Below are 57,671 nucleotides of genomic sequence, written 5' to 3'. Positions count from 1 at the left end.
TGCATATTCAATAGACGGAGCCAGCAAGGACCAGAAAGAAGCCGCGATCATAACACCTGCTGCAAAACCAAGCATGGTATCCAGCAAGCGCCGACTAACCGTCTTAAAGAAAAATACTATGGCTGAACCAAGAATGGTACAAAACCATGTAAATAAACCACCAAGCAAAGCCTGTAACACCACAGACTGTTCTGTAAACCAAGCCATTTCAAAACTCCTTCTCTTTACTCATGCATATTATATGTATTAGGATACCTTAACTGGTCTATAAAATCAAGAAACGAATAAAAAAGCCACGCTTCCGTGACTTTTATAGGTGTCTGAATGGGTTGGTTGATACGGTCGATGGAAGGATTTCCACGTCCCAACCTTCTTCTGCCTTCCACGTTTCCAGTAAATCTGCAATTTTCTTGATAAACAAGGCTTCGATATGGTGTCCAGGGTCAATGGCTAGCAAACCTTGTGTCAACATATCCTGCCCCGTGTGGTAGTAAATATCGCCTGTGATGTAAACATCTGCCCCCTTAGCAAGGGCCTCATGATAATAAGAACCCCCACTACCTCCACAGATAGCCACACGGCTGACATACTGCTGAGCTTGATGACCATAAGTCACCAGACGGACAGCATCTAGACCAAAGACATCCTTAACTTTCAAAGCCAATTCCTCCAAGGTCTGCTCTGCTATTGTCCCCACACGACCGAGCCCCTGCCCCTCAGCAGTTTCAATCAGATAGCTAGTATCCTGAATGTCCAGAAGCTCACAGAACCAGTCGTTGAGACCACCCTCAACCACATCAATATCTGTATGACTGACATAGACTGCAATATCGTGCTTAACCAGATCCAGATACATTTTAGTTTGTGGATTGTCTGCCACCAAATCCTTGATTGGACGGAAAATCGGAGCGTGCTTGACGATAATCAAATCCACCTGCTTGTCAATGGCCTCTGCCACCGTCGTTTCACGAATGTCCAAAGCCACCATTACTCGACGGATATCCTTCTTGAGCGTGCCGATTTGCAAGCCCTTGACATCACCCTCCATAGCCAGAGATGGCGGACAAAAAGCCTGATAACGCTCGATCACTTTACTAGCTAACATGAAGCACCTCCTGAATTTGTTGGATTTTTTGGGAAATAGCAGAGCGGTCAGCTTGGCGTTCAAGAGGCACTTGCTCCAAAGCGTAGGTCAGCTTGTCCAGTTCCTTGAGCCACTTCTTCTGGAAAGTTGTAGACTGGTCTTCCAGCAAATAAGGGCCAAACCGCAACTGGTCAGTAGTTAAATCTGACTTGCCTTTCTCCGCCACCAAGATTTCATAAATCTTGTCATTCTCTTCCAAGATTTCCTCTGCAATAATCTGAAAATCATGGGCGACCAGCCAACGACGGACATCATCTTCACGGTTGTTGGGCTGTAAGACCAATCGCTCAACCGAAGCAAGCTTGTCTTTTCCAGCTTCCAAGATTTCTGCAATTAAGCGACCACCCATTCCTGCAATAGTTACGGTGCTTACTTGGTCAGCCAGCTCCACTGCTGCCAGACCATTTGCCAAGCGAACTGAAATTTTGTCAGACTGCCCAGCCTGCTCCACATTTTGAAGAGCTGACTGATAGGGGCCTTGAACCACCTCACCAGCGACCGCAAATTCAATTCTGCCCTGTTCCACCAAAAAAAGAGGGAGATAAGCATGGTCACTCCCTACATCTGCTAGTCTAGCCCCTTGGGGCACATAGTCTGCGACTGTTGCCAGTCTTTTTGATAATCTTGTTTCCATTTTAATCTTTCCACATCCACATGGCATCCAAAAAGTCACTTGAAACTGTCACATTTTTAGCTTGTTGACCTTCTCTTTCTGCATTTTTAGCTTCTACCTGAGCGACACTTGTGATGCCTTCCCGACGCCAGTTGCGTAAAATAGCCTGGATGTATTTCCAATTGGTTTTATTGTTAAAAACAGCTTCTTTTAAGGCGGCCCGAACCAAGTCAACAGAAGTCTTATCGTCTTCGATTGTCTTCTGCAAGTCCTCAATTTCATAAGGCGACAAGAGGCGCCCCAACTCCCGTTCAAATTCACCGACCATAGTTTTCAAGTCATTTTCAGCTGGAAGGAATTGGACTACTTCTTTAGGAGCTAGTAATTCATCTAACTTTTCTAAGGCTGGAAAGGCATCGAAAATCATTTCAATTTCACCAGCAATGCTGATGGTCTTAAAGTCCAATAGGCCAGCTTCTTGCAAATTTTCAATAGACTGGTTGACCTGGGCAACAGTCCTGCCGATTGCCTGAGCAATCTCACTAGGAGCCAAGGCTTCTAGCGGCGATGTATTTTGATAAAAGAAAAATTGCCAGACCAAAAAATCATCTGCTGATGGAAAAAGCTCCTGATAATGAAATAAAATCGCTGCAGGAAGGACCAGTTGTCCCTGCCGAAATTGCTGTGAATAGTTCATATTTCCTCTTTATAGACTAAAGACTTGCTGAAAGGGCTGATTGCTCAAAGGTTTTCCAATCATAAGGTGTTTCCTGATAGACAGCATAGTTGACCCAGTTAGTAAAGAATTGGGCTGCTGGCAGGTTCCAGGACAAGGATGGTCTACTTGTAGGATCATCTTCCTTGAAGTAATTTTCTGGGACATGGGGATTTTTGCCTGCCAAGCAATCCCGCTGGTATTCTTTGGCTAATGTATCTCTGTCATATTCCAGATGCCCAAAACTATAGACTTCTCTCAAGTCCTTGCTAGCTAAAATTGACAATCCCACATCCTTGCCCTGTGACAAAATCAACAAGTCATCTAGATGGGCAATATCCTCTTCCTTGACCTCCGTGTAGCGTGAGTGTGGCGACCGAAATTCGTCATCAAATCCACGCATCAGAGAACAAGTGGGATAGGTTACCTCTTGACAATAAACACCTGATAATTTTCTTGCCATGGAGTGTTTTGGCACGCCATAGCGAGCATATAAACCAGCCTGCGCCCCCCAACAAATATGTAGGGTTGAATAAACATGGGCCTTAGACCATTCGAAGACTTGAACTAGCTCCTGCCAATAATCTACTTCTTCAAATGCTAAATTCTCCACTGGTGCCCCTGTGACAATCAAACCATCAAAAAACTCATCCTTGACCTGTTCAAATGTCTTATAAAATTGCTCCAAGTGATCCGAATGAGTATTTTTTGACTCATGACTTGCCATGTATAGAAATTCAACTTCTAATTGCAAGGGAGTATTTGCTAAAAGACGGAGCAGCTGAGTCTCCGTCACAATTTTCTGTGGCATGAGATTGAGAATTAAAATCTTGATAGGACGAATGTCCTGGTGACTGGCACGGACGCTGTCCATGACAAAAATATTCTCTTCTCTCAAAATATCTACTGCTGGTAATGATTTTTCAATTTTAATCGGCATAAGCAACCTCCTGAGTTTCTTATATTTATTATAAGACAGGTTGTTATGCAATTCAATTAGAATAAAATAAGTACCAGTTATAAGTTTTGGCTATAACAATCTTAATAATGCATCAAGACTTTATAGTCGTAATCACCGATTGCTTCGCGACCCTTGAGATCATCCAACTCGATTAAGAAGGCACAGCCTGCTACAACACCACCAAGTTTTTCAATCATTTCGATGGTCGCTTTGACAGTTCCACCAGTTGCCAACAAGTCGTCAACGATAAGAACACGTTGACCTGGCTTAATCGCATCCGCATGCATGGTCAAGGTATCCACACCATACTCTTTTTCATAGTCAGCTGAGATAACTTCGCGTGGTAATTTTCCTGGCTTACGAACTGGAGCAAAACCAATACCCAATTCAAAAGCAACTGGACATCCCACGATGAAACCACGCGCCTCTGGACCAACAATCATATCGATTTGCTTGTCAGTCGCGTACTGAACAATTTCACGTACGGCATAGCTATAAGCGTTGCCATCAGCCATCAAAGGACTGATGTCACGGAATTCGATACCTTCTTTTGGATAATCAGGAATGGTTGCGATGTAATCTTTTAAGTTCATTTTCATCTCTCTTTAAATTTTTAGTTTTACTCTTTATTATACCATGAAATTAGTTTTTGGTACATTTCAAATCTTATATCTTTGGCAAAACGCCTACCCAAGCTAGCTACAAGTACAGCTCTGCTATGTCCCTTATGGGAAAAATAGCCTTGAGAATTGAAATAGGATTGTTCCCAAGCTGTCTGATTAAGCTTGCTTTCATGCTTAGAAATACGAGTAGGTGATAGGTAGGTCCCAGCTTTAGACCTGATCATTTTCTTACGAAAAGAAGGGTCATGCGGACCAACCGGAGCCATGTCTAACTGGTAATGGCGCCGATTATTGGCTCTGGCATAGTTAAAGGAGGCGCCGTTGACCACGCCGTTTGTGGATGGTTTTACATCCAGTATCAAGGTAAATTGTCCATCTTGTGCCAGGATGAATTCGCTATGAAATCCAATCAAGACCTTAAGATTGATAGGTAGGATTTGCTTCTCATCCCTAGAAAATAATTGCTTATTATGCAGGCGGGCAGATTCCCTCAAACGATAGGACCAACCAGGCAGGCTAGCTAGGTAGGCTACCAAGGCCTGCCAATCTGATTTTCCTTGTCCATAGTGCTGACGCACCCAAGTCGCCTGCTGGTAGGAAATCAGATAGCGCAATTGATGGACTTGTTTGCCAAGTTCACTATTCTCCGCCAGATCCTGACCAGGAAAGGCTTTGTCAATTAAGTCAGCAAACAAGTGCCAGAAAAAATGGTGGGGAGGGCAGTTACCGTCCATTTTCTCTAGCAAGTCAGGCAGGTGGCTATGGTGTAGTTCTTCTGGAACTTCCAAGATCTCCATCATCTGCTCTAGCAAACTCAGTGCTTTTTCTTTGGTCATAGACCAACTTTCAGCCTTTAACAACTTGTAAAAACTGGTCGAGGCAAAAACCGAAAGCTCATCCATGAAGTTTTCGACAGATACTGGAATTTCTACTTTTGGCATTTCCAGTAAATCTTTAAGAAATGCCTTGTAAATCGCCTTCTCGGACCACCCTCTGCTCCTCAATACTGTCAAGGCTTGCCGGACTGGTTCAACTTCTTCCAAGGCTTCCAAGGCTTTTTTCCGGCGATTGATGTATTTAATTAACATAAAGATACCAAATAAAATCAGAAGAACGAGAATTACAGGCATCATCAAGCTTGACCACACAGCCAATCATAGATTTCCTGAACTGTGCCCAGTGCCATCAATTCTTGCTGGATAACCGTTTCTTTCAAGTCTTGGTAAATCTGACTTTCTGAGATTTCCCGTTTCTGTGCCTCCTTGTTGACCCGCATGACTCCATCCGTGATAGTAACAAATTCCAATTCTTGGAAAATTTGAATCATTTTCACTAACAGGGTGTCCTTGATTTTCAAGTAAGCAGCCAAATCTTTCAATTTATAGCGCACATCAAACTCATCAAACTGATAAATAGTCTTATACAATTTGGCAAATTGGTCCCGACTGCCGTAGCCATCCAGATAGTAAGGCTTGGCAATTTCGTTTTTAAAGTAAATAGCCTCAAATTCATTTTCTTGGAAATAGCTGCGCAGACTGCTGATGTCTTCAGGCAAACTTGCTAGAACAATGGCTTTTTCATCCGTCTTGGAATTGGCTAAATCCAAAACAGGAATACCGACTGGCAACTGGTGTTGTTTACCGCGAATATTATAGAGTTGGACACCATTGACCCTAGCATCTACCAGCATAAGCTGGAGACTTGTATTGCCATTCCACTTGTTAACAGAAAGAGTAACGGCTAATTCTAGGTCTTTAGCCTGTGAAAATTCTAGGGCTAGATTGCCCTTGCCAAAGGCCACCACATCAAATCCAGCTGCCCCTTTAGTAATACGAAGTTTGAGGTGGGCATTATTCTGCCCCATGGTCCGTGCAGATTCCACTTGGAAATCCTTGATATAGAAAATCGGCTTTTTATTATCCATCCCGTAGGGCGCTAATTTTTCAAAGGATTTTAGCGTATCAAGAGTTAGTTCTTCTAAGTCCAATTCTTCGTCTAAGACAAGGGAAGATTTGCTAGACAAGTCCAGCTTGTTCTCAATGATGTAGGCTGTCAGTGTATCGGCCAGCTGGTCCAATTTTTCCACTTCCAGGGTCATACCAGCGGCACCAGCATGGCCACCAAAGGCAATAAAGAGGTCTTGGTAGTCTTTGAGGGCCTGGAAAATGTCCACAGCCTCAACCGAGCGAGCTGAGCCCTTGGCTTTTCCATCTTCAATGGACAAAACTATGACAGGCTGGTGCAATTCTTCAAGCAAACGCCCCGCCACAATTCCTAGAACACCTGGGTTCCAGCCCTCTTTGGCCAGAACTTGAACGGGTCTATCAGAACGAAGCATGGACTTAGCCTCATCATAGATGGCTTGAACGACATCCTTACGCTCGACATTCTTACTGTCAATCATCAGAGCAATCTCATGGGCTTCTTCATCATCAAAACCAGTCAGAAGTTCGATGGCTGGATTTGGATCATCCAGACGTCCCAGAGCGTTCAATCTCGGAGCGAGTTGGAAACCAACAGTTTCTTCGTCAAGGCTATCCATATCAATGCCAGCTATTTTCATCAACTCTTGCAAACCAGCTCGCTCAGTCTGTTTGAGAAGTGACAGACCATACTTGACCAGGACACGATTTTCGTCTGTTAGGCTTACCATATCAGCGATAGTGCCAATGGCAACTAAGTCTAGCAAATCTGCATGAACCGTTTCAAGAAGAGCACAGGCCAATTTAAAGGCCACACCACAACCAGCTAAGTGTTTGAAGGGATAGTTTCCCTCTGGGTGTTCTGGGTGGACAATGGCATAGGCATTAGGAAGAGTTTCCTGCATGGAGTGGTGGTCCGTCACAACAACATCGACACCCATTTCCTGAGCATAGGCAATGGCTTCATGACCCGCTACGCCATTGTCCACCGTCACAATCAGAGAAATGCCCTGTTGCTCGATAAAATACTTGTAAACCGACTGATTGGGACCATAGCCATCTGTAAAGCGGTTTGGAAGATAGACCTGGACTTCTGCCCCCATTTCTTCCAAGGTTTCCTTGAGGATTGATGCCGATGTCATCCCGTCCGCATCATAATCCCCATAGATCAAGATTTGTTCATAATCTTCAATGGCCCGACGGATCCGCTCTACCGCCTTGTCCATATCGTGAAGTAGGTAAGGGTCGTGGAGATCTTCTAGGCTTGGTTGTAAAAAAGCTTGCAAAGCTTCCGCCGACTGAATACCACGTTCATAGAGTAACTTTGCAGCTATAGGGTCCAATCCTTCTTTTTTAGCGACTTTAATAAATTGTTCATCAGAAAAACCGGTCAATAATTTCCAGTCATAGTTGGGTTTTATCACGTTTTTTACTCCTTTAAACTGTCCTACTATTATACCATTTAAAATAAAAAATAGACTGGTAGAAAGTCAACCTAATCTAGATTTTCTACCTGTCTAAATTGTATTTATAATAATGGTGAAATAATATTCATCAAGGCACCAGCTAGACGCTTATACCAAGGATAGGTATTTTCAAAACCGACTAGGGTAATCCGTTCGGACTGGGCAAAGGAGTCTTCGAAATCCTGTAAAATATCTGCCAAAACTTGCTTGTGGTTGTAAACATACAAGCCACACTCAAAGTTGAGATAGAAAGAACGGAAATCCATATTGACCGTTCCAACAGTAGCCTTCTTATCATCTACCAAAACGACTTTTGAATGGACAAAGCCCGGTGTGTATTCATAAATCTCAATACCAGCTTCTAAATAAGTTCTAAAATCCATCCGAGCGGCCAGATAAGCCGATTGCTTGTCATAGATATGCGGCAATAGTAACCTAACCCGTACACCACGTTTAGCAGCATAAGTCAGGTTGTCTATCATCTCATCATCCAAGACCAGATATGGAGTCATGATGTAGATATAATCTGTTGCGGATTGGATCATATCCAAATAAACACGCTTGGCAACTTCGTCATTATCGAAGGGATTTTCACCGTAGGCCAGAAAATAGCCTTGACCAGTCACTTCTTCCACTTCCGCCTCACGCGCCGCTTTCAAGTATTTCAAATCATCCGTTGGCTTTTTCTCATTGTGGTTCCACATCTGCAAGAACATAAGGGTAAAGTTGGATACCGCCTCGCCCTTGACCATGATGGCTGCATCTTTCCAGCGACCAAAACGTTCTATCTTGTTAATGTATTCATCTGCAATATTGACACCGCCTGTAAATGCCACCTTGCCATCAATGACCGCAATTTTACGGTGGTCACGGTTGTTCTGAACGGTAGAAAGGGCGGGAATAATCTGAGAAAAAACCCTGGTCTGTATGCCAAAACTCCTCAATTTTTTATAGTAAAAATAGGGGAGATTGCTGAGCGAATTCATTCCGTCATACATAAATCGGACTTCTACACCTTGAGCCGCCTTTTCCTTGAGAATGTCCAAGATAGACTCCCACATAAAACCTTCATCAACAATGAAGTACTCCATAAAGATATACTGCTCTGCTTTTTTCAACTCCTCAAGAAGAGCTTCAAACTTGGCCTCGCCTGACGAAAAATAAACCGCATCTGTATTGGTATGAAGTGGATAACCAACATACTCGCTCATGTAGTGGGCCAGTTTCAGCTGCTCTCTGTCTTCTTTAGCCAAGCCATTCATAACCTTATCAGAAGTCTTTCCATACTGTCCCAATAAATTTGCCTGATGTTGAAACGTTTTACGGTAGCGACGGGTTTCAATGTTAGATTGGAGAATATAGTAAAAGAGGGCTCCAAAAACAGGAAATCCGATGACAAAAACAATCCAGGTCAACTTGAAACTGGCGTTCATTGGGCGATTGATGATGGAAATGGCTACAATAATAGAAAAAACTTGTAATGCCGTCAAGATAGCTGGGACATAGACTGCTAGTGAGCCAACCACCCAAACTATCGCAAAGACTGTCAATAATAAAAGGGCAAGAACTATAAAAACCCGACTATAAATAATTTTCCACAATTTTTTCATACTACACTCTCACGATGTTTTTTCCCATTATACCAGATTATAGTCAAATATCCTACTAATTATCGCAGTAGATTTCTCGCAGTTCTTACTTGAAAACAGCACCCCTATCTCCTACATCATAAAACACCGACATAGACCGGTGTTTTACTTATATATATTATCTGTCAAAATTTCTACGGTTTACCGTAACGTAAACCCATAGCATTGATAGCGACAATAACCGTCGATAGACTCATGAGCACGGCCGCCAATAAAGGATCCACCATAATGCCCATGCTTGGATAAAGGATTCCAGCAGCTAAAGGAATGGCAATGATGTTGTATCCTGCCCCAAACCAGAGATTTTGCCTCATTTTGCGGATGGTTGTCTTGGCAATGCTCAACATATCCAAGACTGCTGATGGATTGGATTGAACCAAGACCACGTCTGCAGAGTGGATGGCAACAGAAGTTCCTGCGCCAATGGCAAAGCCTAAATCTGCCGTCGCTAGAGCAGGCGAATCATTGACCCCATCGCCGATGAAAAGAACTGCCCCACGCGCCTGATAGTCCTTGACCAGTTTTGCCTTATCCTCTGGTTTAAGTTCAGCTCGGTAATCCTCTATGCCCAACTGAATGGCTACTTTTTGTGCGGTAGCTGGATTGTCTCCCGTTAACATCACAGGACTAATACCCTGCGCTTTCAAGCCTGCTACAAAATCTTTAGCATCTTCTTTTATCTGGTCGCCCAAGGCTACAAATCCCAAGACCACATGATCAGTCACCAAAAAACTCAAGGTTAGACCCAAATCAAGATAGGGAGCAATCACGTCCTGATCCACTGACAAACCTATTTCCTGCAGACCTCTGTAGGACATAATTTCATAAATCCTTCCATCCAAGACGCCTCGAATCCCACTACCAGGGATATTCTCAACCCGTTCTGCTTGATAGAAAAGTGGACCTGCCGCCTCCACAATCGAAAGGGCAATTGGGTGGGTTGAAAGAACTTCTAATGCTGCCATTTTGGCCAGCGCATCCGCTCCCTCAACCAAATCTTGACTGTGGCGAACTTGAAATTTTCCGTCGGTCAAGGTTCCGGTCTTATCCATCAAGGCAAACCGAATCTGGTTAACCTGTTCAAGAGCTGTTCGGTTCTGAACCAAAAGACCATTTTTTGAAGAAATCGTGGTCAATCGCGCCACAACAAGGGGAATGGCTAGACCAAGGGCATGCGGACAGGCAATGACAAAAACAGAAACTGCCATCATCAAGGCAAAGGCAAGATTAGCCGTCATGGTCCAATAAATAAAGGCCAAAATCCCCACAATTAAAGCTGCATAGAAGAGCCAAGAGGCTACGCGGTCAGCCATATTTTCAAGCTTGGATTTCTGGTTTTGCGCTTGACGGACCATTTCGGTCACCTGCGCCAAAAAGCTGTCCTTACCAAGACTGGTCACTTCCATTTCAAAGGGCATGTTTTGATTGAGCGAACCACCGAATACCCTATCCCCCGCCTCTTTTTTGACAGCTCGAGATTCCCCAGTAATCATGGATTCATCAATATGAGCAACACTCAAAATCTTACCGTCAGCCGGAATTTTTTCATTTTCCTTGACTAGGAGGAAATCCCCAATCTGTAAGTCCTCTACAGCAACATCTGTCCCATCCTTGAGATGGGCTTTTTTCGGAATGAGAGAGGCCAAGTCTTTCAGGGCATCCCCTGCTCCCATAACCGCCTTCATTTCAATAATGTGCCCAATCAGCATAATGACAATCAGCGTAGACAACTCAAACCAAAAGTTCATGCTTTCTTGTCCCAATAGCGCTAAAATTGTTGCATAAACTGAGTAAAGATAGGAAACAATAATCCCCATGGAAATCAAGGTCATCATTGCAGGTTTTTTAGCTCGTAATTCCCCTCTCGCTCCGTTAAAGAAAGGCGTACCTGAGTAGAAGAAGATAATAGAACCTAGTATCAGCTGGACAAGTTCAACACCCGGAAAACGTAAGAGAGTGAAACCTGCAATTGGAGAAATGGCCAGTAGGGGAATCATGACTGCCACTGCCACCTTGAGCTTTGTATTCATATCCCCCATGTGCATCATGTGCCCACCATGCTCCATCATGTCATGGTCATGCCCTTGGTGATGCTGATGAGCATCATGAGTATGATGAGAATGATGACTGACGTCAGAGCTCCCTACATGATGATGGTCGTGATGGACGTGATGGTCAGAATGATGATTGGCGTGAACCCCCTCTTCATGAGGATGCTCCTGCTGATGAGAATGATGGCTGGTCTGACCAACTTCCTCAGAATGCATCATATGTTGGTGTTCCTGCTTATTTTCTTTTGAATGGTTCATAAGATAACTCCTATTTCTGTCTACATTTGTAATCGATTTACAATTATAGTTTACACTTGTAGTCAAAAAATGTCAACCGATTAGATCAAAAAAACCTAGAATGGCATTAATCCATCTAGGTCATATTATGTGTTCACTTTTCTTTATTTCAAATTAAAGACCGTACTGGCCAGATAATCAGCCATTCTCGGAAAAAGAGTATATAGCTTATGAGCAGCTGCTAGTGACCAAGGCAGGTTGACCTCACGTTTCTTGGTTCCCATAGCCGCGACAATTTTCTTGGCAACGTAATCGGGTTGTAAGAGAAAGGCTTTCACACTCTCTTGATAGGATCCATCTGGGTCCGCTTGGTCAAAAAAGCCTGTCGCAATAGGACCTGGATTGACTGTCGTCACCGCAACGCCATACTTAGCTAACTCTAGCCGTATCGTATTTGAAAAACCAATAGCAGCAAACTTGGTTGCTGAATAAACGGATGATTTGGCCGTTGCTACTAGACCAGACATGGAGACAATATTGATGATCTGACCAGACTTTCTAGCCTTCATCCGCTTGCCAACCAGCCGACATAGAGTAATGAGGGCAAAGGTATTGATGTCAAACATAGCTTGGACCTGCTGGCTAGAGAAATTCTCAAAATCATCGTAAATCGCATAGCCAGCATTATTAACCAGAATATCAATCTGCCCATACTGGCTATCTAGCTCCTCAAAGAAAGCCGTCAGAGTCGCCTCGTCACGAATATCCACATCAAACACAGCCTTTTTCTCATGATAGGCGTAGAGTTGTTCGATTTTGTCCACGTCGCGACCCAGCAGAATCAGAAAATCATCTGCCAAGAGGGGAACCATTTCCTGCACCAAACCACCAGAAGCACCTGTTATCAAAATGGTTCTCATAGTTCAATTTCCTCCAAGTCCTTGACCACATGAACTTCTTCAAAAATGGTCTTAGCATCGCGTCGTAGCTGACTAACATCCTTGGCCAAGAAACGCGGACTGATATGATTGAGCAAAAGTCGCTTGGCTCCCGCCTCACGCGCCACTTCTGCCGCCTCCATATTGGTTGAATGTCCATGCCGACGCGCCATCTTTTCATCGCCCTTACCATAGGTCGCCTCATGGACCAAGACATCCGCATTGACCGCAAGTCGCACACTGGTATGGCATTTGCGTGTGTCTCCCAAGATTGTCACAACCTTACCCGGACGTGGTGGCGATAGATAATCACTGGCAATGATTTCACGACCGTCCTCTAGGGTAATATTCTCGCCATTTTTGATTTTTCCAAAGAGGGGACCAAAGGGTACACCGGCCGCACGGAGAGCATCCGCATCCAGCGTTCCCTCCAAATCTTTTTGCATGACGCGGTAGCCGACACATGGCACCGTGTGATCCAGCTTGTCTGCGAATACCGTAAATTTGTCCGTCTCAAGAACCTTGCCAACTGTCTCTACGTCAAACTCATGAAAATGAATGCGGTAAGGCAAGCGGGAACCTGACACTTTCAGACTGGCCAAGACAAAGGAACGAATGCCCGTCGGACCATAAATTTCAATATCCGTCTGCTCCTCACTAGACTGGAAAGAACGGCTGGACAAGAACCCGGGCAAACCAAAAATATGATCGCCATGCAGGTGAGTAATGAAAATCTTAGCCACCTTGCGCGGACGAATGGTTGTTTCAAGGATTTGATTTTGCGTTCCTTCGCCACAATCAAAGAGCCAGACCTCATTGATTTCGTCCAAGAGTTTCAAGGCCAAGCTGGACACGTTTCTTGCCTTGGAGGGCTGACCCGCCCCCGTACCTAAAAATTGAATTTGCATTGTTTACTTTCTAATGTTTTATATATAAAATTGCAGAGCGACCCGACCAGACATAGTAATACTGACCAGAATAACCTTCCGCCACTTCCACCACTTCTTCCTGATTAAGACCTGAAATCTTGACCAAGCCCTCTGCTGTCGCAACTTGGGTCAAAAGGTAGTCTGTTTCAACTTCCTCTAACTTGGCTTCCTCAAAGGGATTGACTTTCATGAAAATCTTGCCCTCCTCCACAAAGACGACATAGTGGGGAAAGACTTGGGCGATTTCAAAGAGCAAACTTCCTGTCACTTCCTCTACACCTTCCGAAAAAACCTGGGCAAGACCGTCAGCCGACACATAGGCAAATCCGAAAGACTTACCAGATAAATTCAGGCGGACAAAGGGCTTGTCTTCAGCAAAGCTGGGTTCTTTTGGAAAAAGGCAGAGCTGCTGAGATAGAGTGAGATAATAGTCCGTCGCCTCTTCTGCCCCTTGTTTCTGGTAGATTTCCGCAAAATAGGCATTGATAACTGAAGGCGGTGGCGTGATAAAATCTAGTTTTTGTTGGTCAGTCATACCAGCTAATTTATTCGCCAGATAGACCTTGTCAAGACTGGTAAAGCCACCGTATTTGATTGCCAAATCAAGATAATCCGTCATAAAATTCTTCCAACTTCCATTTATTGCTGGAAGCGATATAGCCTGATACCACTTCCACATCCTCTTCATAAGTCCGATTTTCAATCAGAGCCAGAGTGGCCAAATCATGCAATTTATAAGATTCAGCAAGTGGCACCCTGACCTCAAATCGTTCAAACATGGTCTTAATCTTGGCCAAGACCATCATCTGTATATGGCCTTTGGCATTTTCATCCTTAGCGGACAGCATGACATGAGGAAACTGACTTGGGGTAAAGCTGTCATCGGTCTTGTCCAGCTTGTTATACAGAGCCAGGCGAGGAATGTCCAGCATATCCAAGTCCTTGAGAATGTCTAAGACCACCTGTTCCTGCTCACTGTGATTGGGGTCAGAGGCGTCGATGACATGGAGCAAGAGGTCCACATTCATGGACTCCTCCAAGGTGGACTTGAAGGCTGAAATCAACTCAGTCGGCAGGTCCTGAATGAAACCAACCGTATCGGTCAAGGTCACGTTGAACTTGTCAGCCAAGTTTATCTGCTTGGTCGTGGCATCAAGTGTGGCAAAGAGTTCGTCGGCCTCGTACTGTCGCTTGTCGGTCATGGCATTCATGATAGTGGATTTACCAGCGTTGGTATAGCCAATCAAGCCAATCTTAAAGACGCCTGATTGCAGGCGGCGTTCACGGACAGTCGCTCGGTTTTTCTCCACCGTTTTGAGTTGGCGTTCAATGTCGTGAATCTGGTTGCGGATGCTCCGTCGGTTGAGCTCCAACTGGCTTTCACCTGGTCCACGAGAGCCGATTCCCCCTGCCTGACGGCTAAGCATAATCCCCTGACCAACCAAACGAGGTAACATATACTTGAGCTGGGCTAGGTGAACCTGCAGTTTTCCTTCGTGACTCCGTGCCCGCATGGCAAAAATATCCAAAATCAACTGCATACGGTCGATGACTTTTACTCCTAAAATCTCTTCCAGATTGACATTCTGGCGAGGTGTCAGTCGATTGTTAACAATGACGGTATCAATTTCGTCAGCTTCGACCATCTGGGCAATTTCTTCTAGTTTCCCTGAGCCGACAAAGGTCTTGCTGTCGTATTTTTCACGTTTTTGAGTGTAGACTCCCTTTACCAGAGCGCCAGCCGTCTTAGCAAGACTTGCCAACTCCTCCATGGACATGTCAAAATTATCTGTCTGCTGTAGTTCCACTCCAACCAGGAGGGCACGTTCTTGTTCTTTCTGGGTTTCAATCATTTAAAAATTCCTCCACGGCGGTGAAAATCTGCGACTTGTAATCTGGCTCGCCTACTGAATAAAAGGGAACCTGCATGCGATTTCTGAACCAAGTCAATTGGCGTTTGGCAAAGCGGCGGCTATTTTGCTTGACCTTATCAACTGCTTCTTCTAGCGAAAGCTCACCTGCAAAATAAGGGAAAAACTCCTTGTAGCCAATTCCCATAGCAGCTTGGGCTTGAGGGTGTTCTTGGTAGAGCCAGCTGACTTCATCTAGTAAGCCCGCCGCCATCATCTTATCCACGCGCTGATTGATGCGGTCGTAAAGGACCTGTCTGTCATCCGTCAGGCAGATGTAAAGTGGCTCATATCCTGACTCTGTATTTTCTAAGTTTTTGCCAAATTTTTTCAACTCTAACCCACGAATGATTCTCCGTCGGCTGTTTCCCTCGATTGTCAAACCTACCTGCTCTGCCATTGTTTCCAAATCCTCGTCAGACAAGCAGTCGAGTTCCGCCCGATAAGCAAGAACTTGCTCCTGGTCAACCAGACCGCCCAGGTGGTAGCCTTCAAGCAAGCTCTGAATGTAAAGCCCTGTCCCACCCACGATAATAGGCAACTTGCCACGACTTTTAATGTCAGCAATCAGGGCCCTGGCTTCTGCTACAAATTCATAAGCCGAATAGCCCTCGGTCACATCTCGGACATCAATCAAATGATGAACCGCAGCAGCCTGCTCTTCAGGACTAGCTTTTGCCGTACCAATATCCAGTTTGCGATAGACTTGCTGGCTATCACCGCTGATAATTTCTCCATTGTAGCGCTGGGCCAAGTCTATGCCAAGGGCAGTTTTTCCTACCGCTGTTGGTCCTATGACCACAATTACTTTAGTTTTCATCTTTTTCCTTGAAAATATTTTGTTTTTTCGCTAAAATCTATTATAACACAAGTAAAGGAGAATTCACTATGGCTAAAGGTTTTGGCAAAGGTTTCTTGACGGGTGTTCTTTCTACGGTTGCTCTCGCGGCAGGGGCTATCTTCACCGTTCATAAAACAATCATCGAACCAGAAGAAAAGAAAGAAGCTTTCATCGAGGAAAATCGCAAAAAAGCTGCACGTCGCCGTGTGGCACACTAAAAAGCTGGTAACTATCCAGCTTTTTTGTTTACCAAAAAATCCCTTAGAAGCTCTGCTATTTCCAAAAGGAACATAATAGGCTTTCTAAGAGATTTCACTTATAATATAATATCTTCTTTTTCAATCAGGACAATGGTCCACATCATGGCTAGGGTCACAAGGGCTAGTGCCATGATAAGAGGGAGCCAGCTATTAAATAGTGGATAACTGTATCCCAATAAACCTGGACCAAAGGCAGCAATCAAGTAGCCCCCAGTCTGCACCATACCTGATAATTGAGCAGTCGCCTGGCTGTTGCTGGTTTTCAGGGTAAAGCCCAACATCATATAAGGGAAAAGAGCTGCATTTGAGAAACTCAAAATAATGTGCAGGGCTGTCCAGAGTATAAAATGCTTAGGTAGAACAGCCAGCAAAGCAAGACCTAGAAGGGTAGCTGAGGAAGTTATCAACATGATATTGCGGCGCATTTCCTTGGTCTGACGAGAAAGGATAGCTGGAATAATCATGGACATAGGGATGGCAGTCATATTAAAGAAACCTGCCATCAAGCCTGCCTCAGCCTTACTGAAGCCAACTGACTGGGAAATGGTCGGTAACCAGGTAATCTCTGTATAGTAGAGAACTGATTGTAGACCACCAAAGAGTAGGAAGATAAGGGCAGCTTTATTCTTCCAAATAGACCGGGTCTGCTGGCCCTGTTTTTGGTTTTCAAAACGATGATTATTACGAATATTTGGTAACCAGAGCAGAAAGGCTAACAAGACTACAGCTGTTATCAATAGGATAAATGTTTGCCAAGAGCTTGCGGATACGATAGGAACTGCGACCATAGCAGCCACCGTCGCAGCTACTCCCATCAAGGTAATATAGATGGTGGTATAAAAACCAATTTTCTTAGGAAAATTAGCCGTGACCAGACTGGGCAAGAGAACATTGATAAAGGCAATAGTAGCTCCAACAAGCATAGTACCTATGTATAAAGCAGGTAGATTCAGTACCCGCATCCCTGATCCAACAACCATGACCAAGAGGACCATGGCCATGAGTTTCTCCATACCAAATCTAGCAGCTAGGCGAGGAGCTAGGGAAGAACAGAGGGCAAACATAATCAAGGGAATAGAGGTCAATATACCTAGAGAACTGACCTCTACTCCCAGACCAGCAGCTACATCTGTCAAGATAGCAGGAAGGGCTGTAAAGGGGGCGCGCATGACCACACCCAGCATGACAATACCTGCCACTATAAATGGTGATTGTTTTTTCATTATTTTCTCCCAAATAAAATCGTTCGGATTTCAGCAATTCTGATTATATCACACTTGACAAATGATAGAAAGTTATTTTTATTTTTTCAAGAAAAACCATGGTCAGACCATGGTTTTAACATTTTTTATTAGGTATTATTCATCAAAAGAGTTGAAATCGAAGCTCCCTAGCGGTTTCCAGGTCAAGCCGATGTTTTCACTTTCCTCTTCGGAAGTTGAACCTGTAAATTCACCGAAAATATCGGACAGCCATTCTAGGTCTTCATCGGATAGTTCCACATCTTCTTCCTCAACACTTTCACTAGGCAAAGCTTGTTCTTCTACAGCTGTGTCTGTAGGTTCTGAAACTGGTCCACTGGTTGTTTCATCCGTTACTGATGGGATTTCTTGCACTTCTGTTGGGTTTGTTGAGCTATTTGAAACACTCTCCTCTTCTGCACCTTCGACAGTTATTGGAGCGACCGCTTCTGCCTCAACAAGCTCTGTAGGACTGATTGCCTGTTCAGAGCTTGAGCCAGTTTCTGACGAAGAGTTTTCTTCAACTGCTTGTGATAAGCTGGATGGACTTTCCTCCTTGCTGTCACTTTCATGGTCATGGATTGGATCTGATAAGCTTTCAGGACTATTCTGACTGGTTGGACTGACTAGTCCTACACCTTCTTCAATTGCTGGAACAGAACTTGTCTGCCCCGCTTTTACCAGAACTTCCTCAGGCAAACTTAACGGATTGACAAAGAAATCTCTAGTTCCTTCGACAAACATATTCATTTCTAGACGGTTCATCTGCATGATTCCATAGTCATCTGACATTTCAAGCTGCTGATTGATTTGCCTTTTTACATCATTGGCAACGGCAATACTGCTGGCAATTAAGTCTTCTGCCAAAGAAATTGGACTAGTTGCCAATTCCCTTCGCACAACCAAACCATAGATTTGATTGATGAGGCGAGCCGCTTCCTGACGAGTAGGTGCTTGAAGATAAGGGCTGTCAATATGAGTAAGCAAGTAATCCATGTATTCCATCAAACGAATTTCTGCTCGGTCTTGGAAGTGCTGAATTTCCTTCAAACTATGGGAAATACTTGCTAACTCACGCTCGTCCCCCTTCAAACTTGCCTGGTTAATCCGCTCAACCCAGGCGGTTTGTGAGGTCTGGGTGCCAGTTAGATTTGTTTGTCTAAGCAAAGTCAGTAGCTCTTGATAGGTCTGATTATCCGTCACATGACCAGGAGAGGTTACTGGTGTGTCATTCTCTGTTTTCTCCACAATTTCAGGGAAGGTCATCTGTCTAGTAAACATCTCACGGATATCTCCCACAAATGCCTCCATGAATGCCCTGTTTTCCTGCAATTTTTCAGAGGCAGGACTGGTTTGGATAGGGTAGGTCTGATTAGCTGCCTTGGCCAAATGGAGTGCAACTTTCAAGTCAACCAGTTCCTTGGACAAGTCCAATGGCTTGATGGAACTATTGCCACCCAAGGTCGCTTGGAACAAGCGATCCAGTGTGCTCGCCAATCTTTCTTGCAAATCAGCTGGTAAATACGGCTGATCCAACTGACTAAGTAAATAATCCATATACTCCATAGCTGTGATATCTGGACGGTCTTGGAAATGTTTCAATTCTTGCAAGAGGTGTTCCAGGTTGAGCAAGGCCTGTCTGTCCTTATCCTGACTGGCTTGGTTGAGTTGACTAGTCAGGTCTTCCTTATTGACAGGTAGGTTGCTGGTATCAAGCAAGCGAATCTGTTCAAGTATGGATTGATAGAGTGGGTCCACTTGTTCCTCTGTATTGCTAGTAGTTTCTTTTAGGATATGAACCTTTTCAAATTGCTCCAACATAGCTAGATAGCCCTTGGTCGAATTGGTTACCAGGTCATCCAGATTGCTAGCAAAGTCGTCCAAAGCTCGCTCGATACGACGGTATTCCTTGCTACTTGTTCCATACTTTTCAGCTGCCACTTGACGCAAACTTTCAAGCTGACTATCTACAGTCGCTCGGTCAAATTCCCCCTCCTGATAGCTACCTGAAATAGCTGGCAATTTATTAGCAAGATATGGCTCAATGCCCTCCACAGCTTGAATATGCAAGACATGGTCATGGCTTCCATGTGGCAGGATGAATTTCTTGTCACGAATGATGAGTTTAGACGGTGCGATACCTGTCCGCTTGGCTACCGCCAAAAGCTCCGCTTCAAAGTCCGTTTCCGGATCACCAGTCACTTCAGGGATAATCAACATGGACCGTAAAATCACATAAGGATGGACATGGGTCGGGTCATAGGCATGGCTTGGGTCGTTGAAACTAAAGGTGGTATCAGAAACTCGGATGGCTTCTTTTGGCACACCATAGACCTTGGAAATGTAATCAATTTTTCGTGTCAAGTCCTCTTCACTTTCAAAAGGTTTGGTTAGGTCAATATTCTTCAATAGCACCAGATGGTCATGGTCGCCATGGGGATACATGAAGGCCTGACCTTGTGGCGTATCCAAAAGCGTAATGGAACCGGCCGGCAAACCGAGGGCTTGGGCCAGGTAGTTCCGCTTGGCTGTGACCTCATCCGCCACAATCTCCGCTGTCGGAGCAACAGGTGCTGGACTTGCTGCTGGTGACTGGCTGGAGGTACTTGGAACGGCTGCTACTTCCGTTTTTTCCACTGGTTTTGTAACCACATCGGTGAGGACTGCTGGAAGTGGTTGAATTGGAGTAGCTTGACTAGATTGATCTTCTAGCAAATAAGCCCACTTAGAAGTTGCCACTTGCTCCCTACGCAAAACATGGATATGCCCCTGGTGTTGAATGAGCAAACCAACCGCATTCTGACCGATAAGCCCACTTCCATCAAAGAGAAAGCCATCGCTAGTCGGATAGTCAATCCCAGCAATCCCTTGACGAGAAACCACAGACGCTGCTTGATTAGCACCTGCAGTAACTACTGGAACTGGTAGGCTAGCTATTGGGGAAACAGGTAAAGTCACCAAGTGATTTTGCATAACCGGTGCTGCCACTTTCGAACTAGCAAACTGGCTAGCACCTGTATGAACAGGATTTCCCACACTTCCACCGACAGTTTGTTTCAAAATATAATGGTAATGATCTCCATGGCGAACTGTATAGCCATTAGCATCCTCAGCTACAATATCAGCAGGGTTGAATTGATAATGGTCCTGACCAGCCTGACTGGATGACTGACCTGATGCACTATTTTCCTGTTTCTTGGTCACATCAGCTCCAGCTGGGATAAGGTACTCCCACTTACTACCTTTCAAGTCACCATAAAAGATAAAGTGACTGTGACCATTATGCTCAACGATAATGCCCGTATCCGTCTTGCTTGAAATTTGCTTGGCATCGCTCAATAAAAAACCGTCGCTGGTTGGTCTATCAATCCCGGCCACACCTACTAGATTGGTCGATGACTGTTTTTGCTCTTCATGAGCATGGTCATGGTTGTGATCGTGTCCATGGTGGTCATGTTCAGGATTATTTGCCGTTAATTTCCGCGCTTCCTCTAAAGTGACAAGACCATCTCCAGTCTTCTTAGGATAATAATAGACCTTGCCCTTCACTTGAATGATATAACCTGTCCGTACCTTGTACAAGACATCTTTTTCATTGAATTGGTAGTTCTTATCCTCTAACAAGGTTTCCTTCAAAAACTTGGCATCATAGGGAACCGAACCTTTTTCCAGGTGCTGATGGTCACCATGAATAAGGACATAACCATCCGTTGTTAACTCAGCAACAACATAGACTATTTCCTCTTTCTGAACCTGTTCCTGCTTTACTTTTTCACTAGCAACTTGTTGAGCTTGTTTCTGCTGGCAAGCCAACAAGGTCAAACTACACAAGAGGGTAATGCCTGTCAAGGCAAGATTTCGTTTCTTCTTCACAATACTCTCCTTCTATAGATAACAAGTATTTTACCAGTAAAGTATATAATTTTTCATACAATTAGTCAACCAGTTAATTATAAAGTGGTTAAGTTTTTTGCAAAAAATAGGATTTTCAAATGAAAATCCCATCTCTATTCTTCTAGTAAAGTAGGCCTACCAAGGCTAAAACAACCATGAGTGCCAAGATATGTCCGACAGTCACCAGTACAAATGAGTACTTAAGACCACGCTTCATACTTAACTTAGACAGATTGTGGAAGGTAATCATGACACCCGATTGCGGTACAACTGTTAGGATAGCCGAAGCCACTACGACCACACGGTGAAGGATTTCCGGGTCAATCCCCATTTCCAAATAGGCAGGCAAGAAATTACTTGAGGCGATACCAACCGCACCAGAGGATGAACCAATAATACCACTGAGCAAGGCTGTTGACACAGACAAGCTAATCAAAGGCGAACCCGGAATTTGTTGGATCCATTCTTGAATTACCGCAAAACCAGCTGACAAGGTCAAGACAGTACCAAATGCCACCGTACTTGAAGTGGCAAAGGCAGGAACAATAGAAGCAGTCGCCCCTGTATTCAGAAGTTCCTTCTGATTAGGCAGATATGGGTAGAACAAGATGGCTGATAAAACAATAGATACCAACAAGCCAATGACCAAAACATTCGGAGTTTTATTCAAAAGGAAGATGGTCGCAATCAGACTAAGCAAGGGCAAGACTGAGAAGAAGAGGTTTGGTCTTTTTGTATCTAAGTCCACAACCACATCGTCAACATTCTCCGTGTAGGTTTCCCCATTTGCCAAGCTCTTCTTGAGACAGTAGCCCATGTAAAACAAGCCAAAGAGCAAGAGAACCGCACTAGCAGCCAAACTGATAAGCGGAGCCGCTGTCAAACTTGTTCCCAAAACCTTGGTCGGAATAACGTTCTGAATGGACGGTGTACCCGGTAAGGTTGTCATGGTATAGGTGCTAGCACCCATAAAGACTGGTAGTGGGAATAGAGCCCAGTTGATATTTAACTCTTTGAAAAGAGGACGTGACAGAGGCAAGAGAGTAAATATTACAACAAAAATACTCACACCTCCATAGGTCAAAATACTTGTAATGAGGGCCAAAGCTAGCAAGACCTTATAAGGACTATCTTTCCCCACTAATTTTAGAATGCTATTAGCAATGGTCAAGGTAGCCCCACTTGCCTCCATATAACGTGCCAAGATAGAGCCTAGCATAAAAATTGCAAAGTTATTGATTAAAAAACCTGCCAAGCCTGTCATGTAAGACTTCTCCTGTCCCAACATGACCTCTAACACATTCATCTGGTTGGTCAGCAAAATAATCAAACTAGCTACTGGCGCTGCCACAATGACATGTAAATTCTTTGACGTTAAATAAATAATGGCTACAACAGCCAATAAAACTCCTAAAATCGCTAATATTTCCATAATTCTCCTACTATTTTTCTATACTATTGCATTTTTAAATTCAATTTCTTAATATCTTTTACATCTTTCAAGGGAAGCAATAATTCTGCAACTGTCTTTTGCAAGACAGGATGATAGTAATCGGCCGCAATATCAGTCAGCGGTAAAAGCACAAATGCCCGCTCATGAGCATAGGGATGGGGAACGATGAGGTTTTCTTCCTCAATCACTTGATCATCCCAAAAAATAATGTCCAAATCAATGGTGCGTTGGCCCCATTTTTCAATCCGTACGCGGTCAAGGTCCTGCTCAATCTCTTGGCAGAAAGTTAAAAATTCCTGGGCAGACAAATCAGTATACACTTGACAGGCTAGATTGAGGAAATCAGCCTGATCCGTCTTGCCCCAAGCTGGTGTTTCATAGATATGGGAAACCGAACCAAGTCGGCAGTCTGGGTGTTTGTCCAGTTTTTTTAAGGCAGCCTGTAAGTAGGCTTGCCGGTCGCCCATGTTCCCACCGATACTGAGATAGGCTAGATGTTTCATGGTCGTTCACGCTCCAGTTCAACCCCAACAGCATCATAATGACCAGCAATGGGCGGATTTTCCTTGTAAATGGCCAAGCGAATTTTTTCTACCATTGGAAATTGGTCAAAAATCTCTTGACAGATGACACCGGCTACCTTTTCGATCAGGCGATAGGGCTTACCTTCCACAACCGCTTTAATGGTTTCAAAAACCAAACCATAGTGAACTGTATCTTCTAGCTGGTCCGTTTGAGAAGCTGCTGTCAGGTCAACAAACAAATCACAGTCAACTGTGAAAATTTGACCAAGAACCTGTTCTTCTTTGAAAGCCCCATGGTAACCATAGAAACGGCATTTATTAAGAGAAATCTTATCCATGTTGACCTCCAGAAGTCAATTGGTCCCAAACTTTAACGATGTCACGGTTGGCAGCGACATCATGGACACGGACCATTTTACAGCCTTTTTGAACTGCCCAGGCGGACAGGGCTGCTGTAGCTTGATCACGATCAGTCGGTAAACTATTTCCCCCAAGCAAGTAATCCACCACGCGCTTACGGGAAATCCCGAATAAAACCGGATAACCAAGACCAGTAATCTGATCCAAACCTTGCAAGAGATCCAAATTATGCTGAACATTCTTAGAAAAGCCAAAGCCTGGATCCAACCAAATCTTGCCTGCAGCTATTCCAGCATCCAAAGCAGCTTGAGCCCGCTCAGCTAGAAAGTTTTTAACTTCTCCAACAACATCCGCATAGCTTTCTTCTTTCTGATTGTGCATGAGCATGATGGGCACCTTGTACTCCGCAGCCAGAGCCAACATTTCCCCATCATAAAGACCTGCCCAGACATCGTTTAAAATATCTGCACCTGCTTCCAAGGCTGCACGTGCTGTGCCTGTTTTATAGGTATCGACGCTGACAAGACAGTCATAGTTTTCTTTGATAGCACGGATAATGGGCACCACGCGTGCAATTTCATCTTCTTCAGACACAAATGTTGCACCTGGACGAGTGGACTCACCACCGACATCAATGACGGTCGCCCCATCTGCCAATAATTTTTCCACCTGAACCAAGGCAGCTTCTACTTCATTGTAGTTGCCTCCATCGGAAAAAGAATCTGGGGTCACATTGAGAATTCCCATAATAGTCACTTGATTTGTTAAGTCTTGAATAGACATAGGACCTCCTATTTATTGTGGATCATGGACAAGAGTTCACGGCGCAAGATGGCATCTTCCTTGTATTTACCGAGGGCAACAGTCGTCACCGTCTTGCTACCTGGCTTGCGAATACCACGCATGCTCATGCACATGTGCTCTGCTTCTACCATGACAAAAACACCTTCTGGTTCAAGTGCATCTTGAAGGGCATGGGCAACCTGATGGGTCAAGCGTTCTTGTAACTGGGGACGGCGACTGGCTACTTCTACTGCACGTGCCAGCTTACTCAGACCTGTCACACGACCCTTGCTAGGAATATAGGCTACATGGGCAATGCCATAAAAAGGCACTAAATGGTGTTCGCACATGGAGTGGAAGGGAATATCCTTGACCAAGACCACTTCCTCATGTCCCTCTGAAAAAACAGCTGTAAATTGGTCTTTTGGGTCCTCTTCTAAGCCGTTAAACATTTCTAAATACATTTTAGCGACCCGCTTAGGCGTATCTAAGAGCCCTTCACGATTCGGGTCTTCACCTAGTAATTCCAATAATTGATAAATGGTTTGTTCGATTTGTTCTTGTTTTGACATAATACACCTTAAATAGTTTGATGTTCTTATTATACCCTAAATTCCCTTTTCAGAAAAGGGCTTTCAGTATGCTAATCCAAAAACTGTCCCCTGTCAGATAGAAGGCTGACATACTCATACAAGGAGCTTTATGGTATAATGAAGAAAAATATTTTCAAGGAGCCACCATGACTAAAAAACCTGTTCAACTCGCTACCATTTGCTACATTGATAATGGCAAAGAATTTCTCCTCCTTCATCGAAATAAAAAGGAAAACGATGTCCATCAAGGTAAATGGATTGGAGTGGGTGGCAAATTGGAACCTGGAGAAACACCGCAAGCCTGTGCCATTCGCGAGGTCTTGGAAGAAACGGGTCTGACCGTCACTAAACACGCCCTCAAAGGGGTTATCACCTTCCCAGACTTTACTCCAAACACAGACTGGTACACCTATGTCTTCAAAATTACTGGCTTTGAAGGAAGTCTTATTGACTGCAACGAAGGCGATTTGGAGTGGGTTCCTTATGACCAAGTTCTGTCCAAGCCCACCTGGGAAGGTGACCGTCATTTTCAGGAATGGCTCTTGGAAAACCGTCCTTTCTTCTCTGCCTGCTTCCGCTACGATGGAGATACTTTGCTGGATTACAGCGTTGATTTTTATGAAAAATAAGCTAAGAACCTATATTCACAGTTCAACACTTTCATATAAATACTTCACTTGTGAATTCCAATTCTAAGTGACAGAGAAAAAGCCTTGGAAATCCAGGGCTTCTTTGATTTTATAAATATTTTTTCTTAGGCATTTGCTTGTTCAGAATAACATCTAGGGGTCCAGCGGTTAAGATGGTATCAACCAGTTTTTTGTCCGTCACTGATTTTTCCAGAAGAACTTGGTATTCTAAAACAAGGGCTTCTTTTTTCTGCTTGTATTTGAGGGAAATGAGGTCTGCTTGTTTACAAGAACTACCAAATTGATTTTCAAAAAATTGATCATAGTCAAACTCAATCGGTACAGTCACTAGGAGATGGCGGCGGTTCTGATTAACCTGGGCAAAACCAATGTTTTCAAAAATCAAGATACAGGCTGACAAGACTAGGGTCATAAAAACGGCAAGTCCAAGGAAACCCATACCCGTTGCCAGACCAATGGCCATGGCCAATAGAATGGCTAGCATTTCCTTAGATGAACCTGCGGCAGAACGAAACTTAATCAAACTGAAGGTCCCAGCCACCGCCACACCTGCTCCCAAATTTCCATTGACCAAGGCGATAATAACAGCAATTAGGGCAGGCATCAGGCTGAGGCTAATAACAAATTCCTTAGTATAATTAGATTTGTATTTATAAACAGCTGCATGGAGCACACCCATAGCAAGACTGACACCAAAAATCAGGGACATCTGAGTTAGGGTAATATGGTTATTTGATGTTGAAAAGATACTATTAAACAATTGCATGTAGGGCTACTTCCTCTCTGCGCATTTGATGGGCCAGCTTGTAGGCATTTCCATATTTTGAAAATGATTGCTTCTCCAGCTGGTATTTTTCTAACAAGGCTAACAACCAGTCTGGCAACTGCTCTGGTACCTTGATTTCCATAATGACCTTGTTGGGATCTAGAAGAGCTTCTCCAAATTTCCCTTCTGTTGCTGCAACCTCGTAATGACGATAAAGCAAATTTTTATCAATGGTTAAACGAATTTTCTTGTCCTCAATACCTTTATAGGACACACGGTCATAATAGATATACATCATCGGCTTGATGGCTCCATAACGTTCACGTAACCGTTCCAACTCAGACGTCACCATTTCATCTGTGATGGTCTGATCTATCACACCTTTTTCGATATAGTTGGTTACCGACAAAGGATTAGAAGTCAAGCGATACTTATAGCCGATTTTATTCTCTTTCTTCTTGATTTCTAGAAAGGCCTGGCTACCTGCAGATGGCTGGGCATCGTAGATCCGCATTCGGATTTTTTCACGCCCATTTTTCTTGGCAATGGAGTCTTGAATCATGTCGAAATCTTCATTATCAAAATAGACATTTGTGATAGTCGAAGTCGCAAACTCATCTGAAACCATGTGTTGCTGCAAATCCTTTTCGAGTAGTACAAATGTTTCTTTATCAACGATGTATTTTGTTTCAATGCGTTTAAATTGTTTTTGTACAATTCTAGTTTTCATCTTTTTCCCTCTTTATTTCAAGTGCTTGGCAGTTACCTGCCTCGTTTATAGTCCTTAGTTTAACGGTCAACCTTTAAACGAAACTAAAAATAATGTTAAACAAAACTTAAACAGCAATAGAATTGAAATCCTTTTGTCACACTCCAAACTATGCTACAATAGTCCTAACAATGATAAGGAGAACCCTATGTACGAATTTGTCCTAGAATACGGCTCTTTCCCCGTAAAACTCATCGACGGCTTTGTCAACAATCGCTCAGAAATTCCAGATTTTCTGAAAGAAGATGAAGAGATGATTGCCCGCCTGAACCAGATCAACGAACTCTTCCATCAACTCTTTTTAACCATTGAGTGTAAATTTGACTACGTTGGCAAGCAGTTCCCAGACAAGATTGAACAATTACGAACTCTCTATCATCCTCTTGCAGACGATTTGCAGGCTAAGTACGGAGATAAGATAGAGTTAAAAATCGAACCCTTTATTTTGTAAAGCAAAAGAGATGGCACAGAACCATCTCTTTTTACTATATTTAATTTGCTTATTTGGAATGAACTTCCGAATGTTTATATCCATAGAAAAGATAAATCAAACTTCCTACGATGAGCGCCACTCCAAAGGCAATCCAGGTATCTAGGCTGTACTGGAACATAAAGGACAGGCAGATAATGATGGAAAGGATTGGCAAAGCTGGTACAAATGGCGTTTTGAATTGATCTTCTTTTGGTAAACCTTCAACCTGACGCAAGCGGATAAGGCCAAGGGCCAGCATAATCAGATAGGCTAGGGTACAAATATTGAGGAAGCTGGCAATACTAGCCAGAGGGAAAATTCCTGCACAGATTGCCGCAAAGATACCCACTAAAATAGTCGCATTTTTAGGAACCTTGCTAGTCGCTGTCAATTGGCTGAGCGATTTAGGCAAGAGCCCATCACGGCTGATGGAGTAAACCATACGAGATAGGGCGTAGGTCATGGAAATACATACCGTAATCAGGGTCAAGATAGCTACGACAGATACATAACTTGCTGCCCAGCCCAAGCCCACTTCACGAAGAGCAAAGGCAACCGCATCCGCTACATTAAGCTTGCTATAGTGCACCATTCCGGTCAAGACCAAGGTCACGACTATGTAAAGAATGGTTACGATAGACAAGGACAATACAATTCCCTTTGGTACATTCTTCTCAGGGCTTTTGACTTCATCAATCGCCAAGGAAATAGACTCAAAACCAAGGAAGGCAAAGAACATCAGAGAAGCCCCTGCCATAATACCAGCCTGACCACCATAGACTGCCCCAAAACCAAATGGAGCAAAATTGGACCAGTTCTCAGGCTTAATGAAGAAGAGCCCAGCAAGGATGAAAAGAGCTAATGCTGAAAATTTCAATACAACTAGAGCCGAGTTAAATCGAAGGGCAGCCTTGGAATTGAGTAGAACCACACCAACCACGAAAATCAGCACCAAGACTGGTAAAAGGTCGATATAGGTTCCTTGAGCTGGATTGAAAGTGCCATTCAAGGCCGTTGGCAGAGCAAGACCAAAATTAGCTAACAAACCTTTCAAATAAGAACCCCAGCCCGATGCCACACTGGACACTGCTGTCAAAAATTCCATAATGGTCAACCAACCTGCAAGCCAGGCAGGAAATTCACCAAATACCGCATAGAGATAGCCGTAGGCCCCACCGTTTGTCGGGATTCGAGAGGCAAATTCAGCGTAAAATAAGGCCGTTAAACCAACAGAAACTGCGGCAATTACAATCGATATAATCAAAGCTGGACCTGCATATTGCGCCGCCGCTAGGCCAGTGACCGTAAAAATTCCCGTTCCCACCATGGAACCAATCCCTAATAAAATCAAATCCACCAAGCCCAAGTGGCGCCGCATATAACTGCTCCGTCCACTTGCTTGTTTTTTTCTAAATAAATTCACAAGTTACTCCTTAAAATAGAATAGCCTATTTGTTCTACAGATGAACAAATACAAGCCTGCCACATTATACCACAAAAACGTATATTTAGCACCAAAATACAAAGAAAAGAGCAGGTCTGCCCTAAAGTCAATTCCCGCTCTTCTTTCAAATTATTCTTGACTAATAGTCACATTTTTCAGGTAATTGTTCTTATCCAGTTGACCTGTAAAACTATCTCCGACCTTGATAAATGGTAGCTTGTCTGTACTATCCTCAGTTGCCTTAACCTTGTATATCTGACCTTCTGATTGAATATAGTAAACCGTTGAACCAGCAATCATCTGGCTGGCCAAGGCTTCAACCTTGCCAGAAATCACTTCTGCTTCTTCAACTTCTCCAGAGTCGCTTGTATTGAGGCCTGTTAGACTTGAAGCATCTCTTCCTGTCACTTGCGAAATAAGGGACGCCACGTCATTGTTGACTGTTACTTGTTGGTAATCTTCCGCATCGACCAGGGCATAGGACTTGACCAAACCAGCATCATCTTTGAGAGAAACCAAGTAGTAGGCAGTATCTGCTAATTTGACCAGACTTGGTGCTGTTGCCTGATAGCCCTTTTCCTGTACTTCCCCTTCTGCTGATTCTTGGGCTGCAGTTTCAGTCGCTGAAGCTAGTTTGTAGTTTGTGATTTCACGGGTCCGCATATTGACCAGAATAAATCCAAGGTTGGATGAATCTGCTGTAGCTGAGGTAATGCCTGTATAGAGGTAAATATCAGAACCGATAGAAATATAATTGTAGCTGTCAGTTGTATGTTTGACACCTGTTTGGCTGAAAATGGTATTCCAGAAACCATTTTGGTAGGTGTAATGATCATCGACACGACTAATCACATTGCTGGCTGAATAAACGCGGTCCACCCACTCAGGAATATCTGCCAGACTGTACTCCTTGCTCTCGCCTGTCACGGCATCCAAGACTATGGCACCAGTCGGATCATTGGAAGACAGACCAAATTTTGGTTGGTAAGTCGTTGCGATATAGTAAGGATTGCCCTCATCATCCACTTCAAAGGACGGTTTTCCAAAAATGGTTGTTGGGTATTGCATCCGGAGATGACGCAGGGTGTCATTGAACAAATACTCCGAATCGGAATAATGCATGGACTTGCTCAGCTTGGCAAGCTCTGCTTTCCCTGTCGTCTGATTGACCTTAACATAGTAGCCAATCCCATCTTGATGGTTGCTCAGCCATTTCCAAAAAGACTTATACTCCAAGGGCGACACACGGAAAGGTTGCTGACCGATGGTAATCTGACGATAGTCATCAGAAATACCAAACTGGGAAACCTTATCGATGGTGCCCAGATAGGTGTCACCGATTTTCTCAGCCGAAGCACGGTCCAAGAGAGCCAGCTTGGAAATATCGGTTTCAGGGAAATCCGACTTGAAATCTGCATCCGTCACTGAAATGACCGCCGCATAATCTTTAGCTCGGAAGATAGGAGAGTTGAAAATCCCCAGTCCAACCAAGGCAAGAACAACTAAGAGCCAGAGGCGACCAGTCCAACTAAGAAAGGCAGGCAGTTTAGGATTGATATTGTAGGTTGTCACCTGACGCTGTCTACCTGACACTTTGGTAGCCTGTTGAACAAGTCCTGCTGGATTGCTAAAAAGCAAAATCAACCAGGCCAGGGCTGTCGATTGCAAGACGAAAACCCAGAAACCCAAACTAAACACATTGATAGCGGGTAGCTGATACCAGTAGTAGACTAGCATCTCTAGGATAAGAGCTAGCCAGGCAAAGCCAATCAATTTTCTTTTCATAACAACCTCCGAAACCAAAGATTTATTTGCTACTATTGTACCATACTTTTAGTACTATAACACAAAATTTGAAAAATTTTTTCAAATTCCCTTGTTCGCTTGAAAGGGGGATTTTTGGTATAATGTAAAAACAGTAAGAAACTAGAAAAGGAACCTGTATGAAACTCATTTCTTGGAACATTGATTCCCTCAATGCTGCTCTGACAGCTGAATCCCCACGCGCCCTCCTATCCCGCGCCGTGATTGACACGCTAGTTGCGGAAGATGCCGACATTATTGCCATTCAGGAAACCAAGCTCTCTGACAAGGGGCCAACCAAAAAACACTTGGAAATCCTTGAAAGCTACTTCCCTGGCTATGAAAATACCTGGCGTTCATCTGTTGAGCCTGCACGCAAGGGCTATGCAGGTACCCTCTTCCTCTATAAAAACCACCTAACACCGACCATTAGCTTCCCAGAGATTGGTGCGCCAACTACTATGGACTCTGAAGGGCGCATCATCACGCTAGAGTTTGACGACTTCTATGTTACCCAGGTTTATACGCCAAACGCTGGCGATGGCTTGAAACGATTGGCCGACCGCCAAATCTGGGACGTCCAGTATGCTGCATACCTATCTCAGCTTGACAGCCAAAAACCAGTCCTAGCCACAGGTGACTACAACGTTGCCCACAAGGAAATTGACCTGGCCAACCCAGCTAGCAACCGCCAGTCACCAGGATTTACAGACGAAGAGCGTGAAGGATTTACAAATCTACTTGCTAAAGGCTTCACAGATACCTTCCGCCACTTACATGGGGATGTCCTCAACGCCTATACGTGGTGGGCTCAACGCAGCCGCACCAGCAAAATCAACAACACAGGCTGGAGAATCGACTACTGGTTGGTCAGCGACCGTATCGCTGATAAGGTAACCAAGTCAGATATGATTGATTCTGGTGCCCGCCAAGACCATACACCAATTGTTATGGAAATTGATATCTAATATTAAGAAGAGCTCTAGCTCTTCTTTTTTTCATTTACAGAACAGTTTTGATTGCACATTCATCACGCTTGCCGAAAAGTAAAAAGATTGATATAATAAATATATAATAAACCAGTTAAGGAGGTCATCAATGAATCCAAAGAAAATTGAAGCACATTGCTTGACCGTTTCTGCTATTATCAATGGCTTAAACGGTTTAGCAGGTCTAGCCGTCTATATCATGACTGACCTAAATGCCCTCTTGCTTGATGGCGTTTTTTCCCTCATTGCCTTTATATCTTCCCTGGTCGCATACCATATCTCCAAGCATAGTCATAGGAAAACGGCAACCTTTCCCCAAGGATTACACTTTTTAGAACCACTCTATGCCATTATGAAATCCTTGGCAACCTTACTTCTCCTGATTTTTGCTGTCTTAGAAACTGCAGCAACCGCCTTTGCTTACTTTGTCCATGGCATTGCCCACAAGATGACCACTGGACCTGTTATCCCCTACACCAGTATAATGCTCTTTGTCTGCTTTGGTCTTTATGCCTACAATCGCTATATGAATAAAAAAATCGGCAATATTTCGACCATCATCGCCGCCGAGGCCAAGGGCAATCTGATTGACGGTCTGATTTCAGCAGCCATTGGAGTAGCCTTTCTATTCTTAGCCTTTATCCCTAACAAGAGCCCCCTAGATTTTCTGCATTATACAGGTGATTTCTTCGTAACCCTTGCTCTTGCCCTAATCTCATTCAAGGAACCTCTCACCCTACTCATTACCTCATTTAAAGAACTAGCCCATGGTACTGTCCATCTACCTGAAATTCAAGAATGTCTTTATGAGATATTAGAACAATACTTAGAAGAAACTGAGGATGTGGATATTCATATCTATAAACAAGGCATGCAGGTTCGGATAAAGATACACCTTCAAGATGTTGAACACGACATCATGCGACAGCTTGTTGCCAAGAAGCCCCATATCCTTGATACCCTCAAACAACATCATGAGTACATCACCGTGGAATATGCTCTCTAGAATTTTCGCTCAATCATCAAAAAATCTCGGCCCTATAAACCGAGATTTTCGTATTTTGTTCGATAACCAATCTGCAAGATTTTTCCATCCTGAATCAGCAAGGGACGCTTAATCAGCATGCCATCATTAGCTAATAAGTCTAATGCTTGGTCCACAGTCAAACTATCAAATTTATCTTTAAGACCAAGTTCACGGTAACTATTACCAGACGTATTAAAATACTTTTTCAAGTCTAAACCAGTTGCTTCCATCCAAGATTTGAGCTGGTCAGCACTGGGAGGCGTCGCCTTAATGTCAATTGCTTCAAATTCCAAGCCCAAACTCTTTAGCTCTGCCTTGGCTGCCCGACAGGTCGAGCATTTAGGATACTCATAATATAAAATCATTTTTTCACCTCAAAGTGTGGATTTTCATGTTGCAAGAGCCAGATTTTCTTGTCCAAGCCACCTGCATAACCTGTCAACTGTCCCTTTTGATTGAGAACACGATGACAGGGAACAATGATAGAGTAGGGATTACGCCCAATCGCTCCCCCCACAGCCTGACCAGACCGAAGACCAAGTTGCTGGGCCAGTCTTCCATAGTTGGTCGTCTGGCCATGCGGTATCTCTTTTAATAGCCGCCAGACTTTTTCTTGAAAATCTATCCCAACAGGCTCTAAGGGGAGGTCTGAAAAATCTACCTGCTCACCTGAAAAGTATGCATCTAGGAGCAGTCTTGTACTGTTTAAAATAGGATGTGAGCCTAGCACAGGCTTTTCATCTAAACCACGTTCAAAATATTTCTGCCCTTCGAACCAGGCACCGCGCAAGCCTCTATCACTGGCTACCAAGGACATGGGACCTAGTGGGCTCTGGTAGATGTTTTTTACATACATACTTAGTTTTTATTTTTGATAACACGAACCTTAACTATAGACTCTGTTGCTTCAAAATTAGCAACCAACTGGTCAATTTTACCCTTATCTGCCTCATCCAAGTCTAGCAAGGTATAGGCATAGTCACCTTTTGACTTGTTAATGATATTGTCAATGTTAATGCCCAATTCAGACACGGCTGTAGTAATTTTTGCTACCATATTTGGAATATTCTTGTTAATCAAGGTGATACGATATGGAGCATCCAAAAATTGTTTGACATTTGGGAAATTGACGGAGTTGATAATTTCACCAGTCTCCATAAAGCGTCGGATGGTTTGACCAGCCGCAATAGCACAGTTAAGCTCCGCTTCTTCTGTTGAGCCTCCAACGTGTGGGAAGACGATAATATTGTCCTTATTAAGTACTTCTTCGGTACCAAAGTCAGTAATGTACTTCTTGATAACTCCTGCTTCAATAGCTTCAAACAAGTCGGCATTGTTGACCAATTCACCACGAGCAAAGTTGATTAAGGTTGTCCCTTTTTTCATTTGACCAAAACTGTCCGCATTGAACAAATCACGGGTCTTATCTGTCAAAGGAACGTGGACAGTGATATAGTCGGCATTGGTAAAAATTTCTTTCAAATCATCTACACGCTTGACGTGACTAGAAATGCTCCATGCTGTTTCAATAGACACATACGGATCGTAGCCAAGAACATTCATACCTAGACGGCGAGCATCGTTGGCAATACGGGCACCGATAGCACCGAGTCCGATAACACCAAGGGTTTTGCCTGAAATTTCAGTCCCTGCAAACTGCTTCTTACCTGCCTCCACTTGCTTTGGCACATCATCACCTGACAAGGTATTGGTCCAAGCAGTCGCACCGATATAGTCACGCGCAGACAAGAGGATAGAAGCAATGACTGCTTCTTTTACGGCGTTGGCATTGGCTCCAGGAGTATTGAAGACCACAATCCCTTTCTCAGTCGCTTCATCGATTGGGATATTGTTGGTCCCTGCACCCGCGCGGGCAATAGCCTTGAGATTTTCAGGAAAATCAAAGCCGTGCAAGTTTTCAGAACGGATGATAAAGGCATCTGGATTTGCTGCATGATCTCCATCAATCTGGAAACGATTGCCCAATTCCTTCAGACCAACTTGGTTAATATTGTTAAATGTTCGTACGCTAAATACCATTATTCTTACCTAAAAAGGCGGAAGAGCCTCCGCCTGACTTTCTTTCATATTTTTAATTATTTCCAAGTAACCAACGATCGTCTTCACTAACCTCCTGATAGAGACTGCGTTCGCTCTTATGCTTGATTTTTTGGTAGGCTAGGCGTTCTCCGTCCAAGGGAATTTTGCCACAATAGACAAAGCCTAGTTTTTCCAGAATGTGTTGCATGGGCAGGTTTTTCTCATGGGTGTCACAGCGGAAATCTGGTCCCTTTTGCCCTTCAATTATCCCTTGTAGGAAGGTCTGAACCACACCTTGGCCACGGAAACCTTCAGCAACCGCCACACGGTGAATAGTCGTATAGAGAGGATTATTGTGCTGCCACTTGCCGTCATAAATGGCTTCATAGGCAGCCTCTGTCCCACGAAATACAGCCGCATATACAGCAACTTTACCGTCCACCAGACCAACATAGCCCTTGCCACTTAAAATATCCTCAAAAATCGTATCTTGATTAGGATAAGCACCTTGCCATTGGCTACTGCCAGAATCTGCTAGGAAAGCCTTGGCCTGATCCATAATCTGACAAATTGATCCTACTTCATTGGGATGTGCAAGACGGATTTCCATTAAGCATTCTCCGCTTCAAATTTTTTCATGAAGTCAATCAAGTCGACCACACCTTGACGTGGGAAGGCATTGTAGAGGGATGCTCGCATACCGCCAACAGAACGGTGGCCCTTGATGTTCTTGAAGCCTGCTGCTGTCGCTTCTTTGACAAATTTGGCATCCAGCTCTTCACTTGGGGACACAAATGGAATATTAGCTACTGATCGCTCTTCTTTTTTACGAACTGGGTTTTTGTAGAAATTAGACTGATCAATGTAGTCATAAAGCAAGCCAGACTTTTCGCGGTTGATTTTCTCCATTTCGTCCACACCACCAATTTCTTTGACCCATTCAAAGACTAGCTTAGAAATGTAGATAGAGTATGCAGGCGGCGTGTTATATAGTGACTCATTTTCTGCTTGAATACGGTAGTCCAACATGCTTGAAAGCATTGGTTGATCGTTAAGGAAATCCTCACGCACAATGACAACTGTCACACCAGCTGGCCCGATGTTCTTCTGAGCCCCTGCATAAATCATGGCAAAGTCTTCTACATTGTAACGAGCAGCCAGGATATTGGAAGACATATCGCCAATAACTGGAACGCCGTTGGTATCTGGAATGTCGTAAACAGCTGTACCTTCGATGGTATTGTTGGTGGTCAAGTGAACATAAGCTGCGTTTGGATCGATATCGTTTTTATCAAAAGTTGGCAATTCTGCATAGGTGATATCTTCTGTTGAGCCCAGCAAGATTGGTTCAAAGTCAATGGTCTTAGACAGTTTTACAGCCTCAGTATAGGCTTTTTTACCCCATGAACCACCTGCTAAATAGTAGGCTTTTTTACCTTGGGCAAAATTGAGAGGAATCATGGTAAATTCCAAAGATGCTCCACCTTGCAAGAAAATAACTTTATAGTTATCCGGAATAGCCATGAGTTCACGAAGGGTTGCTTCAGCACCTTTAATAATATCATCAAAGTCTTTGGAGCGATGGGACATCTCCAAAACACTCATTCCCGAACCATTGTAGTCCAAGAATTCAGCTTGAGCGCGTTCAAGCACTGGTTTTGGCAATACTGCAGGACCTGCAGAGAAGTTGTAGATTGTCATAAATTCCCTCCAAAATTAGAATGCGTTCATTATATCACAAGTATTCTGAAAATTCCATAAAATAAGCTACATTCTCAGAAAAGGTACGGAAAATGAGAAAAGGACTAGACTCAGCCTAGTCCATGATATAGATCATATACTTCTTGTTTTTTGAGTTGGTAGCGTTTAGCTACTTCCTTGATGGCCTGGTTGGGTTTGCGCCCCATTGCGATTTCCTTTTCCACCTCTGCCTTTAGATCCACTTCGTCTACGGATGGTAACTCTTCTTCACCAACACCTGCAACGATGATTAAACACTCACCCTTAAGGGGATTTTCCTTCAGATAATCTAGAACTTCTGTGATACTTCCTCGCTGGTACTCTTCATAGAGCTTGGTCAATTCCCGAACGATAGTCACTTGGCGATCTCCATAGACGGATAGCATATTTTCCAAGGTATCCGCTACCCGATAAGGAGATTCATAGAAAATCTGTGTTTCAGGGTAGGCACGTTTTTCTTGGAAAAAGTCCTTTTGTTGCCCTGCTTTTCTCGGTAAAAAACCATAGAAAATATGTGGCTGGGGAGCCAATCCCGAGGCAATCAAGGCTGTAATACCTGCTGAAGCACCAGGTAGGGCTACAACTGGGATGTTTTCTTCAATCGCCACCTTGACCAAGTCATGACCAGGATCCGAGATAGAAGGCAGACCTGCATCAGATACCTGGGCAATGGATTGACCCGACTTGAGCCAGTCTATCAGAACTGGAATTTTTTCATGAGCATTGTGCTCATGGAAGGAGATTTGACGAGTTTCAATCTCAAAATGTTTGAGCAGAAGTCCTGTATTGCGAGTATCTTCCGCTGCAATGACATCTACTTCTTTCAAGGCCTGGATAGCTCGAAAGGTCATATCCTGAAGGTTTCCAATAGGGGTAGGAACCAGATATAAGGTCCCAAAGCTAGTCTGTCCCTTAAATGATTTTTGTACTTTCATGCTATTCTCGATTCAATAATTCAATGCAGAACATACACGGTTCATCATTTTCCCTGCGTTGTCCATAAGAGAAGGTACAGATATGGAAGCCATCTTCGTAGATATGTTCCAAGTTTTCCTTACCAAAGTTGGATGACTTATGGCCTATCTTATCTTCCTTCTCAAGACGCTCACGCAATTTGGAATTTTCCAAACGCAAGGTCGTATTTTCATCAATGACACCCTGTAAATGCTTCTTTATGGCATCTACCTCTGCTAAGGTGGTCAAGAGATTTTGTGAAAAATCATCTAGGGCATCAAAAATTTCTTTCTTATCCATGGTCTTCCTTTCTGCTTATTTTAATGTCAGATACTCCAAACTATTCTGTAGGCTGACATTGGCATGCCACATTTCCTTGGCTCTTAGTAGGTTATCCATTTTTTCAATTACCTGTGGCTCCGACATTCTTTCTGCTAATAATAGACTGAGTAAATCAAACAATCGTCCTTGCTCTGCCTTTTCCACAGCCAAGGAAAGCAAGCTACCTACCTGCAAATAAGCCCGATTGCTGTCGGTCAGCAGCAGGTCGATAAATTTCCTAGCCTGACCCATTAGCTCCAGAAAATTCTTATTCTCTGCTAATTTCAGGGCCTCTTCCTGACTAGAAACCAGTCGTGCTAACAGACTGGCCTGGTTTTTCAACAAACCTTCTTCCTCCAGCATCCGCTCCAAGAGGGACAGATTTTTAGGAAAGCCGATAATCTGGGTTCGACTTTTAATGGTCGGAAGCACTGCTTCTTCCTGATTGGTCAAGAGAAAAGTATGGATATCCGACTGAGGTTCCTCGATTACTTTCAGGAGAGAATTGGCTGCATTGGCATGCATTTTCTCAGCATCTCGAATGATAAAAACCTGTTTGCTAGATTCAAAACCTGACTGAGAAAAATTCTTGACCAATTCACGAACAGTTTCTGTCTTGATGATATTGCCCTGGGGAGCTAGCAAGGTCACATCTGAAAACTCACCCGCTTCAATCAAACGACAAGTTCGACAATTCTGACAAGGTAACACACCTACTTTTTCCCCACAAAATAAGGACTGGCTGAGAAAAATAGCCATGTCATAACTGGCAAAATCACCAGAAAACAGATAGGCATGGGCCAGACGTCCTTGCTCCAAAATGGTCACAAATCGCTGGAATAGGCCAGCTTGTAACTGTCTTAGTTCTTCAATTTTCATGCTCTTTCCGCAAACCGTTTCTTAATGACTGACAAAGCATCCGCAACAACAGCATCTAAAGGCTGACTAGCATCAATCTTGACCAAACGCTCTGGCTCTTTTTCTAAAATACTGAGATAGCCCTGCCGAACACGCTTATGCATATCTGCCTTTTCCATGTCCAGACGGTCCACATCTCGATCCGCATTGCGAGCAATTCGAGCTAGACCCTCTTCTGCATCAATGTCAAAATAGAGGGTCAAATCAGGTTTCAAGCCATCTGTCGCAAACTGATTGAGCCAGTTAATATCAGCCACATCCAAGCCCCTTCCAAAGCCTTGATAGGCAATGGAGGAATCGATAAAGCGATCAATTAAAAGCAACTTACCTTCAGCCAAGGGAGGTAAGATTTTTTCTTTCAAGTGCTGACGACGGGCTGCGATAAAGAGTAAGAGCTCCGTCTTATCATCCATTTCCGTATTGGCTGGATCCAAAATAATGGAGCGAATGTCCTCAGCAATGGCCACTCCGCCTGGTTCTCTAGTTGTCACCACTTCTGGACCTAGCTCCTGCAAGGCTGGTAACAATTCCTGCAAAACCGTTGTCTTCCCAGCCCCATCTGGACCTTCAAATGTAATAAAAAAACCCTTACTCATCCTTCTCCTCATTCTTTGAACCTATATTCACAGTTGGCAGTTCCATCTAGGACCATCTTTTAGGCTAAGCATTGTTCGTTTTTCAACAAACACTTACTAGACTAGCAAAAAATATCACTGGATATTATGCGCTTTACTGGTGAAAATAGGCTCTGAGATATTCATTCCATTTTACCAAAAAATAGGCAAAAAATCACTTGAAAAATAGACTTGTTTTTTATATGAAAATCTTTTACAATTGATATATAGATTTCTTGGGAGGGCCTTATGATTCGTATAAAGAATATAGTCTTGATTTTGCTTGGTGCTGGTCTATTTGCCTTTGGACTAAATTACCTCATCATGCCCAATCGCTTGTTTGAGGGAGGAGCGACTGGACTGGCACTCATTATTTATTACCTATTCCATATTCAACCATGGATAATGAACATTGTGATCAACATTCCCTTGTTTATTCTTGGTTGGAAAATATTAGGTAAAAAAACTCTCTATCTCAGTATTTTAGGGACCTTGGCTGTTACTGTTTGGCTGGCCATTTTTGAAAAAATCCCTTTCTCCATCAATCTCCAGCAAGATTTGATTTTGGTCAGTATCTTGGGTGGCATTCTGATGGGGTTGGGGCTGGGAACCATCTTTCGTTCAGGGGGAACAACTGGAGGGAGTGATATTATCGCCCGTATCGGTCATAAATACACTCCATATTCTATTGGACAAATTATCCTAGCCATTGATATCCTAATTCTGACCTTGATTGTCATTGTCTTTAAGGACCTTCGAACTGTCCTATATACCTTGATGATGGTAGCCATCGCTTCCCGTGTCATTGACTTTGTCACTGAGGGTGGCTACGGTAGCAAGGGAGTGATGATTGTTTCACAAAAATCCGATCAGCTTGCCCAGGCCATTGATAGCGAGATTGAACGTGGCGTCACCTTTATCAAGGCACAAGGTTTCTATAGCAAGACCAATGTCAATATGATCTACTCGGTCATCTATAAAAGTCAATTACAAGAAATGAAGGAGCTCATCCATCGAATTGACCCCCACGCTTTTATCACCATAACAGATGCCCATGAAGTGCTAGGGGAAGGATTTACACTCGACCGAGATAAAAAGCCACTAGAACGGCATTGATAAAAAAGGCTCTTTGTCAACTATAGTAGGGTGACGATAGCTAACATCTAAAGAGGACCTCGTGGTCTTCTTTTTTTATCTATTTTTGGTTTCTGAAAGATTGACTGAAAAGACCTTCACTCTCTCTTTTTACTGTCCAAAATAATCAACTTTTATCTACTAGAAATCAAAGGTATCTCTCTATCTGGACAATTTGCATAGTGAAAATGCTAGTTTTGATGACAAAAAAAATGGTCCAAAGGACCATTTTTCCGAAAAGTCATGCTTTTCTTGTTTCTTCATTTTACATAGTAAAGGAGAAAGTCCTTCTACTACCTAAAACTCATTAGTCTTCGTTGCGACGACGTTTACCTGCAAGAGCAAGAGCTGCAATAAGCATACCTGCACCAAGTACTGTTGCTGATGATGAAGCTTCACCAGTGTTTGGCAATTGAGCCGCACCAGCTTTAGCAGTTCTTGGAGCTACAGGAGCCTGTGGTTTTGGTGTCGCAGGCGCTTGAGGTGCTGGACTTGTAGGAGTTCCTGGTTTTGGTGTAACAGGGTTGCTTACCTTGCGGTAGATGTGAGTTGTGTTTCCATCTGGATCTACAACTGTACGAACATACTCGTAACCTGGGATTGACTTGTTAGGTGTTGTTCCCTCTTCTTGCGGTGCAATTGGGTTACCATCTTCGTCAACGTGGTTTGTTACAACCTTCTTAGCAGGTGTTTCTACTTTGCGGTAGATGTGAGTTGTATTTCCATCTGGATCTACAACTGTACGAACATACTCGTAACCTGGGATTGACTTGTTAGGCGTTGTACCTTCTTCTTGCGGTGCAATTGGGTTACCATCTTCGTCAACGTGGTTTGTTACAACCTTCTTAGCAGGTGTTTCAACTTTACGGTAAACATAAGTTACTTCAGTTGTCTTACCACCTACAACAGTACCAGTTTCTGAACCTTCTACACGAACAAGCTCATAAGTTGTACCATCTTCTGTAGTGATAGTGTTTGGCTTATTATCAGTTGTGTCATAAGACTTGCCTGCCGGAACGTCTGTTTCGTCTTTAACAGGGGCCTTAATCACATTACCGTTTTCATCCACATAGTTTACCACAACGTTACCATTTTGAACGTAAGGGATTGGTGTGTCGATACCTGACTCGTCTGGAGTTGGTGGCACATAACCCTTGCTTGGATCTGTTGGATCAACTGGTTTCAATGGTTCGTTTGTCTTAGGATCTACTGGCACATAACCTGGAACGTGTGGAATAGATGGAACGCCACCGTCTGGGTAAGGTGAGGTTGGATCAATTGGCTTATCTGGAGTAGTTGGGTCGAATGGATATGGAACTTTTGGTTCTTCTCCTGCTGGCACACCTGGAATTTGTGGGATCCAGTTAGCGACTTTCTTATACACATAAGTGATCTCAGTTGTCTTACCGCCTTCAACTGTACCTGTTTCAGAACCCACTGTCTTAGATGGGATCAAGACATAACGTGAACCATCTTCTGTAACAATCTCAGCTGGCTTGTTATCTGTTGTGTCATAAGACTTGCCTGCTGGAGCGTCTGTTTCGTCTTTAACAGGGGCCTTAATCACATTGCCGTTTTCATCCACATAGTTCACCACAACGTTACCATTTTGAACGTAAGGGATTGGTGTGTCGATACCTGACTCGTCTGGAGTTGGTGGCACATAACCCTTGCTTGGATCTGTTGGATCAACTGGTTTCAATGGCTCGTTTGTCTTAGGATCTACTGGCACATAACCTGGAACGTGTGGGATTGATGGAACTCCACCATCTGGATAAGGTGAGGTTGGATCAATTGGCTTGTCTGGGTTAGTTGGGTCGAATGGATATGGAACTTTTGGTTCTTCTCCTGCTGGTACACCTGGAATTTGTGGAATCCAGTTAGCGACTTTCTTATACACATAAGTGATTTCAGTTGTCTTACCACCTTCAACTGTACCTGTTTCAGAACCAACTGTCTTAGATGGGATCAAGACATAACGTGAACCATCTTCTGTAACAATCTCAGCTGGCTTGTTATCTGTTGTGTCATAAGACTTACCTGCTGGAGCGTCTGTTTCGTCTTTAACAGGTGCCTTAATGACTGTACCATCTTCAGTCACATAGTTCACCACAACGTTACCATTTTGAACGTAAGGGATTGGTGTGTCGATACCTGACTCGTCTGGAGTTGGTGGCACATAACCCTTGCTTGGATCTGTTGGATCAACTGGTTTCAATGGTTCGTTGGTCTTAGGATCTACCGGTGTGTAGCCTGGAACATGTGGAATTGATGGAACTTCACCACCTGGGTAAGGTCTTGTTGGATCAATTGGCTTATCTGGGTTAGTTGGGTCGAATGGATATGGAACTTTTGGTTCTTGTCCTTCTGGTACACCTGGAATTTGTGGGATCCAGTTAGCAACTTTCTTATATACATAAGTGATCTCAGTTGTCTTACCACCTTCAACTGTACCTGTTTCAGAACCAACTGTCTTAGATGGAATCAAGACATAACGTGAACCATCTTCTGTAACAATCTCAGCTGGCTTGTTATCTGTTGTGTCATAAGACTTGCCTGCTGGAGCGTCTGTTTCGTCTTGAACAGGGGCCTTAATCACATTGCCGTTTTCATCCACATAGTTCACCACAACGTTACCATTTTGAACGTAAGGGATTGGTGTGTCAACGCCAGTTTCGTCTGGTGTTGGTGGCACATAACCCTTGCCTGGATCTGTTGGATCAACTGGTTTCAATGGTTCGTTGGTCTTAGGATCTACTGGTGTAAAGCCTGGAACATGTGGAATTGATGGAACTTCACCACCTGGGTAAGGTCTTGTTGGATCAATTGGCTTATCTGGGTTAGTTGGGTCGAATGGATATGGAACTTTTGGTTCTTGTCCTTCTGGTACACCTGGAATTTGTGGGATCCAGTTAGCGACTTTCTGGTACTTGTAGGTTACTACAGTTGTACCTTCAGCAACTTCACCTGTTTCAGTAACTGGGTTACCATTTGGATCTACAGCAGTTGTCTTAGATGGAACCAATACATAACGAACGCCGTCTTTCACGATTTCAGCTGGCTTGTCGCCTTCGTCAGTCGTATCGTACTTAGTACCTGTTACAACAGCGTTCTCATCAAGAACTGGGTCTTTCAGAACGTTTGATTCGTTACCTGCTTCAACATAACGGATAACAACTGAACCTGTCTTCACGTCTGGAGTTGGAGCAACAACCTTACGGTAAACATAAGTTACAACCGTTTCACCTTCTACAACCTTACCTGTTTCTGAACCTTTTGTAAGAACTGGAACAAGCTCGTAAGTAGTACCATCTTCTGTAGTGATAGTAGTTGGCTTGTTATCAGTTGTATCGTAAGCTGTACCTGTTGAGCTAGATGGAGTATCTGTTACAGGTGCTTTGATAACGTTACCTTCGGTATCGATGTAGTTAACAACAACTGAACCTTTCACTTCTTCGTAAACGTAAGTGACTTGCTTATCTTCACCAGAAGTGATTGTTCCGTTTTCTTCGCCTGTAGTTGCGTTTGGAACAAGCTTGTATGTCTTACCGTCTTCTGTTGTGATAGTAGTTGGTTTGTTGTCTTCAGTTGAATATGTCTTACCTGGTTCAGCATTCTCTTCATCCTTAACTGGAGATTTGATTACTGTACCGTCAGTTGTTACATAGTTAACTGTTACAGAACCTGCTGGCTCGTAAACATACTTAACTGTTGTCGTACCTTCAACAACGTCACCAGTTTCAGCTGCTGAGTCAGCTTTCACTTCTTTGTAGAAGTAAGTCACACCATCTTTTGTGATTGTTGCTGGTTTGAAATCAAATGTTTCATAGACAGTTCCAGTTGTTGTTTCTGGTGTATCTACAACATCAGAAGCAATCTTCTCACCTGCAGTGTTGTAGTACTCAACAACAACGTTACCTGTCTTAGCTGCTGGTGTTTCAACCTTACGGTAAACATAAGTTACTTCAGTAGTCTTACCTGATTCAACTTCACCATTTTCAGTACCGATAGTTGCACTTGGAACCAATTCGTAAGTTGTGCCATCTTCAGTAGTGATAGTAGTTGGCTTGTTATCTGTTGTGTTGTACTCAGTACCTGGAGCCGCATTTGTTTCATCATTCACAGGTTGCTTGATAACTGTACCATCTTCAGTGATGTAGTTAACAACAACGTTACCTGCTTGCTCGTAAACGTAAGTGATAGCTGTTGTACCTTCTACAACCTTACCAGTTTCAGTAGCTGAAGTTGCGTCTACTTCTTTGTAGTAGTAAACTGTGCCATCTTCTGCTGTGATCTTAGCTGGCTTGTTATCAGTTGTGTCGTAGTCTGTACCTGTTGAAGTTGTCTTCGTATCCACTACTTGAGGAGCGATTACTTCACCTGCAGTGTTTACATAGTTAACAACAACATCACCCTTAACTTCTTCGTAAACGTATGTTACTTCCGTTACACCTGGAACAACTTCGCCTGTTTCAGAACCTTGAGTAAGGGCTGGAACAAGTTTGTATGTCTTACCATCTGCTGTTGTGATAGTAGTTGGTTTGTTGTCTGTTGTGTCGTAGTCTGTACCTGTAGATGTTTCTGGTGTGTCTGTCACAGGCGCTTGAAGAACTGTGCCATCAGTTGTTACATAGTTAACAACGACTGAACCTTTCACTTCTTTGTAGACATAAGTCACTTCTGTTGTCTTACCAGATTCAACCGTACCTTCTTCAGTACCGATTGTTGCAGTTGGGATCAACTCGTAAGTCTTACCGTCTTCTGTTGTGATAGTTGTTGGTTTGTTATCAGTTGTGCTGTACTCAGTACCTGGCTTAGCGTTTGTTTCATCGTTTACAGGTTGCTTGATTACAGTACCATCTTCAGCGATGTAGTTAACAACAACGTTACCAGCTTGTTCATAAACGTATTGAACAGTTGTAGTTGTTTCTGCTACTTTACCAGTTGTTGGTGCAGAAGTATCTTTCACTTCTTTGTAGTAGTAAACTGTGCCATCAGCTGTTGTGATAGTTTCTGGACGGTTGTCTTCATCTGTGTTGTAGACTGTACCAACAGACTTATCATCTTCATCCACAACAGTTGCTGCAATCACTTCACCAGCTGTGTTGTAGTATTCTACAACAACGTCAGACTTAACTTCTTCGTAGATGTACGTTACTTCGATAGTCTTACCTGCTTCAACATCACCAGTTTCGTTACCGATTGTTGCTGCTGGAACAAGTTTGTAGACTTTGCCATCTGCTGTTGTGATGGTTTCTGGCTTGTTATCTGTTGTGTTGTAGTCGTAACCTGGCTCTTGGTTCGTTTCATCGTTTACTGGAGCTTTGATAACTGTACCATCTGCCAATGTGTAGTTAACAACAACGTTACCAGCTTTTTGGTAAACATAAGTGACTTCTGTTGTACCTTCTACAACCTTACCAGTTTCAGGAGCTGAACCTGCTTGTACTTCATCTTGTGGCAAGATGTAGTAAACTGTGCCATCTTCTGCTGTAATCTTAGCTGGTTTGTTATCAGTTGTATCGTAAGCTGTACCTGTGTCAGACACTTTAGTATCTGTCACATCTTTAGCGATTGTGTTGCCTTCTGTATCTACATAGTGAACAACAACATCACCTTTTACCAATTCGTACACATAGGTTACTTCTGTCGTACCTTCTACAACCTTACCAGTTTCGTTTGCTGGGATAGCAGATGGAACAAGTTTGTAGATCTTACCGTCTGCAGTTGTGATAGTGTTTGGACGAAGGTCAGTCGTATTGTACTCAGTACCTGTTGAGCTTTCTGGTGTGTCTTCAACTGTGCTTGCAGTTTCTGTACCTGCATCAGTGATACCAGCGATCGGTTTACCATTTTCATCAACGTAGTTAACGATAACGTTACCTTTTACTTCTTTGTAAACGTAAGTAACTTCTTTAGTCACCCCTGCTTCAACTGCACCAGTTGGAGCATCACCTGAAGCCAAGTTGCTGTCTGCTGCTACTGTACCAACTGGGTAATCACCTGCTGGAACAAGTTTGTAGGTCTTACCATCTTTTGCAACAATTGTATCTGGACGGTTGTCCGCAAGTGTATCGTAGTTAGAACCTGGTTGTCCGTTTTCAACATCCAATACATCTGCCTTGATTTCAGTACCATTTACATCTACATAGTTAACATTGACAGAGCCTGCTTTTTCGTAAACGTACTGAACAGTTGTTGTTGTTTCTGCTACTTTACCAGTTGTTGGTGCAGAAGTGTCTTTCACTTCTTTGTAGTAGTAAACTGTACCGTCCGCTGCTGTGATGGTTGCTGGTTTCTTATCGTCTGTATTATAGGCTGTACCAACTGAAGCGTCTTCTGTATCCACTACAGATGTTGCGTTACCTGTTTCAGTACCTGAAATTGGGTTGCCTTCTGTATCGTAGTACTCAACTACAACGTCAGATTTCACTTCTTGGTAAACGTAAGTTACTTCTTTAGCTACACCTGCTTCAACAGTACCTGTTGGAGTTGCGCCTGAAGCCAAGTTGCTATCTGCTGCTACTGTACCTACTGGGTAGTCACCTGCTGGAACAAGAGCATATACTTTACCGTCTGATGTGATAGTTGCTGGTTTTTCAGTACCTTCAGCTGTGTTGTAGTCTGAACCTGGTTTGCCGTCAGTAGTGTCCGCAACTGGAGCTTGCAATTCAAGACCGTTAACGTCCACATACTTGATAACAACGTCACCAGCTTTTTCGTAAACATAGGTTACTTCTGTCGTACCTTCTACTACTGTACCAGTTTCGTTTGAACCAGCTTGAATTTCTTTGTAGTAATATACATCGCCAGTTGCATCTTCAATGATTTTCTCTGGAACTTGATCAGCTGTTGAGTAGTCTGTACCTACAAGGGCATCGTTTGTATCTACAACTGGGGTTGCGATAACTTTGCCATCCGTATTTACATAGTTAACAACAACATCACCATACTTAGGATTTTCAGCAAAGTAAACAACTTCATTGATGTCCGCATCAGTCGCTGTAACAGTCTTAGCATTGATTGTCTCTGTCATTGGCGCATCTGCACCCTCAAGAGTAGTACGGCTTGCTGTATAACCTGGAACTTGTGGAAGGACATTACCTTTAAGAGTATCTGTCGTATCAGCTCCCCACTCACCGTAAATAATATCACCTGTTACAAGGTTCACTTGAGCTGGACGAGTGAAGGTTACTGTTTCAGTTTTAACAAACGGAGTTCCTTCAGTAGAGCCTTTTGGCAAGACATTACCTGCAGTATCTACGAGAACTGGAGAGCCATCTTCATACTTGTATTCAACAGTACGGGTTACTTCTTGAGTTGCTTCCAAGTTTTCTAATGTTGCAGGCCATACTGGTGAGTTTGGATCTGTTGGATCTACAGGCTCACCTGGTACAACAGTCTTAGGAACATCAACAACACGTGGCTTGATGACAACAAGGAATTCTTGCAATTTATCTGAATCATAGTCGTAATCTTGACCAGCATCAGTAGTGAAGTTGTCAGATACAAGCTCATAACCCAATTTCTTATACTTGTTAATGGTATCTTCAGTTGAGTAAGTGATATCTGTTCCTGGGTTACCTGTCAAAGTACCTGAATCTTCCAAGAAGTCTGTCGCACCTTCAACTTGGTAACGGATGATGGCTTCCTGTGGTACAGGTGTGTAAATGTGCGTTGTTTCAGTAACAGTTTGGGCATTGTTATTCAAACTGATCGTATGGTGCATCCCATTCCAAGACCTTGGACGTACACCAAAATCTTGTCCTTCTTCCCAATTAGAAGTATCCGTCGTCGCACCTGCAGTATCACGAGTATCATATTCAAAAGTCATACGTGAAGCGTTACCTAGGGCCGCTGGACGAACACGAATAAAGGCGAGGGTACCATCTTGTTTCTCGTTAAATTTGATATGGAACCACTGGCTTGTTGAAGTCAAGGTACTGAAATCAAGCTCTGCTGGATCTGTAATCAAAGTACCACGGACTGGAGTTGGTTGCTTATCCCCTTCTTTGTCTTTATAAATCTTCTCTGTTGAAGCATCTACGCGATAAACTTCATAGCCAGATGTTAGTAGAGAAGGAAGAAGCTTCAAGTTTGTATTCACTGTACCAACTGGCATGTCATCTGTTACCAAGATTGGTAGGAAGCCATCTAGATTAGTATCTGTATAACTCTGTGTACCTGTGTAGTTTGGATCTGCTATGTAGTAGGTTTTCTTAATAGTTCCATCTGTACCCACAGCTTCAACGATTGTCTTGAACTGTACACCACTTGTAGCAAAACGAGTTACTTCAACGTATGGCTCTGATGGAACGAGAACGACGTTAGATGTTGTTGTTGTCGTTTCTTTGTAAGTATAACCCGCAAACTCTCTCTTTTCAGATGGAGTAGTATTCAAGTCTGGTGTTGTTAACACCGTATAGGTAGCTAGTTGTTGACCATCCTCTGTCTTGTAGACAGTCGTATTAGTGGTTGGTCGGATCAACTTTTGACTAACAGCACTCATTGTGTTGTAAGCCCATTGAATACGGATAACACCGAACATATCTTTCGAATCATAGTCTGGGTCATAGGTGTATACAAATGGATAGCCTGCACCATGTGTAGTCTTGAAGTAATCAAATTCTACAGCTGTGTTTGGCTCAACTTTTTTAGTTTCAACAACTGTTCCGTCGTTTGCAACCAACTCTACCAAGAGCTTGCCGTAAAGATCGGTTGGGTTAACAGATGTACGGAAGTAAGCACCACCTGTTGACTGCCCACCGTTTTCTTTGAAAGGTGTATAGACAGGTGCAACAGCATCAAAGTATGCAACAGGTGTATATTGAATTGTCAAATAATCTGCAACTTCAGTAGCTTTAAGGGATCCACTAACTTTTGATGTTACACTTGCACCATTTGGATCGGACATATCTGGAGTTGCAGTTGTACCTGTTTCGATAAGGATACCATCTCCATCACCAACGTTTTGTAAGTTAGTAGAAGTCGCTGCAAGCAAGACTTGGATATCTTCAGTTCCCAAGAATTTACGCAATTCCAAAGCCAAGGCTTCCACATTTGTACGAACTGCATTGATTTGTTCATTAACATTTTCAAGAGTTGCTACTGAGTCTTTCAAGACAGTAACAGCTTCTGTCGCAGCCAATTTCGTTGCATCTGCAGCTGTTTTTAAAGACTCATTGCCTTCTGGAGAAGCTGTGTACAAACGACTTGCTTCGTTTGACAAAACTTCAGCCTCAGAGATATTTTGCTCAAGTACTACTTTTGCTTCTGCAACAGTTACTGGTGTTGTTGCAACTGGTGTTGCTGTTTCAGTTGCTGTTTTCGTTGCTGTAGCTGTAGGTGAAGTAGGCGTGGTTGTTGCTTTAGTTGTAGCTGCTTTCTTCACAAGCTTAACTGTTACAAGGTTTTCGCCAGCTTCAGTCACTTCTTGCGATACTGTAGATGCTTGACCTGTGGCTAACTCATAGCCTTCTGGCAATTCTGCTACTACTTCAACTGTTGTTTTAGCAGTTGTGTCTGTTGTAGTAACTGTAGCTGATTTCACTACTGCGTTTACAAGGGTGCCATCTTCTAGCACATAGTTCACGATGTAGTTGATGGTTGCGGAGCGCTCAACTGTCGCAACTACTTCCGTTGTTGTCACTGGTGCAACTTCTGTCGCTGATGTTTCAGTAGTCGTTGAAGCTACTGTCGCTGTTGTTTCAGTAGTCGATGACGGTGTTACTGCTACACTTGCTTCTGTTGATGAAGCCGACGTTGTAGTTGCTGTCGTTGGTTCGGATGTTGCAGCTGTTGTTTCTGCTTTAGCGGCTTGCGCACCAGCACCCATGGCTAGTGACATACCAAGCAATACGCTGGCTGCACCGAAATGATATTTACGGATTGAGAAATGTTGTTTCATTCCGTACCAATCAAATGATTTTTTCTTTGCTCTCTGCATCAAATGCCTCCCAAAAAATAATAACAAGCTATGTGAAAAATCATCAATAGGAAATGCAACAATAAACTTATCCTTTAAAGCTCTAACTGTCCTTCAAAGGTCGTGGAATATTCATCGTCAAACTATATAAAATAGTAATAATCAATATATATGGGGGGATTGATTGGTACATATACACTTTAACAATTTAATAAGCAACCATCCACCAAGTTCTTGTTACGTTTACCATGCGACTGTCCACATAGCTGCTGACGATATATACATATCCCTAAAAGCCTTATCCTACAACACTTTTCAACCTTATGTGGTTCTCTAGTCAACCATATAATACAAGTGAACGGATGTTTAGACTGTCGAAAATCCATACTTGACGCGCAACACTTCGCAAGTATCATTTCCACATCTACCAGTGAATAAACACTAAACTTACAGAAATAAATATATCTTCGAAATTATATCACCCCCCCCATATTTTTCAAGTACTATGCTTAAAATTGCAATATTTTTTTGCTTTTTTATTCAATATCCGAACATTTGCATTTTTAATTTAGTTAAAATCATATTCTTTTTACTTGTTTTCCTTCAGCTACTTGTTTGAAAGATAGATTTTTATTGCTTATTCTAGAATGAACTTTTAGGTAAACATATCGTTAGAATTCTTATAAAAAAAGAAAAAAAGTCCAATTAAGGACTTCTTTTATCAGCTTTGTTCTTACAACTACCATTATTTTTAATGACAAAAAGCGGCAGTTTTTGTATTATTCAGCTGGTTCTAGTGGTTGTTCAGCCTCAGACTGAGCAGCCTTACCTTGATCCAATAAAGCTGCAATAATCTTCTGATCACGCAATTTTACAGAATCATTGATGGTTTCAGCCGAACGGATAATAGCCGCTTCTAGCTCACGACGTTTTTGGCGACCTTCGTCAATTGCTGCAATAATGCCATTGTTCTGGGCGACCAAACTCTCTGCCAACTTGGTAACAGAAGCTACTGAAAGGGTTGGATTTTGAGCGGTGCGTTCCATCATCGGAATAGCTTCTTTTGATGTATCCGCCAGCATTTGAAGAGCTGCATTGTTGGCATTGACAATGGCATCCGCTGTCTGACTAGACTTGATAGACTGTTGGAGGATACCCAACTGGGCAATAGACAGCTTCATTGTCGGAATGGTATTGCGGCGCAACATACCAAGTCGTTGCTTCATATCTGATGAAACTTTGACAAGGTTGCGCATTTGCGGCGTTGTTGTCCAGGCAACATAGAGGCGGCTCATGTATTCTGAGTGTTGTTGTTCCAGAATATTGGCAACTTCTGTCACACGCGCCAGCTTTTCAGAAGCTACTTGATAGTCTACCGTAGTTGGTTGCAGACCTGCTAAGCGTTCCTGCTCTGCTTTTGCTCGCTGAGCAGCCTCTTGACCAGTCGCTTCGATAAAGGCGATGACACCGACTAGATTTTCAATAGACTTGGTATTGTTCTCAATCAGGAGCTCCGCTGATACGATATTACGGGACAAGACCTCTTCTTGCTTGACTACGCTGGCCGCCATGCTGTCCATTTTCTTTTCAATGGTCTGCGAATCAAAGTAAAATTCCTGCAAGTCATTTTTGGTTTGCTTAAACAAGCGCTGGAAGAAACCTGGTTTCTTTTCCAACTCAGCAGTTGTCGAAATGTCCTTGTACTTAGCCACAAAGCCATTCAATTCACGATTGGTATTGGCCAACAGCTCATCCACCTGTGGAATTTCGATCTTTTTCTGTTCAGACAGAATGTGGTTGACCGTCGCATTGACTTCTTCCACGGCTTCCTTGCCGAAATCCAAGAGTGCATTCTGGTTGGCCAAGAAATTATCTACCAATTGCGGTGCTTTAGCACGAATGCCTGTCTGTTGTTCTGGTGTCAACTGGGCCAAGAAAGATACCTTGGTCGTATCTCCAGCTGGTGTTGCTTGAATGATTTCTGTGGTCTTGTCCTTGGTTGACAAACTATTGTTAGCAATCTGATCAATATCGAAATTAAATCCTGACATCTTATCCCTCTTTCTTCTTCATCATGCGCAGGCTGATTTCAAAATCCTGCATATCAGCTTCGTTAAATTGTTTAATGGTATCGTCCAAATCCCTGTCAAAGGTTTCCAGAGCCAGCTTGGCCTGGGCCAGTCGCTCTTCTGCATTGAAATAATCTTTGGGTGCTTCCTTGATTTTCAAATAACCTTGTAAGATATCCCTAAAGCGATTCATATTGGCTTCATGGATGGCTGTCAATTCTTCCCGCTTATCCGGTGCATTTTCAAGTTTCTCTAGAATAACCTGATTGTCCCTTTGAATATTGCAATAGGTTTCCAGGATTTCAGGAGCCAATTCTGCAATATAGGCTTGCTCGTCCCCAGGTTTAGCTTGCCTAGGAGGACCCTCACTTTTCAGATTATCATGATTTTCAGTAAAGGAGGAAGTCTGCTCAGGCATTTTTAATTGATATTTTAGTTGCAAGGTATCGACAATTTCTTTGCTTTGAAAGGCATCCAGGTATTTGCCGTTCTTTTGATAGAGCTGGTCTAACTCAAACAATTCTCCTAAGATGCGGCTACGCAAGCTTAAAACTGCTTTATCCTCACCATTTTCCGCCAACAATTGCTGGTGTTTTTCAAAACCAGACCGAATGCTGAGCTGGAGGGTCTGCAAGCGGTTGATTTTGTCCCCATGCAAAAAACGGTTGATATTATCACGCTGGAAAAGCTTACCAAGCATTGGTAAGACAACTTTCCCTAAAATTTTGAACAAACCGAAGACTAGAACAAGCAGGATACTTTCAATATCGTCATCATGTCTGTACTTCTTGTATTTCTTATATCCCATACTTCCTCCTCTTGTAATCCCTTTTATTATACCATATAAGTATTTTATCTAGTCAAAACTTATTTACAAAAAGAAGAAAAAGCCGAGAAATCTCGACTTTTAGATATTTTTTGCTACAGTTGGTACTAGACTATCAATTTGCAAACCCGCACCCTCGAATAGGCTACGAACTTCTTCTACATCTACCTTACCATCAATTTGGACTTCGATAACTGCCTTACCTGATTTGGTAACTAGTTGGACCGTTGAAGCAATATTGTATTCCTTGTCTGCTACCAGACGGATGATTTTCTCTAACTCACCAGCCTTATTTTCCACAAGGAAGCGAGCACGAACACCCTCTTCGCCATAGCCTGAAACATGGAGAAAGGCTGCAAATACATCACGGTCAGTGATAACACCATAGAGTTGGCCATTATCTACAACAGGAAGAATACCGACCTTGTTTTTGTACATGAGGTAAACAGCATCTTCAAGACTGGCATAGCCTGAAACAGTGATGACATTTTTAATCATAACGTCTTTGACCTTGGTCTTGTTTAGAAGATAGTTCATCTCATAGATAGATAAACTGGTTGCCTTAGATGGACTGGCTTCAGCAATGGTTCCTTCCGTCACCAAGCCGACCAATTTGTCATTTTCAATAACAGGCAAACGATGCAGACCCTGTTCACGCATCAAATCAGCCGCATGGGCAATGGTTGTATCTGGTGAAATGTAAACAACTTTACGGGTCATAAAATCTTTAACTGACATAGGATTTCCTCCTCGATTTTTCCTACCTCAATTATAGCACAATGCGAAAACGATTTCAATATTTTGTGAAAAGAAATGAAAATTAGGGCGGATCATCAGCAGAAAGATTGGCTAAGCCAAGACATCTTTTATTGAAGGGAGATTAGACAGCCACTGTTCTCCATTTTGACTTCCTCCTAAAACTGATGGTCTTGTGAAAGGGAAGCCAACTGTTCTGAAGTTAAGCCGGTGATTTCTAAAACATCTTCTATGCCAAGACCTCTGTTTAACAAGCGCTGAGCAACTTCTAAACTTTTTTGTATACTACCTTCTAATCGACCTTCTTCCTTACCGCACTGTCTACCACGTAGGAAAGAACTTTCCAATTCACCAAAGTGGTTGGAAGCGTTGCGCAACCATTGATCTACCATTTTGACTTCCTCCTAAAACTGATGGTCTTGTGAAAGATGAGCCAACTGTTCTGAGGTTAAGCCGGTGATTTCTAAAACATCTTCTATGTCAAGTCCTCTGTTTAATAAGCGCTGAGCAACTTCTAAACTTTTTTGTATACTACCTTCTAATCGTCCTTCTGCTAAACCTTCTAATCGACCTTCTTCCTTACCGCGCTGTCTACCACGTAGGAAAGAACTTTCCAATTCACCAAAGTGGTTGGAAGCGTTGCGCAACCATTGATCTACCATTTTGACTTCCTCCTAAAACTGATGGTCTTGTGAAAGGGAAGCCAACTGTTCTGAAGTTAAGCCGGTGATTTCTAAAACATCTTCTATGCCAAGACCTCTGTTTAATAAGCGCTGAGCAACTTCTAAACTTTTTTGTATACTACCTTCTAATCGACCTTCTGCTAGACCTTCTTCCTTACCGCGCTGTCTACCACGTAGGAAAGAACTTTCCAATTCACCAAAGTGGTTGGAAGCGTTGCGCAACCATTGATCTACCATTTTGACTTCCTCCTCTGTCCATGTATTTCTATCCAACAGGTGTTCTGCCTTTTCAATTACATCTGATGTAGCTTGACTAAATTTTCGATTGGCAAAAAATTCAATCCATTGGCGTTGATTTTTCTCCAGCTGACCCTTACGGAATTTTTTCAGTTCAATAATGACCATCTCAAACGGCTTTTTCAATTCCTCATGTTCGCCAAATGGCAATTCCAAGATTTGACCTCCATCTTTTTCAGTCAATACAAAACTATGAATAGGTTGGTCGTCATCAAAATACCTGCTGGCTACTAAGGCAATCGAATAAATCGGTGAAATTTTGTCATACATATCATGTGTCTGCGCAACTTTCTCACGAATATTGGGCAAGTCCTTGACCAGATGTTGACAAGTATAGGTCCACAAACGCTTGATAAAACTATTTTGATAGGCAACCTGTATCTCGATGATGACTTGCGTCCCGTCATCCATGCGAGCCAAAATATCCACTGTAGTGCTAAAGTGGCTGGTTCTTTCTTTTTTCACATCCGCAATGGTACCATTCAAAATTTGAACAGATTTGGGACGAAAACCTAGAAAGGTATTGATAAAATCAATAGTGATTTCATGGTCATTAAAAATCTTTTTTGCAATAATATCAGCCATGGGACTGACTGCCTGACGGCGTTTAGTCATCTTTTTCCTCCGAATAGTGTGATTGAGAGTTCCTCTCTATCTATTTATTCGGAAATGTTCCTAGTTATATTATAGCACTTATGTAAATTTTTTTAAGCTAAAAGAGAGAAAAAGGAGTGGATAATCTCCAAAATCTTTTTTACGCTTAAAAACTTTCTAAAATTTTATCAATCTTGACCATCGCTTTATCATAGATAGCCTGAGCCTGACTTGGATCGGCAGATTGCCCTTCGATAAAGACCTGATGAATGTCTTCAAAGCCTAAAAATTCAAAGATAGACTTGATGTACTGAGCAGCTGGATCCTGACCTGCATAAACACCACCATTGGACTGAATGTGCATGAGCTTTTTATCCTTGACCAAACCGATAGAGCCTTCTGGTCCATACTTGAAGGTCAGACCTGCTACATTGATGGTATTGACCCAGGACACCAGCTGACTAGGTACATTTAGATTCCATAGAGGATTAACGACAACAATCTTATCAGCTGCAAGAAATTGCTGGGTCAAGGCATTGTAACGGTCCAATTGTTTTGCTTGCTCAGGACTGATGCTCTCGCCTTTTTTAGCTGATCCCATTGCTTCAAATAGGGGCTTGTCCAAGGCTGGAATTTGGTCTTCAAAGACATCAACTACTTCTATCTTATCTTCTGGATGCAAACTAGCGTATCGTGCTTGAAATTCCTCCAAGGCCCGCAAGGCATAGGATTTTTGTGCATCGAGGGGATGGGCTTTTACAATCAGTAGGGTTGCCATAATATTTCTCCTTATTATCACTAATTATCGGTAGTTCTATTCTACTCTTTTTGATTTGAATTTCAAATCACCTGCTCACAGCAAGAGGCTGGTTAACCAGCCTCTGCTTTTCTTGTTTGTTTCTTATTTTAAATAAGTATAAGCAACACAGCCTAAACTATCAACAGCCGTAAAACCGAGTGCTTCATAGAATGACCTTGTTTTCTCAGCATTATCCGTCAAAAGATGAAGCTGATAAATACCTGGAAAGTGTGCAATAGCTTGTTCCAGGAGTTGGCGTCCAATCCCTTGTCGCTGGTAAGCGGGCAGGACTAAAATATCCTGAATAAAAACAATGGAATAGCCATCACCTACTGCTCGTAACATACCTACAAGTTGCTCTCTATCAAAGGCAGCCAAAACCAATAGAGTATTTTCTAGGGCATTTTGCAACATATCTGGACAAGCAGTGTAGTTTGTCCAACCCACAGAGGCATAGAGGTCCAGGACAGCTTGAAAATTGAGTTGAGGATTTTGTTTGTAAGTAATCATATTTTTCTCCTTTGTATTGTTTTTTAGAATACAAAGGCTTTATCCATTGTCAAAATACCCATGATCAACCCTCCCTATTTCACTGTCTTTAGTATAGCAGAAAAACAGCAATTATTAAAGGATTTAATAGGAATTTCAGGACATTTGATGGTCTTCGAAGTAGGGTTACGGTGCAAAAAAAACGGCTCTATAATTTCTGTAGTGGGTAAATCCACCATGGAAATTATGGAGCTTTTTTGAGTATAGAAAAAAAGTCCCATATGACCTATAATGAAAAGCGACTAAACAACTCATTAGAAAGACTCATATGGAACAACTAAATCTTATCACAAATTTTCTCGGAATAAAAGACAAAAATATTATTATCACTGATGAATACAATATGGGAACGCACAAAGAACTTCATGGTTACTTGGATTACGAGCCTCCTAAATGTCCTGCCTGCAAGGGACAGATGGACAAAT

51 protein-coding genes (2 of these 51 only partly in view) are annotated in these 57,671 nt (G+C 43.0%); 7 read left to right on the top strand and 44 right to left on the bottom strand.

Annotated features, from left to right (window positions below; translation table 11 throughout):
* From PW252_RS04325 to miaA, 15 genes are all read right to left on the bottom strand, one after another.
* On the bottom strand, positions 1 to 207 hold the 5' end (the start) of the coding sequence (locus PW252_RS04325; protein WP_248049549.1) for a ZIP family metal transporter. The gene continues 618 nt to the left of window position 1, outside the view; only the first 207 of its 825 coding nucleotides appear in the window; it begins with the start codon at positions 205 to 207; its stop codon lies off the left edge, out of view.
* A 103-nt stretch (positions 208 to 310) separates the two neighbouring features.
* Positions 311 to 1,105, bottom strand: a complete 795-nt coding sequence (locus PW252_RS04320; protein ID WP_248049548.1) for a Nif3-like dinuclear metal center hexameric protein — start codon at positions 1,103 to 1,105, stop codon at positions 311 to 313.
* A complete protein-coding gene (locus PW252_RS04315) occupies positions 1,095 to 1,778 on the bottom strand; it encodes a tRNA (adenine(22)-N(1))-methyltransferase (RefSeq protein ID WP_248049547.1) in 684 nt (227 codons plus the stop codon). Before PW252_RS04315 ends, PW252_RS04320 begins: the two co-directional genes overlap by 11 nt.
* 1 nt (position 1,779) lies before the next feature.
* Positions 1,780 to 2,454 carry a DnaD domain-containing protein gene (locus PW252_RS04310; RefSeq protein WP_248049546.1) on the bottom strand — a complete coding sequence of 225 codons (675 nt, stop codon included), beginning with the start codon at positions 2,452 to 2,454 and terminating at the stop codon, positions 1,780 to 1,782.
* A 16-nt stretch (positions 2,455 to 2,470) separates the two neighbouring features.
* Complete coding sequence (gene metA / locus PW252_RS04305; protein WP_248049544.1) at positions 2,471 to 3,412, bottom strand: homoserine O-acetyltransferase MetA; 942 nt, start codon at positions 3,410 to 3,412, stop codon at positions 2,471 to 2,473.
* Between the two features lie 101 nt (positions 3,413 to 3,513).
* Positions 3,514 to 4,026: an adenine phosphoribosyltransferase gene (locus PW252_RS04300; protein WP_044690593.1), complete on the bottom strand. Its 513-nt coding sequence runs from the start codon at positions 4,024 to 4,026 to the stop codon at positions 3,514 to 3,516.
* Between the two features lie 26 nt (positions 4,027 to 4,052).
* Positions 4,053 to 5,144: a DUF3114 domain-containing protein gene (locus PW252_RS04295; protein WP_248049542.1), complete on the bottom strand. Its 1,092-nt coding sequence runs from the start codon at positions 5,142 to 5,144 to the stop codon at positions 4,053 to 4,055.
* A gap of 44 nt (positions 5,145 to 5,188) precedes the next feature.
* Complete coding sequence (gene recJ, locus PW252_RS04290) at positions 5,189 to 7,402, bottom strand: single-stranded-DNA-specific exonuclease RecJ (protein WP_248049540.1); 2,214 nt, start codon at positions 7,400 to 7,402, stop codon at positions 5,189 to 5,191.
* Between the two features lie 104 nt (positions 7,403 to 7,506).
* A complete protein-coding gene (gene cls / locus PW252_RS04285) occupies positions 7,507 to 9,054 on the bottom strand; it encodes a cardiolipin synthase (RefSeq protein WP_248049539.1) in 1,548 nt (515 codons plus the stop codon).
* Positions 9,055 to 9,227: 173 nt separating this feature from the next.
* Positions 9,228 to 11,402, bottom strand: coding sequence for a copper-translocating P-type ATPase (locus PW252_RS04280; protein WP_248049538.1), 2,175 nt, complete (start codon positions 11,400 to 11,402; stop codon positions 9,228 to 9,230).
* A 143-nt stretch (positions 11,403 to 11,545) separates the two neighbouring features.
* Positions 11,546 to 12,301: an SDR family NAD(P)-dependent oxidoreductase gene (locus PW252_RS04275; RefSeq protein WP_248049537.1), complete on the bottom strand. Its 756-nt coding sequence runs from the start codon at positions 12,299 to 12,301 to the stop codon at positions 11,546 to 11,548.
* Positions 12,298 to 13,227: a ribonuclease Z gene (rnz, locus tag PW252_RS04270; RefSeq protein ID WP_105110466.1), complete on the bottom strand. Its 930-nt coding sequence runs from the start codon at positions 13,225 to 13,227 to the stop codon at positions 12,298 to 12,300. The genes PW252_RS04275 and rnz overlap by 4 nt, the downstream gene beginning before the upstream one ends.
* Positions 13,228 to 13,237: 10 nt before the next feature.
* Positions 13,238 to 13,867 carry a cystathionine beta-lyase gene (locus PW252_RS04265; RefSeq protein WP_248049536.1) on the bottom strand — a complete coding sequence of 210 codons (630 nt, stop codon included), beginning with the start codon at positions 13,865 to 13,867 and terminating at the stop codon, positions 13,238 to 13,240.
* Entirely contained in the window at positions 13,851 to 15,101 is a 1,251-nt protein-coding gene (gene hflX, locus PW252_RS04260) for a GTPase HflX (protein ID WP_015646651.1), read from the bottom strand. The genes PW252_RS04265 and hflX overlap by 17 nt, the downstream gene beginning before the upstream one ends.
* Positions 15,094 to 15,978, bottom strand: a complete 885-nt coding sequence (gene miaA / locus PW252_RS04255) for a tRNA (adenosine(37)-N6)-dimethylallyltransferase MiaA (RefSeq protein ID WP_248049535.1) — start codon at positions 15,976 to 15,978, stop codon at positions 15,094 to 15,096. Before miaA ends, hflX begins: the two co-directional genes overlap by 8 nt.
* Before the next feature lie 68 nt (positions 15,979 to 16,046).
* Between miaA and PW252_RS04250 the strand changes: the two genes are divergently transcribed.
* Complete coding sequence (locus PW252_RS04250) at positions 16,047 to 16,217, top strand: DUF3042 family protein (protein ID WP_044688996.1); 171 nt, start codon at positions 16,047 to 16,049, stop codon at positions 16,215 to 16,217.
* Positions 16,218 to 16,315: 98 nt separating this feature from the next.
* Here PW252_RS04250 and PW252_RS04245 read toward each other — a convergent pair whose 3' ends face one another.
* The 7 genes from PW252_RS04245 to folE all read right to left on the bottom strand — a co-directional run bounded on the left by PW252_RS04245 (position 16,316) and on the right by folE (position 25,086).
* A complete protein-coding gene (locus tag PW252_RS04245; RefSeq protein WP_248049533.1) occupies positions 16,316 to 17,482 on the bottom strand; it encodes an MFS transporter in 1,167 nt (388 codons plus the stop codon).
* A 135-nt stretch (positions 17,483 to 17,617) separates the two neighbouring features.
* A complete protein-coding gene (locus tag PW252_RS04240; protein WP_248049531.1) occupies positions 17,618 to 21,373 on the bottom strand; it encodes a pneumococcal-type histidine triad protein in 3,756 nt (1,251 codons plus the stop codon).
* Between the two features lie 142 nt (positions 21,374 to 21,515).
* Complete coding sequence (locus PW252_RS04235; RefSeq protein ID WP_248049530.1) at positions 21,516 to 22,826, bottom strand: GntP family permease; 1,311 nt, start codon at positions 22,824 to 22,826, stop codon at positions 21,516 to 21,518.
* A 23-nt stretch (positions 22,827 to 22,849) separates the two neighbouring features.
* Positions 22,850 to 23,350 carry a 2-amino-4-hydroxy-6-hydroxymethyldihydropteridine diphosphokinase gene (folK, locus tag PW252_RS04230; RefSeq protein WP_248049529.1) on the bottom strand — a complete coding sequence of 167 codons (501 nt, stop codon included), beginning with the start codon at positions 23,348 to 23,350 and terminating at the stop codon, positions 22,850 to 22,852.
* Entirely contained in the window at positions 23,347 to 23,709 is a 363-nt protein-coding gene (gene folB, locus PW252_RS04225; RefSeq protein ID WP_248032862.1) for a dihydroneopterin aldolase, read from the bottom strand. The genes folK and folB overlap by 4 nt, the downstream gene beginning before the upstream one ends.
* A complete protein-coding gene (gene folP, locus PW252_RS04220; RefSeq protein WP_248049528.1) occupies positions 23,702 to 24,514 on the bottom strand; it encodes a dihydropteroate synthase in 813 nt (270 codons plus the stop codon). Before folP ends, folB begins: the two co-directional genes overlap by 8 nt.
* 8 nt (positions 24,515 to 24,522) lie before the next feature.
* Positions 24,523 to 25,086: a GTP cyclohydrolase I FolE gene (gene folE / locus PW252_RS04215; RefSeq protein WP_002938082.1), complete on the bottom strand. Its 564-nt coding sequence runs from the start codon at positions 25,084 to 25,086 to the stop codon at positions 24,523 to 24,525.
* Between the two features lie 167 nt (positions 25,087 to 25,253).
* On the opposite strand from folE, the gene PW252_RS04210 reads away from it, so the two are divergent.
* Entirely contained in the window at positions 25,254 to 25,736 is a 483-nt protein-coding gene (locus PW252_RS04210; RefSeq protein WP_248049527.1) for an NUDIX hydrolase, read from the top strand.
* 109 nt (positions 25,737 to 25,845) lie between these two features.
* Here the strand turns inward: PW252_RS04210 and PW252_RS04205 are convergent, their stop codons facing one another.
* A complete protein-coding gene (locus tag PW252_RS04205; protein WP_248049526.1) occupies positions 25,846 to 26,523 on the bottom strand; it encodes a DUF4956 domain-containing protein in 678 nt (225 codons plus the stop codon).
* On the bottom strand, positions 26,510 to 27,253 hold the full coding sequence (locus PW252_RS04200) for a polyphosphate polymerase domain-containing protein (RefSeq protein ID WP_248049524.1): 744 nt from the start codon (positions 27,251 to 27,253) through the stop codon (positions 26,510 to 26,512). The genes PW252_RS04205 and PW252_RS04200 overlap by 14 nt, the downstream gene beginning before the upstream one ends.
* A gap of 187 nt (positions 27,254 to 27,440) precedes the next feature.
* Between PW252_RS04200 and PW252_RS04195 the strand changes: the two genes are divergently transcribed.
* Complete coding sequence (locus PW252_RS04195) at positions 27,441 to 27,743, top strand: hypothetical protein (RefSeq protein WP_172029316.1); 303 nt, start codon at positions 27,441 to 27,443, stop codon at positions 27,741 to 27,743.
* Positions 27,744 to 27,792: 49 nt separating this feature from the next.
* On the opposite strand, the gene PW252_RS04190 is transcribed toward PW252_RS04195, so the two are convergent.
* On the bottom strand, positions 27,793 to 29,187 hold the full coding sequence (locus PW252_RS04190) for an amino acid permease (RefSeq protein ID WP_248049522.1): 1,395 nt from the start codon (positions 29,185 to 29,187) through the stop codon (positions 27,793 to 27,795).
* A gap of 150 nt (positions 29,188 to 29,337) precedes the next feature.
* Positions 29,338 to 30,993 (bottom strand): hypothetical protein, encoded by a 1,656-nt coding sequence (locus PW252_RS04185; RefSeq protein ID WP_248049520.1) that lies wholly within the window; start codon positions 30,991 to 30,993, stop codon positions 29,338 to 29,340.
* A 158-nt stretch (positions 30,994 to 31,151) separates the two neighbouring features.
* Here PW252_RS04185 and PW252_RS04180 point away from each other — a divergent pair, with 158 nt between their 5' ends.
* The gene (locus PW252_RS04180; protein ID WP_248049519.1) at positions 31,152 to 31,979 is read left to right on the top strand and encodes an exodeoxyribonuclease III; all 828 of its coding nucleotides are present in this window, start codon (positions 31,152 to 31,154) and stop codon (positions 31,977 to 31,979) included.
* A gap of 130 nt (positions 31,980 to 32,109) precedes the next feature.
* Positions 32,110 to 33,006, top strand: a complete 897-nt coding sequence (locus PW252_RS04175) for a cation transporter (RefSeq protein WP_248049518.1) — start codon at positions 32,110 to 32,112, stop codon at positions 33,004 to 33,006.
* A gap of 32 nt (positions 33,007 to 33,038) precedes the next feature.
* Here PW252_RS04175 and PW252_RS04170 read toward each other — a convergent pair whose 3' ends face one another.
* From PW252_RS04170 to tmk, 9 genes are all read right to left on the bottom strand, one after another.
* On the bottom strand, positions 33,039 to 33,392 hold the full coding sequence (locus PW252_RS04170; RefSeq protein WP_105124136.1) for an arsenate reductase family protein: 354 nt from the start codon (positions 33,390 to 33,392) through the stop codon (positions 33,039 to 33,041).
* Positions 33,389 to 33,883, bottom strand: coding sequence for a methylated-DNA--[protein]-cysteine S-methyltransferase (locus tag PW252_RS04165; protein ID WP_248049517.1), 495 nt, complete (start codon positions 33,881 to 33,883; stop codon positions 33,389 to 33,391). The genes PW252_RS04170 and PW252_RS04165 overlap by 4 nt, the downstream gene beginning before the upstream one ends.
* 2 nt (positions 33,884 to 33,885) lie before the next feature.
* Positions 33,886 to 35,067: a 3-phosphoglycerate dehydrogenase family protein gene (locus PW252_RS04160; protein ID WP_248049516.1), complete on the bottom strand. Its 1,182-nt coding sequence runs from the start codon at positions 35,065 to 35,067 to the stop codon at positions 33,886 to 33,888.
* A 52-nt stretch (positions 35,068 to 35,119) separates the two neighbouring features.
* Positions 35,120 to 35,677 (bottom strand): GNAT family N-acetyltransferase, encoded by a 558-nt coding sequence (locus tag PW252_RS04155; RefSeq protein ID WP_248049515.1) that lies wholly within the window; start codon positions 35,675 to 35,677, stop codon positions 35,120 to 35,122.
* Positions 35,677 to 36,768 carry a 3-phosphoserine/phosphohydroxythreonine transaminase gene (serC, locus tag PW252_RS04150; RefSeq protein WP_248049513.1) on the bottom strand — a complete coding sequence of 364 codons (1,092 nt, stop codon included), beginning with the start codon at positions 36,766 to 36,768 and terminating at the stop codon, positions 35,677 to 35,679. The genes PW252_RS04155 and serC overlap by 1 nt, the downstream gene beginning before the upstream one ends.
* Before the next feature lie 110 nt (positions 36,769 to 36,878).
* On the bottom strand, positions 36,879 to 37,742 hold the full coding sequence (gene rsmI, locus PW252_RS04145; protein ID WP_248049512.1) for a 16S rRNA (cytidine(1402)-2'-O)-methyltransferase: 864 nt from the start codon (positions 37,740 to 37,742) through the stop codon (positions 36,879 to 36,881).
* 1 nt (position 37,743) lies between these two features.
* On the bottom strand, positions 37,744 to 38,061 hold the full coding sequence (gene yabA, locus PW252_RS04140; RefSeq protein WP_105117394.1) for a DNA replication initiation control protein YabA: 318 nt from the start codon (positions 38,059 to 38,061) through the stop codon (positions 37,744 to 37,746).
* 15 nt (positions 38,062 to 38,076) lie between these two features.
* Positions 38,077 to 38,961 (bottom strand): DNA polymerase III subunit delta', encoded by an 885-nt coding sequence (locus tag PW252_RS04135; protein WP_248049511.1) that lies wholly within the window; start codon positions 38,959 to 38,961, stop codon positions 38,077 to 38,079.
* Positions 38,958 to 39,596 carry a dTMP kinase gene (gene tmk, locus PW252_RS04130; protein WP_248049510.1) on the bottom strand — a complete coding sequence of 213 codons (639 nt, stop codon included), beginning with the start codon at positions 39,594 to 39,596 and terminating at the stop codon, positions 38,958 to 38,960. Before tmk ends, PW252_RS04135 begins: the two co-directional genes overlap by 4 nt.
* Positions 39,597 to 39,863: 267 nt before the next feature.
* On the opposite strand from tmk, the gene PW252_RS04125 reads away from it, so the two are divergent.
* On the top strand, positions 39,864 to 40,730 hold the full coding sequence (locus tag PW252_RS04125) for a YitT family protein (RefSeq protein ID WP_248049509.1): 867 nt from the start codon (positions 39,864 to 39,866) through the stop codon (positions 40,728 to 40,730).
* A 325-nt stretch (positions 40,731 to 41,055) separates the two neighbouring features.
* Here PW252_RS04125 and PW252_RS04120 read toward each other — a convergent pair whose 3' ends face one another.
* From PW252_RS04120 to PW252_RS04080, 9 genes are all read right to left on the bottom strand, one after another.
* Positions 41,056 to 50,694 carry a MucBP domain-containing protein gene (locus PW252_RS04120; protein WP_316716846.1) on the bottom strand — a complete coding sequence of 3,213 codons (9,639 nt, stop codon included), beginning with the start codon at positions 50,692 to 50,694 and terminating at the stop codon, positions 41,056 to 41,058.
* Positions 50,695 to 51,452: 758 nt separating this feature from the next.
* Complete coding sequence (locus PW252_RS04115) at positions 51,453 to 52,724, bottom strand: toxic anion resistance protein (RefSeq protein WP_248049506.1); 1,272 nt, start codon at positions 52,722 to 52,724, stop codon at positions 51,453 to 51,455.
* A gap of 1 nt (position 52,725) precedes the next feature.
* The gene (locus PW252_RS04110) at positions 52,726 to 53,550 is read right to left on the bottom strand and encodes a hypothetical protein (RefSeq protein ID WP_248049504.1); all 825 of its coding nucleotides are present in this window, start codon (positions 53,548 to 53,550) and stop codon (positions 52,726 to 52,728) included.
* A 99-nt stretch (positions 53,551 to 53,649) separates the two neighbouring features.
* Complete coding sequence (locus PW252_RS04105) at positions 53,650 to 54,306, bottom strand: CBS domain-containing protein (protein ID WP_172050174.1); 657 nt, start codon at positions 54,304 to 54,306, stop codon at positions 53,650 to 53,652.
* A 176-nt stretch (positions 54,307 to 54,482) separates the two neighbouring features.
* Positions 54,483 to 54,716, bottom strand: coding sequence for a hypothetical protein (locus PW252_RS04100; RefSeq protein ID WP_248049503.1), 234 nt, complete (start codon positions 54,714 to 54,716; stop codon positions 54,483 to 54,485).
* 12 nt (positions 54,717 to 54,728) lie between these two features.
* Positions 54,729 to 54,986 (bottom strand): hypothetical protein, encoded by a 258-nt coding sequence (locus PW252_RS04095; protein ID WP_248049502.1) that lies wholly within the window; start codon positions 54,984 to 54,986, stop codon positions 54,729 to 54,731.
* Positions 54,987 to 54,998: 12 nt separating this feature from the next.
* Entirely contained in the window at positions 54,999 to 55,919 is a 921-nt protein-coding gene (locus tag PW252_RS04090) for an Rpn family recombination-promoting nuclease/putative transposase (protein WP_248049501.1), read from the bottom strand.
* A gap of 145 nt (positions 55,920 to 56,064) precedes the next feature.
* Positions 56,065 to 56,676: an FMN-dependent NADH-azoreductase gene (locus PW252_RS04085; protein ID WP_248049500.1), complete on the bottom strand. Its 612-nt coding sequence runs from the start codon at positions 56,674 to 56,676 to the stop codon at positions 56,065 to 56,067.
* 123 nt (positions 56,677 to 56,799) lie between these two features.
* Positions 56,800 to 57,207: a GNAT family N-acetyltransferase gene (locus PW252_RS04080; protein WP_248044962.1), complete on the bottom strand. Its 408-nt coding sequence runs from the start codon at positions 57,205 to 57,207 to the stop codon at positions 56,800 to 56,802.
* 307 nt (positions 57,208 to 57,514) lie between these two features.
* Here PW252_RS04080 and PW252_RS04075 point away from each other — a divergent pair, with 307 nt between their 5' ends.
* Positions 57,515 to 57,671, top strand: the 5' end (the start) of a protein-coding gene (locus PW252_RS04075; RefSeq protein ID WP_248043812.1) for an ISL3 family transposase. Its footprint extends 1,100 nt past the window's final position; only the first 157 of its 1,257 coding nucleotides appear in the window; the start codon lies at positions 57,515 to 57,517; its stop codon lies off the right edge, out of view.

This window comes from Streptococcus sp. 29887, assembly GCF_032595075.1.
GTDB classification, from domain to species: domain Bacteria; phylum Bacillota; class Bacilli; order Lactobacillales; family Streptococcaceae; genus Streptococcus; species Streptococcus iners.
The sequence above is the reverse complement of the archived record's forward strand: the minus strand, read 5'-3'. Positions and strand labels throughout refer to the sequence as shown.

Coding starts and splice junctions, on each gene's coding strand:
- metA (WP_248049544.1), bottom strand. CDS start 3,412: ATGCCGATTAAAATTGAAAAATCATTACCAGCAGTAGATATTTTGAGA.
- PW252_RS04235 (WP_248049530.1), bottom strand. CDS start 22,826: ATGGAAATATTAGCGATTTTAGGAGTTTTATTGGCTGTTGTAGCCATT.
- PW252_RS04080 (WP_248044962.1), bottom strand. CDS start 57,207: ATGATTACTTACAAACAAAATCCTCAACTCAATTTTCAAGCTGTCCTG.
- folB (WP_248032862.1), bottom strand. CDS start 23,709: ATGGATAAGATTTCTCTTAATAAATGCCGTTTCTATGGTTACCATGGG.
- miaA (WP_248049535.1), bottom strand. CDS start 15,978: ATGAAAACTAAAGTAATTGTGGTCATAGGACCAACAGCGGTAGGAAAA.
- PW252_RS04180 (WP_248049519.1), top strand. CDS start 31,152: ATGAAACTCATTTCTTGGAACATTGATTCCCTCAATGCTGCTCTGACA.
- PW252_RS04195 (WP_172029316.1), top strand. CDS start 27,441: ATGTACGAATTTGTCCTAGAATACGGCTCTTTCCCCGTAAAACTCATC.
- PW252_RS04115 (WP_248049506.1), bottom strand. CDS start 52,724: ATGTCAGGATTTAATTTCGATATTGATCAGATTGCTAACAATAGTTTG.
- PW252_RS04205 (WP_248049526.1), bottom strand. CDS start 26,523: ATGCAATTGTTTAATAGTATCTTTTCAACATCAAATAACCATATTACC.
- PW252_RS04320 (WP_248049548.1), bottom strand. CDS start 1,105: ATGTTAGCTAGTAAAGTGATCGAGCGTTATCAGGCTTTTTGTCCGCCA.
- PW252_RS04310 (WP_248049546.1), bottom strand. CDS start 2,454: ATGAACTATTCACAGCAATTTCGGCAGGGACAACTGGTCCTTCCTGCA.
- PW252_RS04085 (WP_248049500.1), bottom strand. CDS start 56,676: ATGGCAACCCTACTGATTGTAAAAGCCCATCCCCTCGATGCACAAAAA.
- PW252_RS04210 (WP_248049527.1), top strand. CDS start 25,254: ATGACTAAAAAACCTGTTCAACTCGCTACCATTTGCTACATTGATAAT.
- PW252_RS04095 (WP_248049502.1), bottom strand. CDS start 54,986: ATGGTAGATCAATGGTTGCGCAACGCTTCCAACCACTTTGGTGAATTG.
- PW252_RS04280 (WP_248049538.1), bottom strand. CDS start 11,402: ATGAACCATTCAAAAGAAAATAAGCAGGAACACCAACATATGATGCAT.
- PW252_RS04300 (WP_044690593.1), bottom strand. CDS start 4,026: ATGAACTTAAAAGATTACATCGCAACCATTCCTGATTATCCAAAAGAA.
- folP (WP_248049528.1), bottom strand. CDS start 24,514: ATGTCTATTCAAGACTTAACAAATCAAGTGACTATTATGGGAATTCTC.
- PW252_RS04165 (WP_248049517.1), bottom strand. CDS start 33,883: ATGTATGTAAAAAACATCTACCAGAGCCCACTAGGTCCCATGTCCTTG.
- rsmI (WP_248049512.1), bottom strand. CDS start 37,742: ATGAAAGTACAAAAATCATTTAAGGGACAGACTAGCTTTGGGACCTTA.
- PW252_RS04265 (WP_248049536.1), bottom strand. CDS start 13,867: ATGACGGATTATCTTGATTTGGCAATCAAATACGGTGGCTTTACCAGT.
- PW252_RS04110 (WP_248049504.1), bottom strand. CDS start 53,550: ATGGGATATAAGAAATACAAGAAGTACAGACATGATGACGATATTGAA.
- cls (WP_248049539.1), bottom strand. CDS start 9,054: ATGAAAAAATTGTGGAAAATTATTTATAGTCGGGTTTTTATAGTTCTT.
- PW252_RS04100 (WP_248049503.1), bottom strand. CDS start 54,716: ATGGTAGATCAATGGTTGCGCAACGCTTCCAACCACTTTGGTGAATTG.
- rnz (WP_105110466.1), bottom strand. CDS start 13,227: ATGCAAATTCAATTTTTAGGTACGGGGGCGGGTCAGCCCTCCAAGGCA.
- folE (WP_002938082.1), bottom strand. CDS start 25,086: ATGTCAAAACAAGAACAAATCGAACAAACCATTTATCAATTATTGGAA.
- PW252_RS04275 (WP_248049537.1), bottom strand. CDS start 12,301: ATGAGAACCATTTTGATAACAGGTGCTTCTGGTGGTTTGGTGCAGGAA.
- PW252_RS04090 (WP_248049501.1), bottom strand. CDS start 55,919: ATGACTAAACGCCGTCAGGCAGTCAGTCCCATGGCTGATATTATTGCA.
- PW252_RS04155 (WP_248049515.1), bottom strand. CDS start 35,677: ATGGAAATCCGTCTTGCACATCCCAATGAAGTAGGATCAATTTGTCAG.
- PW252_RS04245 (WP_248049533.1), bottom strand. CDS start 17,482: ATGAAAAAACAATCACCATTTATAGTGGCAGGTATTGTCATGCTGGGT.
- PW252_RS04185 (WP_248049520.1), bottom strand. CDS start 30,993: ATGAAAAGAAAATTGATTGGCTTTGCCTGGCTAGCTCTTATCCTAGAG.
- tmk (WP_248049510.1), bottom strand. CDS start 39,596: ATGAGTAAGGGTTTTTTTATTACATTTGAAGGTCCAGATGGGGCTGGG.
- PW252_RS04315 (WP_248049547.1), bottom strand. CDS start 1,778: ATGGAAACAAGATTATCAAAAAGACTGGCAACAGTCGCAGACTATGTG.
- PW252_RS04200 (WP_248049524.1), bottom strand. CDS start 27,253: ATGAAAACTAGAATTGTACAAAAACAATTTAAACGCATTGAAACAAAA.
- PW252_RS04295 (WP_248049542.1), bottom strand. CDS start 5,144: ATGTTAATTAAATACATCAATCGCCGGAAAAAAGCCTTGGAAGCCTTG.
- PW252_RS04160 (WP_248049516.1), bottom strand. CDS start 35,067: ATGGTATTTAGCGTACGAACATTTAACAATATTAACCAAGTTGGTCTG.
- PW252_RS04135 (WP_248049511.1), bottom strand. CDS start 38,961: ATGAAAATTGAAGAACTAAGACAGTTACAAGCTGGCCTATTCCAGCGA.
- folK (WP_248049529.1), bottom strand. CDS start 23,350: ATGAAACATCTAGCCTATCTCAGTATCGGTGGGAACATGGGCGACCGG.
- PW252_RS04175 (WP_248049518.1), top strand. CDS start 32,110: ATGAATCCAAAGAAAATTGAAGCACATTGCTTGACCGTTTCTGCTATT.
- PW252_RS04170 (WP_105124136.1), bottom strand. CDS start 33,392: ATGATTTTATATTATGAGTATCCTAAATGCTCGACCTGTCGGGCAGCC.
- hflX (WP_015646651.1), bottom strand. CDS start 15,101: ATGATTGAAACCCAGAAAGAACAAGAACGTGCCCTCCTGGTTGGAGTG.
- serC (WP_248049513.1), bottom strand. CDS start 36,768: ATGACAATCTACAACTTCTCTGCAGGTCCTGCAGTATTGCCAAAACCA.
- PW252_RS04120 (WP_316716846.1), bottom strand. CDS start 50,694: ATGCAGAGAGCAAAGAAAAAATCATTTGATTGGTACGGAATGAAACAA.
- PW252_RS04125 (WP_248049509.1), top strand. CDS start 39,864: ATGATTCGTATAAAGAATATAGTCTTGATTTTGCTTGGTGCTGGTCTA.
- yabA (WP_105117394.1), bottom strand. CDS start 38,061: ATGGATAAGAAAGAAATTTTTGATGCCCTAGATGATTTTTCACAAAAT.
- PW252_RS04250 (WP_044688996.1), top strand. CDS start 16,047: ATGGCTAAAGGTTTTGGCAAAGGTTTCTTGACGGGTGTTCTTTCTACG.
- PW252_RS04105 (WP_172050174.1), bottom strand. CDS start 54,306: ATGTCAGTTAAAGATTTTATGACCCGTAAAGTTGTTTACATTTCACCA.